Origin of the sequence: Halobacillus sp. SY10 (assembly GCF_045401165.1) — a bacterium.
Taxonomy (GTDB): Bacteria; Bacillota; Bacilli; order Bacillales; family Halobacillaceae; genus Halobacillus; species Halobacillus aidingensis.
In genome coordinates this window covers 3,434,722-3,492,392 of sequence record NZ_CP174345.1, presented here as the reverse complement: position 1 = coordinate 3,492,392, position 57,671 = coordinate 3,434,722, and the positions used below count along the sequence as shown (strand labels likewise).

The window sequence follows — 57,671 nt, the reverse complement described above, 5'->3', positions numbered from 1 at the left end:
CTTCTTGAGCTGGATAGCTTCACCGATCAACTGAGCTCCCGATTCTAGATGAGCACCAATAGTAAGAAAAGCAAATCCGAGGCCGCCAGCAGCACCAGCACCAGGGGTGTTCATGATGTTTTTATCAAACACCTCTTCAATGAGTTTTCCATAGTGGTCTAAAGCATGATCATAAGCATTTACTTGCTGCTCGGTCGCTCCTTTTTGTGGGCCATAGATGCGACTTGCTCCTTGAGGTCCAGTCAGTGGATTGTCTACATCAGAAGCAACTCGGATCGTGACGTCTTTGAGGCGTGGGTCCAGTTCAGAAAAGTCCACTCTTTTTACGGCATGGAGGTCCTTTCCATACATCCCTGTCTCCTGGCCATTTTCATCGTAGGTTTTCATTCCAAGTGCCTGTAACATTCCCAGGCCACCGTCGTTTGTTGAACTTCCGCCAATGGCTACAATTAAGTTGGTGCACCCTTCGTTTAAAGCATGCGTGATTGCCTGCCCAATGCCATAGCTTGTTGTGTGATCGGGATTACGTTCTTCTGTTGGTACTAGTGGTAAGCCGGCAATCGCGGCTCCTTCAATCACAGCTCGCTGATCGTCCAGTTTTACATACCAGCTCTCGTGATTTTCTCCTAACGGTCCCTTACAGGATAAGTAAACTTTTTCGTGGGACACAGATGTAGAAAATACTTCTAAGGTACCTTCTCCCCCATCTGCCATTGGCTTCATGATGGTTTCTGAATCTGGAATGACTGCATGCCAAGCCTTTTTCATGACTTCAGCAACTTGAATGGAAGACAAACTCCCTTTGTAAGAATCAGGGGCAAAAACGACCTTCATCTTTCACCCTCCTTTATCTAATTTGGCTACTTTCTATTCAACAGGAAATAAGACACAATAACAATTGATGAGATATACAAAATATCAGAAAAATGTAAGCGTATTCTTGTGCAAATGCACAAATCAACGATTGATTAAAATAATTTGCAGCATCATCGCATCTTTGAAATTCCGCGGATCCAGTCCTACTTTTTTATGGACTTGATCAAGCCGGTAATGAAGCGTATTTCGATGGACATGCAATTCATCAGCTGTCCGGTTCATTTTCAAATCGTTGTTGAAAAAAGTATGGAGCGTTTCCAAATAGGGTGTTTCTAATCGATTTAGACGAATGGCATAAGGCTCTGTAATTTCTATGTACGTGTCCTTAGTAATGTTTGAAAGCAGTCGTTCTACCCTAAGTGTTCCGCTGTGAATGATTTCTCCGGCTTTGCCTGCAACATCGATCGTCTGAGATGCTTGTTTGAAAGATGTATAAATCCCTTTAGCACTATATCCTGGTTCACCAACAGCAGCAGGTCCATCTGCTTTGAAGGGTGGGATATGCTCTTGAAATGGAAGAGGCATAACAACTAAATTCTCCTGAAAAGGAAGGATGAAAAGCGGGTTGAGTTGCAGCTGTTCTGTCTGTGTGCGCAGTCTCTCGGCGAAATCGAAAGGTGAGTTTGTTTGGAAAACGAAGACCTGCCACGCCTTCTTAAGGTCTGCACGTAAAGAATAGCGGGCTTCTTTCTCCAGGTCTTCGGTTTCTTCGTCTGAAATGAGCCGATGAAACCAGTGGTTCCACTGTCTTTCCTGATAAAAACTCTGCTTCTGGATATAGAGTTGTTCCAGCGCGATTTCGACCGATCCCTGCGTCATACCCGCTGCTTGATACACTTGATCCGGATCTCCTGTCAATCCGACCACGCCCGCGAGTTCGCCATTATGAAAAATGGGAAGGTTGACCCCGGGCTTGGTGTTTGAAAATTGATCCACCATTTTGGTTGTGAATTGCTGAGGTTCCAGTGTTTTAATCACTTGTTGAGCGCCGCCGTGTGTTTGGTAAATCCGATCCGAATCGGTACTAGCGACTATTTTACCGGCAGGATCCATGAGATTGATCGGTACGTCTATGTACTGGGAAAGGCGGTTAATAATTTCTTTTCCTAACTGAGCGGTGAGTTCCACGGATGCCTCCTTTTTGTATTATTTTATCAAATTGTAGTTTAGTAGAAATTAAATCAATGGTGAAAGATATAAGTCCACTCCATTTTCTTCGAGGAGCAAGGTGAAATGATAGCAGTTGAGGTGCGGAGTTAATAAGACCACTTTCCAATCAAATGGTCGACGGCCTGCTTTTTAAGAAGGGGGATGGATTAAGTATCATCAATCCTGATTTTCCTCCTTATTTCATAAAGAAGCTTCCCTTAAATTATCCAATAATTTAACAAAAGGTGTTGTGTTTTTTGAATATTTAAAATAATATAAAATAAAACATACCAACCGGTAGGTATGTTGACTTAATACAGAAATGAGGATGATTGTATGCACTTGCGTTTGACCGATGAACAAGAAATGGTGAGAAAAACCATTCGGAAATTCGTGGAGAAAGAATTGATTCCTCTTGAAAATGAGGTCTTGCGTAATGAAAGGGAGGGAAGACCGAGTCTTCCTGAAGGAAAGATGGAAGAACTTCAGCAGAAGGCGAAAGACGCAGGCTTTTGGGGCATCAATACACCGGAAGAATATGGCGGAGCGGATCTTGGGCAGATGATGCTTGCCATCGTCCAAATGGAAGTGGCGCGTACCTTTGTTCCATTCAAATTTGGAGGGTCTGCTGACAATATTTTGTATTACGGAAATGAGGAGCAAAAGGAAAAATATCTATTGCCGACCATTAATGGCGATAAGAAATCGTGTTTTGCCATGACGGAGCCCGGGGCTGGTTCTGATACTAGGAACTTGAAAATGACTGCTGTCAAGGATGGCAATGACTGGGTGCTCAACGGTGAAAAGACGTTCATCACCGGTGGAAACGAGGCTGATTTTGTGATGGCCATTGCTATTACAGACAAAGAGCTTCATCAATCTTCGAATGGCAGAAAAGGAGTGACATGTTTTATCGCTGATCGCTCTATGGGATGGAAGTCTGAATACATCCACACTATGGGAGAGTGGGGACCGGCGTCTCTCATTTTCGATAATGTCCGCGTGCCGGAAGAAAATATTCTTGGGGAAATTAATCATGGATATGATTTAGGGCTTGAATGGATTGGCTTTGCCCGCTGGATTGTCGGTGCCCGTGCTGTGGGAGCAGCTGAAAGGTTGTTGAATATGGCCATCGATTATGCAAATGAACGGGAAACTTTTGGAAAACCAATCGCGACACGGCAAGCTATTCAGTGGCAGATTGCTGATTCAGCCGTGGAAATTGAAGCAGCGAAGTGGCTTGTTCTCAATGCTGCTTTCACGCTCGATCATGGAGAAGATAACCGCCACTACGCATCCATGGCGAAATTGTACGGCGCCAATATGGGCAACAACGTCATTGACCGTGTCCTGCAAATTCATGGCGGCATGGGTTATACAAAAGAATTACCGATCGAGCGTTGGTACCGTGAGGCAAGACTTTGGAGAATCTATGATGGAACAGATGAAATTCAGCGCTTGATTATTTCTCGTAATCTATTAAAAGGGCATGTGAAAATCGGTTAAGAGGAGGAATGGGAATGAGTGGTAGATTTGAAAACCGAGCCGCTTTTGTTACAGGCGGAAGCCGTGGGATAGGAAAAGGAATTGCACTAAGCTTGGCAGAGGAGGGAGCGAAGATCGGCATCATTGATGTCAATGAAGAGGCCCTCAAGGAAGTGGAATCAGAATTCAGGGAAAAAGGGTATGAAATCTTCTGTAAGGTGGCGGATGTCGTCGATTATGAACAAGTAGATACAGCTATAAAGGAGGCATTCAACCGATTCGGGTCTCTGGATATTCTCGTCAATAACGCAGGAGTCATCCGTGATAATATGCTGTTCAAGATGAAGGATGAAGACTGGGATACCGTCATGAATGTACATCTGAAGGGGGCATTTAATGCGGTCCGTGCTGCGCAAAGGATTATGGTGGAGAATAAATACGGGCGTATCATTAACATCTCTTCCACATCGGCGCTTGGGAATCGTGGTCAAGCTAATTATGCAACAGCGAAAGCAGGTTTGCAGGGTTTTACGAAGACGCTTGCCATCGAGTTAGGGAAATTTGGCATAACAACCAACGCGGTCGCTCCGGGCTTTATCGAAACGGAAATGACAAAGGAAACCGCAACGCGCATCGGCATTTCATTCGAAGACCTTGTCGAGGCAAGCATCAATAAAATTCCTGTCGGCAGGAGCGGGAAACCGGAAGACATCGCCAATGCCGTCGCATTTTTTGCAGATGAACGTTCTTCTTTTGTGAATGGTCAGGTGATCTATGTCGCAGGTGGTCCTAAAAATTGACGATAAAGGAGCGGCTATATGTTTGAACAATCCATTGGAAAAAGATCAAGAACAGTGAAGAACATGGTCGAACGGGGTGCCGTGAAAAAGTTTGCAGAGGCGATCGGTGACCCTCATCCCATATTCATGGATGAGGAATCGGATTCCCGTAACATGGCTCCCCCGACTTTTCCTAGAGTGTTCGATTATGGAGTCATCGAGGGACTCGATCTTCCGAAGAAAGGGCTGATCCATGGTGAACAAAACTATCATTATGAACGTCCTCTTTACGTAGGAGAAGAAATTCTCTGCTACGCGGAAGTGGAAGATTACTACGAAAGAAGTGGAAAGAGCGGCGACATGGGATTTCTGAAAGTGAAGCGTTACGGGGAAGACCTGGAAGGGCAGCTGATTTTCTCTGAAGAACAAGTGATCATCATTACGGAAGCTGTAAGAAGGGAGATGCGTGTATGAGTCCTTTGTATGGTGTTCAGCCTGGCGATAAATTGAAAGCGGTTACGTTGCCGCCGGTAACAAGACTGGATTTGATCAAGTACGCGGGTGCCTCTGGAGACTATAATCCTATTCATACGATTGACGAAGAAGCGGAGAAAGCAGGCCTGCCTGGAGTTATTGCTCATGGAATGTGGACGATGGGGAACTTGGCCAAATTGTTCACCCCCTTTTATGAGGAAGGGTTTATCCAGAATTACTCGATCCGATTCCGAGGCATGGTGTTTCTTGAGGATATCATTACTCTTCATGCAGAAGTGAAAGGCAAAGATCAAGAAACCATCACTTTCAATGTCCGTGCTAAAAACCAGAATGAAGAAGATGTCATCAAAGGCCAAGTGGTTTTCAGGAAGAATGAAACAAGAATTGCTACATAAATAGGGAGGAACCTTATGCACTTTGAACATTCTCAAAAAGTGAAAGATCTTCAGGATCAATTGACGAGGTTCATGGAGGAGCATATCTACCCGAACGAAGGCTTGTATGAGGATCAATTAAATGAAGAGAACCGTTTTGCAGACATCCCTCCAATTATGGATGAGTTGAAAAACAAAGCGAAAGATGCGGGACTATGGAATTTATTCCTTCCTGACAGTGAATATGGCGCAGGACTTACGAATATGGAATACGCCCCCTTGTGTGAAATCATGGGGCGGTCGTTCATTGCGCCGGAAGTATTCAATTGTGCCGCACCTGATACAGGGAACATGGAGGTTCTTGCCCGGTATGGGACAGAAGAGCAGAAAAAGCAATGGCTGGAGCCGCTGCTTCAAGGGGAAATCCGTTCCTGTTTTTCGATGACAGAACCGGATGTCGCGTCTTCCGATGCTACGAATATCCAAACGAGTATTACGGGAATAGGCGATGAGTATGTGATCAACGGGACGAAGTGGTGGTCGTCCGGGGCTGGAGATCCAAGATGTAAGATCAGTATCGTCATGGGCAAAAATGATCCGGATGCAGCGAGACATGAGCAGCAGTCGATGATTCTCGTACCGCTGGACACGAAAGGGATAACTATCAAACGGCTGCTGCCTGTCTTCGGCTATGATCACGCTCCTCATGGGCATGCAGAAATCGAGTTCAACGATGTTCGTGTGCCTGCCTCCCACTTGATCTGGGATGAGGGGAAAGGATTCGCCATCGCACAAGGACGTTTGGGACCGGGGCGGATTCATCACTGTATGCGGACGATAGGGGCAGCGGAACGAGCACTTGAAGATATGTGTGCAAGGGTCAACGACAGAGAGGCGTTTGGTAAAAAGCTCGCCGATCAGGGAGTGATCCGCGAATGGATCGCTGATTCCCGTATTGAAATTGAGCAGGCCCGTCTCCTTACGTTGAAAGCCGCTTATATGATGGATACCGTGGGTAACAAGGAAGCCAAATCTGAAATTGCCATGATTAAAGTGGTCGCGCCGAATATGGCATTAAAAGTGATTGACCGGGCGATTCAAGCGTTTGGAGGATCCGGGGTCAGTGATGATCAACGGTTAGCTGCAAAATGGGCGAATATAAGGACTTTACGTTTAGCAGACGGACCCGACGAGGTGCACCGCCGGGCCATTGCAAAATATGAATTGGCCAAAGTCTCGGAAAGGAGCGGAGTGTATGCACGCTAAAGATCTCTTTCGTTTAGATGATCAAGTGGCGGTTGTCACGGGAGGCGGCAGAGGTCTTGGCAAACAGATTGCTGAAGGGCTGGCCGAGTGCGGGGCTCATGTCGTGGTGTGTTCAAGGAAGCTTGAGGCCTGCGCAGAAGTGAGCGAGCAGTTGAAAAGTCTCGGGGTTGATTCTCTCGCTTTTGAATGTGATGTCACAAACCCGCACTCGATGCAAAAAGTGATCGATCAGACGGTCGATCATTTCGGACGCATTGACATTCTCGTCAATAATAGTGGAGCTACATGGGGAGCGCCGGTAGAAGATATGCCGCTTGAGGCGTGGCAGAAAGTTTTCAATGTAAACGTCACTGGAACGTTTCTCATGTCTCAAATGGCAGGGAAAGTCATGCTTGAACAAGGTTCAGGAAAAATCATCAACATTTCTTCGGTCGCCGGGATGAAGGGATCGGATCCCAAGTACATGGATACCATCGGCTACAATTCGAGTAAAGGGGCGGTACTCACCTTTACAAAAGACTTAGCGGTGAAGTGGGGCCCGAGAGGCATACGCGTGAATGCCATTGCCCCTGGATTTTTCCCGACGAAAATGTCGAAGGTATTGATGGATAAAGGGGAAGAGGCTTTTTTACAAAGTACTCCTTTACGTAAATTCGGTGGAGAAGATGATTTGAAGGGAGCCGTCATTTTCTTAAGTTCTAAGGCTTCCGACCATATTACAGGTGATGTGATCGTCGTCGATGGCGGCACACATGCCATGTGAGAAACAAAAGGAGTGAAATCATGTCACAACGAGATGCGGTTATTGTATCTGCTGTCCGAACAGCGATTGGTAAACAAGGAGGGACTCTTGCTGTGGTTCCTGCCCATGTGTTGGGTTCTGAAGTCATTAAAGAAGCGGTTCAGCGTGCGGGGATCGAACCTGATGCGATTGAAGACGTGATCTTTGGTAATGTGTTGAGCGGAGGGGGAAACGTTGCACGTTTATCGGCGTTAGAAACGGGACTTTCCCTCCAGCTGCCTGGTCTGACGGTAGATCGGCAGTGCGGATCAGGACTAAATGCGATTCACTTAGCTGCCCAGGCGATACAAGCAGGAAATGGAGAGGTCTATGTAGCAGGAGGAACGGAAAGTATGAGTCGCGCTCCTTATCTCATGGACCGTCCAGAACGCCCCTACAGCCCGGCACCTCCTAAGTTTAGGAAGTCACAGCTCTCTCCAAAAGAAATCGGAGATCCTCCTATGGGAATAACAGCAGAGAACCTTGCTGAAAAATACCAGATACCTAGAGAAGCACAAGATCGTTTTGCCCAGACCAGCCAGGAGCGAATGGCTCAGGCTATGGAAGAAGGACGTTTTGATGAACAAATCGTAGCCTTGAGTATTCCGGTAAGAAAAGGGGAGCCGATCACTTTCAAAACTGATGAACATCCGCGTCCTTCTTCTACGATGGAAGGGATGGCCAAACTTTCCCCTGCTTTTCTCGAAAATGGTACGGTGACAGCAGCAAACAGTTCGGGGTTGAATGATGCTGCCTCAGCACTGACTTTGATGTCGCGTGGCAAAGCGGAGGCGCTCGGGGTGGAACCATTGGCTAAGGTTGTCGGCTATACGGTCGCAGGTGTTGATCCGAATATCATGGGCATCGGACCAGTACCAGCTGTACATAAGGTTCTGGAGCAGACAGGGCTTTCACTGGATGACATGGATCTTATCGAAATCAATGAGGCCTTTGCCGCTCAAGTGCTTGCCTGTCAGGCAGAGTTGAATATGGACATGGATAAGGTGAATGTCAACGGAGGAGCTATCGCTCATGGACATCCGCTCGGAGCAACAGGTGCCATCCTTGCTACCAAAGCCATCTATGCACTTAAGCATAGGGAAGGCAGATATGCACTGATTACCGCCTGTATCGGCGGAGGTCAAGGGATAGCGATGATTCTTGAGCGCGGCTGATCTTACGGACTCTTTCGCAGATTTTAGGGATGTTATAATGGGATATCATCCTTAAAAGAGAGGACCATGTATCTATGAAACAAGAAATCATCCAAACGAGTATTCATTTATTTGATAAAAAGGGATTTACAGAAACATCTCTCCAGGAAATCGTAGAGGAACTGGGAGTAACGAAAGGGACCTTCTATTATTATTTCAAAAACAAACAGGAGCTGCTGACGGATATCCATTTGGAATTCATTGAGTTTCTGCTTTCCAATCAGCGGACGATTTTGAATGACGATTCTAAAGACAGCAAAGAGAAGCTTCGCTCCATGATTTATATGGTCATCCACAGCATCAAAGACCGGAAGAAAAGTGCGAGGATATTTTTCAGGGAGATGCGGAATCTTGGACCCGATTACCTGGAACAGATTGTTCAAAAGAGAGATCAGTTCCGTGTCAATGTACAGGCCGTCGTCGAAGAAGGCATTGAAAATGGAGAGTTCCAAACCGATTTGGATCCAAATATGGTGACAAGGGGCATTCTCGGTATGACGAACTGGAGCTACTATTGGTTTGACCCTGAGGGAGATGTCTCAGCAGAAGAGCTCACGTCCATTTATTTGAACATCATTTTAAACGGAATCAACTCCAAAGATTAAACCTCACCAGCCTTTTCTGATAAAGGCTTATTCATAACATACTGACTGGTTGGAATGGAGGAGATGACATGAAACATGAGAGCAGTCTAAGAGTCAGGTTTTGCGAGACGGATATGGCAGGACATGTCAATAATACGAGTTATTTCATTTACTTGGAAGAAGCGAGGGGAAAGTTTTTTCAAGAGGTTCTGCCTGGACAGGTGAACTCTGTCGGTCGTTTTATCCTCGCGTCAACCCAATGTGATTTTGTAAGCCAGGCGTATTTTGGAAACCCTTTGGTCATTCGTTCCTGGATTTCGCGTATAGGCCGCAGCAGTTTTACTTTTACTCACGAGATCCTGGTTGAAGGCACGAAAGAACTGGTCGCAAAGGCGGGTGCTGTTATCGTTCATTTTAATTATGAAAAACAGCAGAGTGAGCCGATTAGTGATGAGCTGCGTGTGTGTTTAGAATCTTATTTGAAAACAGAGACGGCAGAAAGGAGTGTTTGAGGTGGGGAGATTTGAGCAAAGCATTGCAGTCATTACAGGAGCAGGAAGCGGAATTGGTGAAGAAACCGCTGTGAAGCTTGCGAATGAAGGAGCGAAAGTCATTCTTGTCGGAAGGACGAAAAGCAAACTGGAAAGAGTAGCAGCGCAGATTAATGAAGGGTTGGAAGAACCAGCCGCCAGCATTTATCAAGCGGATGTCACTCAGGAAGATCAGGTGGATCAACTCGCCGCTTTCGTGAATGAAGAGTATGGCGACCTGAATGTTTTGGTGAACAACGCAGGCATTTCGGGAAAGTCCTCCATCCTTGATATGGAGGCAGAGGAGTGGGACCGCATCCAGGATACGAACCTGAAGAGCGTGTTTCTTGTTTCTAAAGCGCTTGGACGCTTGATGATGGAAGGAGGGACACAGGAGGATCGTGCGATCGTTAATGTGGCTTCCCTGTCTGGTCACAAAGCCGGGGCGAAGATTCCTCACTACAGCTCCTCGAAAGCAGCGGTGATTAATTTTACCAAAGCCCTGGCGTTGGAATTCTCGGCTTCCGGTATTCGTGTGAATTCTGTTTCGCCGGGATTCGCGGAAACCCCTTTGACGGAAGAGGGCTTAAAGAACAAGCGCTTTGAGGAGGCCATACAAAAAAATACAGCCTTAGGCCGTGTAGGCAGACCCGGGGAAGTCGCCAACGTTATCTGTTTTGCTGCCTCTAGAGAGGCTTCCTATATGACAGGTTCGGATTTACTGGTGGACGGTGGCTGGCTGATTAAGTAAACCGGTAAATGATAACGCTTACAAAGATTGTGGACAATATCAATAAGGAGTGGTCTTCTTGCAAACGAAACATTATGAATTTTGGCCGAAGTTGACAAAGTCTTTGACCGTCCCTGAAACATCCATTTACGACAACTTGAGGGTCTCCGCCACTCGGTATCCTGAACATGAAGCGATTTATTATTATGGTGCAGGCTTGACTTACCGGGAGCTGCTGGAGCAGGTCGATGTACTGGCCGGCTACATGCAGCTTTATATGCAAGTGGAGAAAGGAGATAAAGTTCTGCTTCTTATGCAGAATTCTCCTCAGTTCATCATTGGTTATTATTCCATTTTAAGAGCAGGGGCTGTAGTTGTTCCGATCAATCCGATGCTAAAAACAGAAGAGTTGGAATTTTACGTGAAAGACGGAGGCATTGAGCATGCCATTATCGGTCAGGAGCTGATGGATGTCGTTCACCCTCTTGTTGACACGACGACTTTACACAACATTGTTGTGGCAGCCTATTCGGATTATATAGGGAACATGAACGAGGAACGGCTTCCCGTTGAAGTTTCTGCTCCACGAAATGTTTATGAAGATGATACGGTACACATATGGGCAGAAGCATTGGCGCTAAAAGCCCAGCCGAAAGATAGTGGAGTACATGCTGATGATCTCGCTGTGCTTCCATATACTTCAGGAACAACAGGGCTGCCTAAAGGCTGCATGCATACAAACCGGACGGTGCAGGCGAACATCCTTGGTGCTTATTACTGGTCTCGGGCCACGATGAACTCAAGGTCCCTGGCGACCTTGCCGTATTTCCATGTCACGGGCATGGTTCACAGCATGCACATGCCTATTTTCAGCGGGAATAAGGTTGTCATTATGACGCGCTGGGACCGGGAAACTGCAAGGCAATTGATTCGTGATCAGCAGTGTACCCATTGGGTGACGATCAGTACCATGCTCGTTGATTTTCTTGCAAACCCTGAAGTCAAAGCCGAAGACTTAAGTTCTTTAGACGCCATATCAGGTGGGGGAGCGGCTTTTCCGAAAGCCTTAGGGGAAAAGCTTTACAAATTGACGGGACTTGAATTCGTTGAAGGGTACGGGCTGTCTGAAACGATTGCGCAGACCCACTTCAATCCACCGGATCGTCCGAAAATGCAGTGTCTTGGTATTCCTTCCTTTGATGTCGATGCAAGAATCATTGATCCTGCAACGATGGAGGAAGTGGGGACAGATGAAATCGGTGAAATTGTCGTGAACGGTCCGCAGGTGATGATCGGCTATTATAATCGGGCGGAAGAAAATGAAAGTGCCTTTATCGAAATTGACGGCAAATCCTTTTTCCGCACGGGCGATATCGGTCGTTTTGACGAGGAAGGCTATTTCTTCATTGTCGACCGCTTAAAGCGGATGATCAATGCTTCTGGATACAATGTATGGCCGACAGAAGTAGAATCCGCCTTATATGATCACCCGGCTGTTCAGCAGGCGTGTGTCGTCGGTGTACCGGATCCAAGAAAAGGAGAGAACATCAAGGCCTTTGTCATCCTGAACGACAACGCCAAAGGAGAAGTCACGGAAGAGGAGATTGTTGCGTGGTCGAAAGAAAAAATGGCGGCGTATAAGTATCCGAGAATCGTTGAGTTCATTGAAGCGTTCCCGATGACTAACAGCGGGAAGATCTTATGGAGGAAGCTTCAGGAAGAAGAAAGGGAGAAAATGAATATCGACCAGAAATCCTGAATACATGTGCCTTGGTGATGATCCAAGGCACAAAAGCTTCAAAATTGAGGTTAAAGGGGAAGTTGAATGGATATTTTAACTCAGCAGCTTTTCAACGGATTGACGATTGGAAGTGTCTACAGCTTAGTGGCACTCGGTCTGACCCTCGTCTATGGTATTTTGCACATCCCTAACTTTGCGCATGGAGCGTTATATATGCTTGGGGCTTACATTACGCTGACGATGATGCTCCTGTGGGGAATTCATTATTGGATGGCGATGGCCGTCTCTGTTTTAGTTGTCGGTTTGCTTGGTGTATTGATGGACAGGCTTGTTTTCCACCCGCTCCGGAATGCTCCTCCGATTCATGATAAGATTGCAGCTATTGGAATTCTGCTGTTCTTAGAAGCTTTTGCCCAACTGATCTGGGGGGCTGATTATCGTACAATGGAGACTCCTTACGGGCAGGTCATTGATATCTTCGGAATGACAGCAACAACTCAACGGGTTCTCATTAACATTGGAGCCATTGCTGTCATGATTTTGCTGTATTTGTTCTTGAAGAAAACGTACGTGGGATCGACTATTATTGCGATGGCGCAGAATCGTGAAGGAGCCCATCTAGTCGGCATCAATACAAACAGAGTAGCCATGTTGACCTTCATGATTTCCGGTGGGCTTGCTGCTATTGCCGCGTCACTTTCCGCACCGATCAACCTCGTATTTCCAGGGATGGGACACCTGGTCATATTGAAAGCTTTCGTCATCATTATTCTCGGAGGCATGGGCAGTGTACCTGGTGCTATTTTAGGCGGCTACATTCTTGGGTTTACAGAAAGCCTCGGAGCTACCTATATTTCCAATGATTATAAAGATATCATCGCCTTCCTGCTTCTTGTCGTCATTCTTTCCATTAAGCCAAAAGGACTGTTCTCGAGGGAGGGTTTTTAATTGGGGTCACTACTGAAAAACAGGGGATGGGTGATTGGGGCTCTGGCCGTTGCCATCCTATTTCCATTTGTTCTTCCGAATGCCTACTTCCTTCACATTTTAACACTTGCTTTTATATGGATGATCGCTGTGTACGGCTTAAACCTGTTAGCTGGTTATACGGGATACCTTTCCCTTGCACACGCTGGTTTTTTTGCAATCGGAGCCTATGCTTTAGGACTATTAACCGTCAAAACTGAAATCAACTACTGGCTCGCCCTCGTTGCCGCCTGTTTGATTACCAGTGCGATCGGAGCGGTTGTGGGATTAGTAGCTTTAAGGACGAGGGAGCACTTTTTTGCCATTTATACGTTATGTGTTGGTTACATCATTTATCTTGTTATTGATAAATGGGATGGCTTGACGGGCGGAGTGCGGGGGTTGATCGGGATTCCAGTTCCTTCAAACATCGGTCCTTTGTCTTTTGAAACACCTCTTTCCCAGTACTATCTTGTATTATTTTTCCTGATCTTCACGGTGCTTGTCATGTATAGAATTGTACATTCTCTCACAGGGCGTACGTTTATCGCTATTCGTAATAGTGAAGATTTAGCTCAAACTATCGGCATTTCCACAATGAAAAACAAACTGTTGGTTTTTGTCCTCTCCACTTTCTTTGCAGGCTTAGCCGGTGCATTATATGCGTCGTTCATCCGCTTCATCGGTCCTGACATCGGCTACATCACCATCATTTTCGACCTTCTAACCTATTTGTTAGTCGGCGGAATCGGCACTCTTGCAGGACCGATCGTTGGTACGTTCCTCATCGTTGCTGTTTCCCAGTCCCTTCAATTTTTACAGGATTACCGTATGCTCATTTTTGGTCCACTTCTTACTTTACTGATCATTTTCTATCCGCGTGGCATTGTTGGTGCTTATTATGATTGGCGGATGAAACATACAGCGAAAAAAGTGAAACGGACAAGGAAAGAACAGAGGTATTTTGAATCTGAAACCGTAGACTCTGAGAAAAAGGTCAAGGAGGGATGAATGTGCTCATTGAAACCAAAAAATTGACAAAAAGGTTTGGAGGGAATGTTGCGGTTAATGAGGTGGATTTCACCATTGAAGAGGGGAAGATCAATGCGATCATCGGTCCGAACGGCGCTGGGAAATCCACTTTCTTCAACCTTCTCAGTGGCTCTTATACGCCCTCAGCTGGTCAGATCATCTACAAAGGAAAAGACATTACCAAGTTATCCCCTGACCGCATCGCCAAACTTGGGGTGGCCCGAACGTTTCAGACGACGAACCTGTTTGAACAATCCACGGTACTTGATAACGTCATTGTCGGCCACCGCCTGCGGACGAAATCGAATTTATGGGACGCGGTTCTCCGGACCAAACGATTTACAAAAGAAGAAAAAAAGTGCCGTGACAAAGCGATGGATGTGCTTGATTTCGTTAATTTGACGCATGTGATGAACCAGCAGGCAGGAAGCATTACACAGGAAGAGAAGAAACGGGTCGCGTTCGCTCTCGCTCTTGCCACAGACCCGGAGGTCGTTTTCCTTGATGAACCAACGGCAGGCATTAATGCGGGGGAAACAGAGGGATTGGCGGACTTGATGGAAAAGATGGTCAAAAGAAAAATCACGGTCTGCCTCATAGAACACAAAATGAAGATGATCATGAAGCTTGCCGATAAGATCATGGTTTTGAATTACGGGGAGAAAATCGCCGAAGGTACGTCGGAACAAATCATGAATGATCCAGCTGTCATTGAAGCGTATCTAGGAGGGGATGCGAGTGCTTGAGTTATCCAATGTCTCTGTCAAGTATGGAGGGTTTTCAGCTGTCCAGAATATTGATATTCATGTTGAAAAAGGAGAGCTGGTCGTTCTGTTAGGGTCGAATGGTGCCGGGAAAAGTACAACGTTCAATGCCATCAGCGGCCTTCAAAAACCGAGTACGGGAACCATTACCTTTGAAAGTTCATCCATTCATGGAAAAGCTCCGGATAAAATCGTTCAGTCAGGCATCGTTCAGTGCGCCGAGGATCGGAAGCTGTTTCCTCAGATGACCGTCAAGGAAAATTTAATCATGGGAGGGTATGTACACAGGAGAAAGCGCAAGCAGGTAAACCGGTCCCTGGAAGAAGCCTTTGAACTGTTTCCCATCCTGTATGAAAAGAAAGATGATGCGGCTGGTTCCTTGAGTGGAGGGCAGCAGCAAATGCTTGCCATTGGAAGAGCACTGATGTCAAAGCCGAAGCTGATGCTGCTTGATGAACCTTCCATAGGGCTTGCTCCCTTAATCGTGGAGCAGATGTTTGAAGTCATTCAAAAAATTAATAAAGATGGAACAACTGTCCTTCTGGCTGAACAAAATGCCTTTGCTGCTTTAAAAATTGCTGACAGAGGCTATGTATATGAGAGTGGATCCATTGTCGTCAAGGGATCAGCGGATGAACTGCTCGCGAATGATACGGTTCGAAAAGCTTATATTGGTGCTTAAAGAGTGCGGGGACGTTTTAAAAGAAAACACCAAACCATGGGAGGTTCTCAAATGAAATATATGAAAGTGTCGGCTTTTTTAATGGTAATGGCTGTTTTACTGGTGATGAGTGGTTGTATCGATAACCCATCGAATCAAGCTTCCAGTGAAGGTGAAAATCAAACGGAATCAGAAGCTCCCGAAGTGGAAGAAGGCGAGGAAGTTGTGAATATCGGCTATAGTGGTCCTTTAAGCGGTCCGGCAGCTTACTACGGAGAAAGGACGTTAAACGGACTTACGATGGCGGTAGAAGAAATCAACAACAATGGTGGGTTCGAAATTGATGGACAAACCTATAAATACAACCTTGTTTCTTTAGACGACAAGTATCTGCCGAATGAAACGGCTGCCAATGCCAAGCGTCTATTACAGGAAAACGATACGCCCATCATTTTTTCACCCCACAGTGGAGGCATCAAGGCGATGCAGGTGTTCAATGAACAGGAAAATTTCTTAATCGGCGCTTACACGAGTGAACCAGCGGTAACAGAGGAAGGGAACGCATTGACGGTCCGTATCCCACCAAGCTATGCCGGTTATCTGGATCCATTCACGAGTTACGCGATGGAAAACCATGGGAAGAAATTAGCCGCACTCCCTACAGCCTCCCAGTATGGAAAAGACTGGACGGAAGCACTCGTACCCTACTGGGAAGAACAAGGGGGGGAAGTCGTTTATAACTCTTCCATCGATTTTTCCAAGGATACCGACTTCTTTACTCTCGTCACCAACGCTCTGAAGGAAGATCCAGACGTGATGTTTATCGGAGGACCATCAGAACCGACAGCGAAAGTAGCGAAGCAGGCAAGGGAGCTTGGGTTTGAAGGTGGATTCATCATTATGGATCAGGCGAAGCTTGATGAAATGGAAAGTGTCACCGGATCTTATGAACAGTTGGAAGGAGCTGTAGGTGTAACGCCTCTTATCAATTCCGATTACCCAGGCACCGATCAATTTATTGAAAAGTACAAGGAGAAATATGGTGAGAATCCAGGATCTGAAGCAGGTTACCACTATGTAGCTATGAATGCCTTTATGGAAGCAATGAAAGCAGCAGGAACGGTTGATGATCCTGAAGCCATCCGTTCTCATATGCAGGATGGCCTCGATGCCCTGCCGGAAGAGAAGCAGGTGTACACGATCGAGGAAATCGGGGAAGATGGCGGTTTTTCCACTGCTCTGCGTATTGCAGCTGTCGAGAATGGAGAAGTCGTTACCATTGATGTCGATGAGTAAAAGCTTTAAAAATCTGATTAGACAGAAAATTGTAAAAAGTATATAATGATAGAAGAACATTCACATCTAGAAAGATGGACTCTTTCATGACCCGTGAATGACGCCGCTGACATGATCATGAACATTAAATAACTGAGAATCTATGCCCTGCCTAAGCTTTGAGGGATTTACGTAGATCGGAGCCAGTTATATCAAGATTTCTTTGATATGGCTGGCTTTTGTTTTGGGCTTACATGTGAAAAGTTGATTCAAGAGGTAGATTCATTTTGAATGCCTTGGGATAACGAACCCGGATGGAAACGGGAAAAGTTCAAAGAATGATAGAAAATAATTGGAGGGGTGCACGTTGAACTTTGAATTGTCACAAGAACAGGAAATGGTCAGGCAAGTGGTGCGGAAATTCGTAGATCGGGAGATTCAGCCCTATATTCAGGAATGGGACGAACAAGGCCATTTTGAATCTTCTATTATGAAACGGCTGGCGGACCTTGACTTAATGGGCGTCTGTATTCCAGAGCAGTACGGCGGGAGCGGTATGGATTATAATACGCTTGCGATTGTTTGTGAGGAGCTTGAGCGCGGGGACACGGCTTTTCGGACAGCTGTTTCCGTCCATACAGGGTTGAACAGCATGTCACTTTTACAATGGGGAAATGAAGCTCAAAAACAAAAATACCTCATTCCTCAGGCAAAAGGAGAAAAGGTGGGAGCTTTCGGTCTGACAGAACCTGGGGCAGGATCGGATGTTGCTTCATTAAAGACTACTGCTGTTAAAGAAGGGGATCATTACATTTTAAATGGTCAGAAAACGTGGATATCCCTTTGTGATCATGCCGATTACTTCCTTGTTTTTGCCTACACGGATAAAAGTGCTGAACATAAAGGTATTTCTGCTTTCATCGTGGAACGCACCATGCCCGGATTTTCATCAAAAGCCATCAAAGGGAAATTAGGAATCCGTGCTGGAAATACCGGTGAGTTGTTTTTTGATCAGGTGAATGTTCCTGAAGAAAACCTGCTTGGAGAAGAAGGGGAAGGCTTCAAAATCGCGATGTCGGCTCTGGATAATGGCCGCTTTACAGTAGCCGCTGGTGCCTGTGGTCAAATTCTCGCCTGCTTGGAAGAAAGCGTCAAGTACTGCCATGAAAGGGAAACGTTCGGAAAAGAAATAGGTAAACATCAGCTGGTTAAGCAGATGATTGCGAAGATGGAAGCAGGGTACGAAATGTCGCGTCTGCTTGTATTTAAGGCAGGGGAATTGAAAAATCAAGGGAAGAGAAATACAAGGGAAACCTCTCTCGCCAAGTGGCAGGCGTGTGACTTTGCCAATGAGGCAGCCAATGATGCCGTTCAGATTCACGGCGCTTATGGGTACTCCAATGAGTACCCGGTTGAAAGATTCTTGAGAAATTCGAAGGCTCCTGTCATTTATGAAGGTACAAGGGAAATTCACACTGTAATGCAGGCGGATTATGTTCTTGGGTATCGGTCCGATAAGTCTTTATCTAAGGGACTGCCGGCGTGGCCTTATTCGGAACTGAAGGAAGAAGTATAACGATTTCCGATGAGGAGCGGCTTTTGGAAACCAAGTTTGATACTTGCCATGTGCGGGACATATCTGTTTTACTTTTTTATTCCTTTCCCTCCCCTATTTGTTCTATTGTCTGTTTTCTGTTTGCTTGTCTATTTTTTTAGTGTGCTGGCCGTAAAGGGAATGGCGAAAGTGGTTACGTTGACCTTGTTCGTCTCAGCTTTAGTGATTAACGGGATGACAAAAGCTCAGCCAGTGGTCACAAGTCTTGAAGGCATTCAACAGAACCTGCCTCTCCTGGCTTTGATTTTGCTTGTTCCACTGATCTCCATCCCTCTCAAAGCGGGCGGGTACTTTTATTCTATTAAATTTTTCTTGAAGAAATGGGAAGACCGGCCGAGACTTGCTTTTTTTGGTCTTTCCAGTTCGCTGGCGTTGATCAGTCCTATTTTAAATATGGGTTCTGTGAAAATTGTTCATGAAATGGTAGAAGAGCTTAAAATCAATCCTGTCATTCTTGGTAAATCCTACTTGATAGGATTTACCTCTTCCATGCTCTGGTCTCCTTACTTTGCGTCGGTAGCCATCGTCCTATATGAAGTGGGCGGTCAATTCAATCAATATATCGGTCTGGGTTTGACGGCAGCTCTTATACAGTTGGTAATCGGAAACCTGTTGTTCAGGCATTCATCGAGGAAGATGGAACTTAGTAAAGAGGCCCGGGATCAAAGCACGGAAACAGGCGGGAAAGACGAAATAGAAGAGAAGGCTCATTTTAAGAATTTGTGGAAGATATTTTTCATGATTCTCAGCATGATTTTCAGTCTCCTCCTATTAGAATATGTGACGCACATCTCTATGCTGACGCTGGTCAGCCTGATTGCTGTGATCGTACCGTTAGCCTGGGCCACGCTTTTTAATAACTGGGGACAGCTCCAGCAAGAGTTTAAGGGATATCTCAAAAAAATCGCAGTCATGGACCATGAAATCACTTTGTTTTTAAGCGCCGGTTTATTCGGCTTAGCCATTAGAGATACAGCTTTTTCCGCTTACCTGCAATCCTTTCTGCTGTGGAATGCGGAACAATCGTTGTTATTTTTTGTCCTCGTCATACTCATGGTGGTTCTATTCTTTGCCCTGATCGGAATCCACCAAATTGTGGTGATTCCGATTTTAGCCAGTCAAGTGTCTGGGATCGATATAGGTTTCTCTCCAGAATTCCTTGCGCTTATTTTTATTATGTCCTGGTCCCTCTCTGCCGTGTTGAGTCCGTTAAATGCTATTAATATTATTGTCAGTCACTGTTTACAAAGAAGTGGTCTAACCATCGGATTCCGCTGGAACGGGACGTACATTATGAGTATCATCAGTGTGCTGATGGCGGTCATAGCTTTTTACGGGTTTTTATAGTTATGGACAGGTCACTTGTATTTGATTAAAAAGAGGCGGTGAAACAATGATTCTCATAGATTTAGTCGATCAAATCCCCTTTCCTGCTATGATTCTTGACGGGGAAGAACGTGTGCTGTCTTTTAATGAAAAGATTAAAGCCGGAATGTCCAGAGGATCTCATGTGAAGGAAACCTTTCCTTTGTGGGATATGAAAGCAGGTTCCAAACTAGTGTCTGCGGAGAATGGAGACATGCGTTATGTCTTTATGAAAAGTCCGCTGGAAGAAGAATGCGATCTATTCATTGGAACGGAAACATCCGAGATCTCTGCCTTAAAAAATGAAAATGAGGACTTAAAGAAGTTGACCCGTGAACTTGATGCCATTATAGAAAATTCCTATGATGGCATCTATATCACGGATCACAAAGGAATCACCTGGAAAACCAACTCAGCTATTGAACGGATTACCGGCATTCCGAAAGAGTATTACATAGGCAAGAATGTAGACGCCCTGATTAAACGGGGGATTCTGAAAAGTTCAGTCACCCATCGTGTAGTCAAACAGAAGAGAACCGTTTCACTCGTTCAAGAGAATTATGAAGGGAAGGAAACATTGATTACAGGGGCGCCTGTGTTCAATGACAACGGTGAAGTGGAAAAAGTCGTTACGAATATCAGGGACCTTTCGGATTTGAATGAACTGCAGACAAAATTAAGCCGAATGAATCAGTTGAACGACAAATACAAAAAAGAGCTGGACCTTCTGAAAAATCGGAATTCAAAAATGGACGGTGTGGTGGTCAACAGTGAATCCATGAGGATGATTTATGATACAGCCGAACGAATTGCTCATGTCAACGCGACTGTATTAATCCTAGGAGAAACAGGGGTAGGAAAAGATATCCTTGCCAAATATATCTACTCGGAAAGCGCTCGTTCCAAGGAAGGGGATTTTATCAAGATCAACTGTGGGGCCATCCCTGGAGATCTTCTTGAATCTGAGCTTTTCGGTTATGAGCCGGGGGCTTTTACAGGTGCGAATCGTCAAGGGAAGGCAGGGATGTTTGAGTTGGCGGACAAGGGTGTTCTTTTTCTGGATGAGGTCGGAGAACTGCCTTTGATGCTCCAAGTTAAACTTTTGAGAGCCTTGCAGGAAAATGAAATTCAACGCATTGGAGGAACAAAGCCAAGGAAAGTCGATGTGAGAATCATTGCTGCCACCAACCGCGATTTAAAAGAGATGGTCCGGGATGGTGATTTTCGTGAGGATCTGTACTATCGACTGAATGTGCTGCCGATCTCCATCCCATCCTTAAAAGATCGACGTGACGATATTCTTCCACTAATCGACTTGTTTCTTAAAAAAGTGAATAACCGGTACGGGATGGACAAGCGGGTGGATCCCAATCTGCACGATTTCTTTTTCTCTTATGACTGGCCGGGAAATATACGGGAGCTCTCCAATTTAATTGAACGACTGGTCGTGACCACACCAGAAGATTTGCTGAAGGCCGAACATCTGCCTCCGGAATATCAGGAAACAAAGCACACAGCAATCGCACCGAACTCTGTTGTCCCCTTGAAAGAAGCTGTGGAGCTTGCCGAATCAAGAGTATTGGAACTCGCTGCCTTGAACTATAAAAACACATACGAAATAGCTGAGGTATTAGAGACAAGCCAACCTACGATTGTCCGCAAGCTAAAGAAATATAACATACATGTATCCAGAGGAGAGGAATGGTTATGAACATAGCGGTTGCAGGAGCCGGTGCTGTCGGATGCTATTTTGGAGGCCGGCTTGCGAGAACGGGGTGTGATGTGACGTTTTTAGCGAGAGGCGTACATTTGGATGCCATGAAAGAGCAAGGACTCAAGATTAAAGAAGAGGCCGGGGAGTACATCATTGACGGTCGATTTACGGACAATATCCGTGACCTTTCGGAAGCAGATCTCGTATTGTTTTGTGTGAAATCCAACGACACAAAAAGGATGGCCGATGTTTTACAACCGATTCTGAAAGAAACAGCGGCTGTCATGACCTTGCAGAATGGTGTGGAAAACGAAGAAATCCTCGAAGAAGTATTTGGGGCAGCACGTGTTTTATCAGCTGTCACATATGTCCAGTCATCGGTTGTGAGCCCGGGTGAAATACGACAACAAGGGAGAGTGAAGTTAGTCATTGGCTCTCTCTCATCAAAGACAGACGTTGTTTCTATCATCGACCTTTTACAAGAAGCAGGCATCGACTGTAAAGAATCAAGTAATATTATGACTAGAAAATGGAATAAGCTGATGTGGAATGCAACGTTTAATCCACTTTCTGCTGTTTCTGGTGCCCGTGTAGGAGAAATCCTTGATGACGAACAGCTGTATAGAACAGCAAAAAAGATCTGCGAGGAAGTAGTAGAGGTAGGGATACGTAAAGGGTTTTCAATAGATCCTGAAACGGCCATACCTACTATCTTCTCTCGTGCTGAATTTGCCAAGCAGCACCAGACCTCGATGCTTCAGGATCGTCTTCGTGGAAAGCCTATGGAAGTAGAGGCCATGTGTGGCTACATAAAAAGACAGGGAGAGCTTCTCGGTGTCGAAACGCCTGCGAACCAATCGATCTACAGTGTGTTGAATTATATGAATCAAAAACTGATGTGAAGCTTGAGTAGCATCCTCCATATGGTTCACAGGGTCTGAGCGGTGTTTGATTCAATATTGAATCGCTTCATACAAATACGAATCAACAGATTCCAACAAAACTCCCGATTGATTCATTTGTGAATCGAAAGCCTTTGAACAAGGTTTATACATTTTAATATTTCTTACCCGATATAAAAAAATTTAAACGAATGAACCCTTTGGGAGTCTGCTTATGCAGACTTTTTTTATTGGAATTTTACTATGATCAATAGAATTGGCATGAAAATTGCATGTATATAGGTGTAGACCAAATATGAAAGGATGTTTCGAAATGGCCGTAACGATTGCAGATGAAATAGAACAAATGAAAGTAATGATCCGTAATTTTGTGGAAAACGAGGTGGAGCCTTACGCGCAACAAATCGAAGACGAGGATGCCATTCCTCCACATCTGGTAGAAAAAGCGAAAGAATTAGGATTGTTTGGAATGAGCATCCCTGAAGAGTACGGTGGAATCGGCTTGAATACTGTCGGAAAAGCCGTTGTACTAGAGCAATTAGGGAGAACACACAATGGGTTTGTCTCTTTAATCAGTGCGCACACAGGAATCGGGAGTACAGGTTTAGTCAAGCTTGCTTCAGAATCTCTGAAACAAAAGTATTTACCTGAAATGGCCACCGGAGAAAAAATTGCAGCATTTGCCTTGTCTGAACCGGGGGCAGGATCAGATGCAACGAATTTGGCGACACAGGCGGAGAAGAAAGGGGATCATTGGGTCGTCAATGGGACCAAACACTTCATTACAAACGCTCCAGTTGCGGATGTATTTACTGTTTTTGCTTTAACAGACCGCGAAAAAGGAGCGAAAGGGGGCATTACAGCCTTTTTGATAGAAAAGGACTTTCCCGGCCTGATTGTAGGAAAGAAAGATAAGAAAATGGGATTGAGAGGTTCATATACGGCTCAAGTCATCTTTGAAAACTGTATCGTTCCTGAAGAGAACGTCATCGGTGAAGTAGGGATGGGATACATCAATGCTCTGAGAATTTTAGGAGAGGGACGGATTGGACTTGCTGCACGAGCGGTAGGATCCTGTGACAAGCTGATCGAACTATCAGCGGGTTATGCCAAGGAACGCATCCAGTTCGGAAAGCCGATTGCAGACAACCAGGCCATTCAATGGATGTTAGCAGATATGGCTACGGAAACAGAAGCGGCTAGAACGTTAACGATGATGGCTGCAGAAAAAGTGGACGCGGGTAAAAAAGTCATCAAAGAAGCCTCGATGGCCAAGCTGTTCGCTTCTGAAGTATTCAATAAAGTCGCGGATAAGGCTGTGCAGATCCACGGTGGGATCGGCTACATCGGGGAATACCCTGTGGAACGTTTTTACAGAGATGCCAGAATCACAAAAATATACGAAGGAACAAATGAAATCCAGCGCCTTCTCGTAGCTAGAAAAGTGTTGGAGGAAAATTAAAACCCTTTTTGTAAGCCTTTTCAAACAAAGGGTTTGGAGGTGAGCGTTATGAATCGTCAATCCATAAAGGCTGAAAAACTGGACACGACCATTACAGAGAAGCCCGCTTACGTGGAAAAACTGTGGCAGGAGCGGAAGGAACAGTGGAATGCCCCGAGGTTTTTCATTCTGATTATCAGTCTGCTTGCCATCGGCTTGTCGATCTTTCATGTGTACACGGCAGGTTTCGGTACACTGCCATCCTGGCAGCAGAGGAGTGTCCACGTCTTATGGGCGTTACTTCTGATCTTTATGTTGTTCCCTTTTCGAAAGGGGAAGAAATTCGGGGTTATGGACGTTTTGGTTGTATTGATCACTTTAGTCACCGCTTATTACATGATTTCAGGAGCGGAGATGATTCAAAGCCGGCAAGGCAACATCAACCAGGCTGATGTCATTTTCGGGACTATTTTTATTGCTCTGGTCCTGGAAGCTACACGAAGGACAAATGGCATACTGATGTCTCTGATCGGATTGTTCTTCATTGCCTACATCTTCTTGGGCAGATATTTCCCAGGAGCTCTTGCTCATCCTGGTGTGCGCTATGAAAAGATGGTGGATCATATGTTCAATGGGACCTTGGGGATTTTCAGTGCTCCGATTTATGTCAGTTCCACCGTGCTCATTTTGTTCGTAATTTTTGGGTCCTTTTTAATGAAATCAGGGGGCGGCCAGTTTTTTACAGATTTTGCTTTTGGATTGTTCGGTAATAAAACCGGTGGGCCCGCGCTTTCGGCTGTAGGTTCAAGTGCGTTGGTGGCGACCATCACAGGGAACGGTGCGGCAAACGCAGCGATTACAGGTTCCTTTACGATCCCTCTCATGAAGAAACTCGGCTACAGCAAAAGGTTTTCAGCAGCAGTTGAAGCCGTAGCTTCCCAAGGAGGGCAGATCATGCCGCCGATCATGGGGGCTTCTGTCTTCATCATGGCCGAGACAATTGGGCTTCCTTATATCCAGATTGCCCTCTACGCCCTCATCCCGGCAGTCGTTTACTTTTTTATTGCTGGGATGGTCGTGTACTTTCACGCCAAACGTTTAAAGATGGAAGGTATTCCTAAAGAACAGCTGCCTGACCTTAAAGCTGTTCTATTGAAGCAAAGCTACTTATTTTTTCCGATTCTATTGATCATCGGTCTGATGATTTATGGATACAGTCCGATGAAATCCGGGTTCTATGCCATTCTAGCAACGATCCTGCTGAGTTGGATCCGGAGTGCTACTCGAATGAGTCTGCTCGATATCCTGGCAGCACTCGAAAATGGAGCCAGAAACGCTCTTGTTGTGGTCGCAGCCTGTGCAACCGCCGGAATTATTGTGGGTTCTGTGTCCTTAACGGGGCTTGGCATCACGTTTTCAAGGTTTGTCATTGATGTGGCAGGTGGATCGCTGATTTTACTTCTCGTTTTGGTAGCGGGAGCTTCCATCATTATGGGCATGGGCATGCCGACCGTATCCGCCTACGTCATTCTCGCTGTTTTGGGAGCACCGGCGTTAATTGATCTAGGGGTAAACGTCGTCGCTGCGCATATGTTCGTGTTCTATTTTGGTGTCTTATCCGGATTGACTCCACCTGTTGCTATTACGGCTTATACGACAGCGGGCATAGCCGGATCCAATCCTACAAAGACCGCTTTCTACGCGATAAAAGTCGGAATGGGTGGGTTTTTCATTCCTTTCCTCTTCGTCTATAATCCTGAGCTGCTTCTCCAAGGGGCAGATACCACACGGATTGTCATCGCTGTTTCAAGTGCGTTCTTAAGCTGTTTATTTTTTGCCGGGGCATTGGAAAATTATTTCCTCGGTCCGTTGAATCTTTTGAAAAGGCTGATGTTGTTTACAAGCGCCATCTTGTTGGTGATGCCGGGGTTAATTGGTGATTTGGCCGGTTTTGCACTCGTCATCTTCCTATTCATCTGGCAGAAAAAAACCACATCTTATGTGGCTGAAAACTCTAAGCAATTGAGTGGATAACTCAAGAAGGGTGGATATTGAATGAAGAAATATATGGGAGTTCTATTGATTGTACTTTCTTTCGCTTTAGCAGCATGTGGGAGCAGTGATGCGACTTCTAGTGATTCAGATCAACCATCTGCACCGGACAAATTTTTGAAGATCGGAAGCGGTCCAATGGGTTCTGGATGGTATCCGATTACGACCGTTATGTTGGATGTTTACATGGATGGATTTTCTGGATTGAATGTCTCCCAGGTGGAAGGTGGTTCAACTGCGAATTTGAAATCATTGGAAGTCGGAGATATTCAACTGGGTTTGAACTATACTTCTGATTTCACTGGAGCCTTGGATGGCAGCGGAGGTTTTGATGAACCGTTGAGCCAGCAGGCTGCCGTAGGGTCTTTGTATCCGGTGTATCAAACGATTGCCACGACGACCGATCATGAGGATATCAATAAGATTGAAGACATTGTTGATAAGCACATTTTCCTTGGTCCAAAAGGAGGCGGGGGACCCGTTGCGTTCTGGAACATGATGGCGGAGTACGGAATCGATGAAGAAACCATCAATGAAGCAGGTGGGGAGATTTCTTACGGAAACTATTCGGATGGAGCTTCGATGCTTAAAGATAACAATGTGGATGTTTTTGTTGGAGGCGGTGCTCCATTCATTCCAGCCCTTCAGGAAATCGAGATCACCAAACCTATTAAAGTCCTTCCTATTGATGAAGACAAACTGAAAAGCATTGAAGAAAAGGGAATAGGAATTTCTTCGGGTGACATTCCAGCGGATACTTACAAAGATTTGAGTGAACCTGTCCCTACGTACACGATGGTTACGATGATGACAGCCCGGAAAGATCTGGATGAAGAGTATGTGTACAACATGACAAAAATGTTCTGGGATAACATACCGGCCTTTGAGGAGCAGATTCCAGGAAGAGCCGCACACTTTACGGTGGATACGGCATTGGACGGAATCGATCCGGAATCTCTGCATCCAGGCGCGGAAAAATATTATAAAGAAGTGGGAGAACTAGAGTAATCAAGAGGGAGGAGTCAGATTGAAATCTTTTGAGGATCGGAAATGGTACGAGTTTTATACCCCTGAAATGAAGAGAGAATTGACCTTTCCAGAAGTTCCATTGTACCAGCTATTGGATCAAACCGTGGCCCAGTATGGAAAAAGAACGGCCATTATATTTGAAGAACATGAAATGACTTATGAGGAATTAAAAGATCAAGTGGACCGGTTAGCCGGGGCGTGGGATGCGCTTGGGTTTTCTAAGGGCGAGCGTATTGGTTTGATGATATCCAATCACCCTGAATATGTCATCGCTTATTATGCTGCGCAAAGACTTGGGTTGATCGTCGTGCAGATTAATCCCCGATACACGGCGAGGGAACTTTTGCAAATCATGGATGACTCTGAAATGAATTATTTAATTACTGAAAAGTCCCGATTCTCAATGGTTGAAGAACTAAAAGAGATGAAAGAGTTAAAGCATTTATTCATGGCTGGAGGGAGCAGAAATGAACGAAAGTCCCTTGCTCACTTAATTCAGCATGCCGCTCCTATAACAAAAGATGTCGATATTTCTATGAAAGAGGATGTTGCGGTGATTCAGTACACAGGAGGCACGACAGGAAAGATGAAAGGGGCTATGCTTACTCACTATAATATAGTCGCTAATGTCGTGCAGAGTTATGCCATGTATGGAGAGAAAATGGTAAAAGGTGAAGAAATGGTATTGACCGCCACCCCTCTCTATCATGTTTATGCGATGACAAGTGCAATGAATCTGGGAATCTATATCGGCGCAACGAATCTATTAATTCAAAAGTTCCTCGTTGACGATGTATTGGAAAAAATCAAGAAGTACCAGCCGACATTTTTCCCTGGAGTTCCTGGGATGTATAACGCCTTCGTCAACCATCCGGACGTAGAAAAATACGGTCTCGACTGCTTGAAGTTCTGTTCCAGCGGTTCCGCCCCGCTTCCTATAGAGATCATCAAGCGTTTTGAGAATTTAACAGGAGCCGTGATCGGAGAAGGGTTCGGTTTAACAGAGGCTTCCCCCTCCACGCACAGAAATCCTACCAGCGGGGTGAGGAAAGTGGGAAGCATCGGAATTCCTCTTCCCGGTACCGATAGTAAAGTCGTTAACGAAGATAACCAGGAACTGCCTGAGAACAGTGTGGGGGAACTTGTCATCAAAGGCCCGCAGATTATGAAAGGGTACTGGAGAAAGGAAGACGAAACGAGCCATGCTCTAAGAAATGGCTGGCTTTACACGGGGGACTTAGCGATGACGGATGAAGACGGTTATTTCTATATTGTCGGGCGGAAAAAAGAAATGATCATCAATGGCGGATTCAATATTTACCCGCAGGAAATTGAAAGCGTTTTATATAAACACCCAGATGTCAAAGAATCAGCGGTTATAGGGATCCCCCACAAGGAAAAAGGGGAAATCGTTAAAGCTTATGTGGTAGCTAAAGAAGGCCACCATCTGGATGTAGAAGAGTTAAAAGGGCACTGTTACCGAAACCTGACCCGTTATAAAGTGCCGAAGGAATTTGTAGTTACTCATGAGCTGCCAAGAAACACCGTAGGGAAACTGCTGAAACGTAAGCTTGTGGAGGAAGAAAAAAGAAAATTATTGAAGGAGGAGACCCCGGATGGAATTCAATCCTATTCATAAAGTTGCTGTTATAGGCGCCGGAGCGATGGGATCTCAGATTGCGATGGTCTGTGCTTTGCAAGGTCATCCTGTCTATTTGAATGACCTCGATCCACAGCAATTGCAGCAGGCTGAAAAAGAGCTGAAAAAAAGAATGGAGCGAAGTATTGAAAAAAAGCGGCTGACAGAGGAGCAGGTGCACGAAGCTTTTCATCTTCTTGAGCTTGGAACAGAACTTTCAAACATTCATGATGCAGATCTGGTCATTGAAGCGGTCGTGGAGAAGCTGGATGTGAAGAGGGATTTATTTAAGAAAATAGATGAGCTGACAGCTCCCCATGCCATTCTTGCAACGAACAGTTCGACGATCGTCAGTTCTAAGGTTGCCGATGTGACCACACGTCCTGAGCAGGTATGTAATCTCCATTTCTTCAACCCACCACTTGTTATGGAGCTTGTCGAAGTGGTGAAAGGGCCGCACACATCGGAGGAAACAGCCGAGAGAGCATTCCGATTTGTTGAAGGGATCGGGAAAACCCCGGTCATGCTTCAAAAAGAAATTTCCGGATTTATTGCGAACCGCATTCTTGGAAAGTTGATGGATGAAGCGGTCTACTTACTGGAAAATGGCTATGCCACCCATGAAGAAATCGATACGGTCTGTACGAAAGCATTGAATCATCCGATTGGACCCTTTTCATTGATGGATCTGACGGGCATCGATGTGAATTACTTTGTCCGTATGCAGCGTTACCAGGAGACCGGAAACGAGGACGATCGGCCGGCAAAAATTGTAGAAGATAAAGTGAAAAAAGGAGAGCTTGGTCGTAAAACCGGCCAAGGATTTTATCAATATACCTGAACAGGAGGATCGTAATGAAACAATTTGTCCTCATCGATTCTGTACCAGATTTGAAAGACAACCTCACAACAAAAGAGAAAAGGCTTATGGGGGGCAGAGTAACCGATAAGGTTTATCCTGACGATGCCTGCGTGGTTGAGGAAGCCGTCCGTTTAAAAAACAAACATGGTGGAAAAGTGACGGCCCTCTTTTTAGGTGAAGAAGACACAGAACATCCACATTGTAAAGCGCAGGATTTGGGGGCAGATGAAACAGTTTGGCTGAAGAGAGAGAACGGACATGAGGATGTTTTTTCAACAGCTTCTATAATCTCCGAATATTTAAAAGAAGAAGAGGTGGATTTGATTCTTACTGGATCCGATGTCTGGGGTGCGATGATCGCTGAATTATTAGAAATTCCATCGGTTACTCGCGTACTGGATGTGGACATACAGAGAGGTAATGCTGTTTTGAAAATGGAGGGGGAAGAGGAATGGATAAAAACTTCCTTCCCTTTCTTGATAAGTACTCTTCCTCAAGTTGGTGAAGCGGAAAGCCCATCTATGGAGAAATCGGGAAAAGCCGTTCAAACCACAGGAGTTAAAGTGGATCATTGCCTGAAAGGAGAACATTCTGATCGTATGGATGCTTGTGGAGTTTCCACTTCACATGGGAGTCATCTTACAGTACGGAACATTCTCGTTGTCGGAGAAATCCAGGAAAATCAACTCGAACCCCTTTCGTATGAAGCGATCGCTGCTGCTGGAAAAATGGTTGGGGACGGAGAAATCACAGCCGTTTTGATGGGAAAGGAAGTCCATAATTTTTCAAATGAAATGATGGCTTATGGGGCTGATGGTGTATTGGAGATCCATCATCCGTTATTGGAAAACGGGACACCGGATAGTTATGCGCAGTCTCTGTATAAGGTGTTAAGTGAACATTCTTTTGAAGGCGTAGTATTTCCTGATTCACCCTTCGGCAGAGTGCTAGCCGCCCGGGTTGCCGTCCGGATGAGATCCGGGCTCATGACTGGGGTGACAGATATTAAAAGACAGGATGAAGGTATCGTATTTACGACTTCCTCACACCAAAGAAAGAGGTTTGGTAAGAAAATCAACCATGGCCCAATGGGGGTTTTCACCATCACACCGGGGCGTTTTTTCCCTTGTATAAAAGAAGAACGTCAAGGGTGGAAGTGCGTTGTAGAAATGGAGATTGAAAATTTGAGGATGGAGCGGGTGGATGTTAAAAACCTTTCCCATGAATATGAAAGGGCTGGTGTATAGATGATTCAAAATATCAGTGTCATTGGAGCAGGAACGATGGGCAGAGGGATCGCGTTTGCTTGTGCACTCTCCGGTCTAGCCGTATCGGTCCAGGATAAATTTGAGCAAAGCATCGATGATTGCAGGGAGTACATCACTAAACAATTCGATAAAAGTGTAGAAAAAGGAAAGGTTTCAAGACAAGAAGCAGATGAAAAGAAGGAAAAGATCCAATATTTCCAAGAATTAGAGGGGGCTGTCCGTCAGGCCGATCTTGTCATTGAAGCCGTTCCGGAGGTTATGGAATTAAAAGTGGATACCTTTAAGGAAATGGATCGCTATGCTCCTGCGGGTGCGATTCTGGCTACCAACACATCCACGATGAGTCCTACCGAAATATCGGCCCAGACATCAAGACCGGATCGCTGCATTGCCCTCCATTTTTTCAATCCTGTACCAAAAATGAAGCTGATCGAAGTGATTTGCGGATTGGAAACCTCTGATCAGACCATTGAAGATTCGTTCCACTTTGGAGAATCGATCGGGAAAGAGTGCGTGAAGATTAATGAATTCCCTGGTTTTGCTGTCAGTCGCATGAATTGTCTGATCGGTAATGAAGCCATGAACATGGTTATGGAGGGCGTAGGTTCCGTCGAAGACATAGATAAAGCGATGAATCTCGGGTTAAATCATCCTATGGGTCCACTCGAATTAGCGGACTTAGTTGGTTTGGATACAAGGCTTCGTAATATGGAATATCTCCATAAAACGCTGGGTGAAAAATACCGCCCTTGTCCGGTTTTAACGAAGTATGTGAAAGCGGGGCACTTGGGCAAGAAGACAGGTAAAGGATTTTATACGTATTCCTAATGAAGGGAGAGGGAAATATGAACTTTCAATTGGATGAAGAAATTGAGTTCTTGAAAAAAAATGTGCGTGATTTTGTCCAGACAGAAGTAGAAGCGGCGGCGATGGATATCGAAAAGGAGGATAAAATTCCCGACCGGATCATTGAGATGTCCAAAGAGATGGGATTGTTCGGACTTAGTATTCCGGAAGAGTATGGAGGCCTTGGCATCGGGATGGTCGGCAAGTGTGCCTTATACGAAGAAATCGGTGCCACCCATAATGGATTTACAACTTTAATTGGTGCTCATACGGGAATAGGAACAGTCGGAATTGTGGAACTTGGCAACGAACAGCAGAAACAAAAATATCTGCCTGCGCTTGCGCGTGGGGACTCGATCGGAGCTTTTGCCCTGACGGAACCAAGTGCCGGATCTAATGCCACGAACCTTAAAACAACGGCGGAGAAAAAAGGCGATAACTACATCCTGAATGGAACGAAACACTATATCACCAATGCAACAGTCGCTGATGTCTTTACTGTCATGGCAGTGACTGATGCCAGTAAAGGTGCGAAAGGCATCACCTCTTTTATCATTGAAAAAGATTTTCCTGGATTCCAAGTAGGCGCGGTCGAACCGAAAATGGGCTTGCATGGCTCACACTCTGCTGAAATTATTTTGGAAGATTGTGAGGTTCCCGCTGAGAACGTACTGGGAGAAGAAGGGCAGGGGTATGTGAACGCACTTAAGATCCTGGCTAATGGAAGAGCAGGTTTAGCTGCAAGGAATCTGGGATCATGCCAAAAGCTGCTCGATTTGTCCATGCAGTACACGCAGGAACGTGAACAGTTCGGTGTTCCGATTATTGAACACCAGGCCGTCGCTCATATGGTTTCTGAAATGGCCGTTGAAACAGAGGCACTGCGGTCGTTTACGTACCGCGTCGCCTGGATGGTCGATCAGGGGAAAAAAGTGATCAAAGAAGCGGCCATGCTTAAACTTTATGGTTCAGAAGTCTATAATCGTGTCGCTGATAAGGCCGTGCAGGTTCACGGCGGGATCGGATACATTTCCGACTATCCGATTGAACGTTTTTTCCGTGATGCGCGCATCACCCGAATTTATGAAGGAACATCTGAAATACAAAAAAATATCATATCTGGCCAATTGAAGAAAGAATACGCTCTTTAAGGAGGATAAGAATGAATGAAGAAATTGTTATAGTAAGCGCTGTACGTACACCTATTGGCCGTTATGGAGGTTCTTTGAAGAATGAATCATCCGGCCATCTGGCTTCCATTGCCATTAAAGAGGCTGTTCATCGTGCTGGAATATCTAATGAACAAGTCGATGAAGTCATTATGGGAGAAGTCCGCCAGACCACAGAGTCATCAAATGTAGCCAGAGTCGCTGCCTTGAGAGCAGGTATTCCAGAGTCATCACCGGCTTATACGATCAATCGACTATGTGCATCCGGGATGCAGTGCATCGCTTCCGGAGTACAGCAAATTACTTTTGAACAAGCGGACATTGTCGTTGCTGGTGGGACGGAAAGCATGAGTCGTTCGCCTATCTATCTTAGAAATTCAAGGTTTGGCGGAGACCGCACGCAGTTAGTAGATTCCAATACAGAAGCAGGGCAGCAGCCGAAAGAAATGTATGGAAACAATCTCGGGATGGGCATCACAGCCGAAAATGTGGCTGTCCGTTATGAGGTGACAAGAGAAGACCAGGATTCTTTTGCCGTGGAGAGCCAAAAGAGGGCTGCCCGCGCCATAGCAGAAGGGCGATTTGAAGATGAAATCGTTCCTGTTGAGGTAAAAGAGAAGAAGTCTTCCCGGATGTTTGAGGTTGATGAGCACCCCCGTCCAAATACCTCATTAGAAAAGCTTTCAAGTTTACGACCTGCCTTCAAGGAAAACGGCAGCGTAACAGCTGGGAATGCTTGCGGCAGAAATGACGGGGCCACAGCTCTTGTTCTCATGAGGGCATCTAAAGCAAGAGAGCTAGGGTTGTCTCCGATGGCAAAAATCGTCGATTGGGCAACGGTGGGTGTTTCTCCAGAATTAATGGGAATTGGTCCCGTACCAGCTGTGAAAAAACTCTTGGAAAGAACCAATAAGCATGTGGCTGATATCGGGTTGGTGGAGCTGAATGAAGCCTTCGCTTCTCAATCTTTGGCTGTCATAAGGGAATTAGGATTGGACCAGGATAAGGTCAATGTCAACGGTGGAGCCATTGCGCTTGGACACCCCGTCGGTGCAAGCGGGGCAAGGATCGTAACCACCCTTTTACATGAAATGAAAAAAAGAAAAGAACAGCTTGGCGTCGCAACCTTGTGTGCTGGCGGTGGTCAGGGAATGGCCATCATGGTTGAACAAATGTAAGCCGGGGAGGCTTGATCATGCGGGACTATTCAGCTTTTTTCGCTCATATCGGGTTCAGCAAACACTTGGATAAAGAACAGCGCGTGATTCTGGAAATTTCCCTTACTCCTGAGATCCTGAATGATGATGGAACCGTTCCATCGGGCTTGTTTTCAACGATGCTGGACATTGTAATTGGGTCGACGATTGGAGATGAATTACAACAGCCCACGAGTACGATCAACTTGAACATGAACTATTTTGACTTGTCAGATAGAGGTCCCTATACCTCATACGCATGGGTTACCCATCAGGATGGAAAAATCGTCATCGGTGAAGGGGTTGTGGAAGATTCTCGTCAGCGTGTTGTTGCAAAGGGATCAGGAACCTTCAAAGTATTAGCTCAGAACAAATGAGAAAGGAAGATCATGATGGCGTTAGAAAATATTGAATATGTAAGACAGGATAAACTCGGCTTTATCACCATCAATCGTCCGGATGTACGGAATGCGCTTAATAAACAGACTTTAGAAGAGATAGAGGAAGCGCTTGACCGCGCCTCGGCCGACACCGAAGTAGGTGTAGTTATATTTTCAGGGAAAGGGGACAAGTCTTTCGCAGCTGGAGCAGACATCAACCAATTGACAGAAAAGACGGCTGTGGATGCTCTTCAGGGGAAGGGAATGCAGCAAATCTATGATAAAATTGAGAGTTTTGAAAAGCCTACAATAGCGATGATTAATGGTTATGCGCTGGGGGGCGGGTGTGAATTAGCCATGAGTTGTGATATTCGGATCGCCTCTACAAAAGCCAAGTTAGGACTGCCGGAATTGAATCTTTCCATTATCCCTGGAGCAGGGGGCACGCAGAGGCTCGCCCGTTTAGTTGGCAAGGGAAAGGCACTGGAGATGATCTTGACTGGTAAAATTATTGATGCTGAAGAAGCTCTCCAGGCCGGGCTCATTACAGAAATGACGACTTCTGAACAGCTGCTCGATAAGGTGAGAGAGGTAAGTGAAAAGATCCTCTCTAAAGGGCCGTTAGCAGTGCAACTGGCTAAGATCTCTGTACATATGGGTACAGAAACGGACATGAAAACGGGACTTATGCTTGAGAAACTTTCACAAGCCGTCTTGTTTAATACGGAGGATAAAAACGAAGGGACGAAAGCCTTTCTTGAAAAGAGAACGCCTGTTTTTAAAGGGGAATAAGGAGGGGAATAAGGAGGCGGAAGCGTGCAATCATTAGAGGAAGTTCAGAAGAGTTTCGAAGAGAGTCCCTTTTTTTCTCATGTCGGGTTTGTTATTTCCCGTTTCAATGAAGGAGATGTACTTCTGACCCTTCCCATTCATGAGAACTTGTATAATGTGAACGGTACGTTGCATGGAGGGGTTCATGCAACAATGCTTGATTTAGTGTTAGGCATGGCTATACGTTCCAAGACAAGGACACGGTGTACAACAATGAATTTGAACCTGAACTTTCTTGCTCCCGCACAGGGAGGGGAAATTAAAGCTACAGGAAGAATTATTCAGGAAGGATACAAAATTGTAACGGCTGAAGGGGAATTGCGTGATCAGAGCGGGAAGATGCTGGCTAAAGGCATAGGGACTTTCAAGTTAATAAGGGAAAAATAAAGAGAGTGCGGACTATGGATAAGGTCCGCACTCTCTTTGGTGTTCGGTGTTTTCATATATGGAATTTTATGTAAGACCCGGTATGGTAATATATGGAACATAAGCACAACGATAGACCAAAGGTTTGTTCCCAATGGGCTTGTAACTTTTAAAGAAAATGCGGAAAGTCCTCCAGGACTTTCCGCACTTCTTTCTTTATAAACTTGGACGGTAAGCAGTCTCAGGGATATCTTCGTAATCTTCAGGATTCAAATCATCAACTGTATCTTCAGCCACTCCATCAATAATTCCTTGAAGTCCAGTTTCCACAGCTTTCACAAGCATACCCTTTTTCTTTTGACCAAGACTCTGCGTTTGACCTGTCACTTCGAAAAGGACCGTGCCACTGCCGTTAAGGGCAAATGAACCTAGTGCTGTGCCTGGAAGGTCCAGTCCCTGGCTGTAAAGGGTAATGTTATCGAATGGGGAGTTCCCCATGGCTTGCAGGGCATCGTAGGCAGCAACGTTCAACTGTCGGGAATAATCGTAATCATAGTTGTCTGCATACTCGGAGTATTTCGCTCCTTCTTCTGAGTTTGGATCAGGAACGAATTGGCCGGACAGAGACAAGGTGACTGGATCACTCGTGCCGTCGACATAATAGAGTCCTTGGTGATGAAGGTCTACAAAAACATCCACTTTGCCGAATTCGTCCTGCAGATTTTTATAAACGTCACGGACGGTTTGCGCTTCCGGTGTAATGTACCAGCCTGGATCTGAAGAAGAACCCGGCACATCTTCTGCTTCCGGAACATAATCCAAATCAGGATTAAAGTCACGGTTCACATCAAATCCTGGATTAGCTGCGTAATTGTCCCCCTGAATGTTGGGGGCAGTATAGTAATTCCATGTCGGACCACCGGCCTCAGCCAGCTGAGGGAAATCTTCGACGACTTCTGACCAGGACATGTCATTTCCTCGCCTGTCGAGCTCAGAAGCATCGGGATTCATTTTTGGAAGGGTAACCAATGTGACCTCTTCTCTTACTTTTTGAGCATGAGGAGAGTCGCTCGAACCGAGATAGCTTAGTAGATTGAGAATAGCTTCAGTCCCTGTTTTTTCATTTCCGTGAATCTCACTCTCGATAAGAATGACTTTATCGCCATGTCCCACACGTGCCTGATAAATATCGAGGCCGTTGTTGGATTGACCCACCACGTCGACTTGTACGGTTCCTTGGCTGGATTTTTCGATCTGCTCCAATTTTTTGCTCAGCTGAGCATAGTCTGTCCAACCGGAGCTGTTGTACGTTTGCTGCTCGGGTGTACCAGGGTGATTACCGGCCGCAAACGTAGGGATGGTTACACTTGAAGCTAATACAATGGAACTAGCGACAGCAAATACTTGTTTTTTCATAAAAAATCCTCCTTATTCTGTAATTCCGACTTGATTGTAACCATCTTCTGTAGCTTTAGCTTCTTCACTGTTTTCTCCGTAAAGGTCGACGGCTGATTGAATCAACGATTCTCTTGCATGACTGAAGTCAGATTCAGGATGCAGGTAGACAGTCAACGCACGGTAATAGATTTGACCGAGTTTTTCTTTTCCGATCTGTTCACCTGTGATGTAAGCGGCATGGTTGATGATGGAAGAGTTGATATGGACACCGCCGTTATCCAATTCCAAAGGCAAGTCATAATATTCATCCATGTGGGAAGGGTACATGCCGTTGCCATCCCCGTATGGAACATAATCTTCGCCAACAGGGTATTTGCTTGGATCACTCAAGCTGCGAAGAGATGTTCGTCCTGACTCAATGGCTTCTTCTGCCATGATATCCTCACCGATTTCCCAGTCTTCTTCATCGACGAGTGCTCCGAAAATATCAGAGAAAGCTTCATTCAATGCCCCGGATTGGAAGCGGTAAAGAAGACCGGCAGAATGTGTTGTGACCCCGTGAGCCATTTCGTGGGCAGCAACATCAAGTCCTGCAGATAGAGGGATGAAAAATTCGCCGTCACCGTCTCCATATGTCATTTGCTCCCCGTTCCAGAAAGCATTGGCATAATCTTCGCCGAAGTGGACCGTCGACTTAATCGCCATTCCTTCTCCGTCAATAGAGTTGCGGTCATGTTCTTCTAAAAAGTACTCGTACACTTTTTCGGAGTTGTAGTGAGCATCAACAGCTGGTTTCTCGTAGTCATCTTTAAAGGAAGCATCACGAGAAGAGAACAGGTTGTCCTGCAAGGCACTGTAATCCCAGCTGTTTTGTGCATCGTAGGTGTAGATCCCTTCTAAATCTTCGTGGGAGCTGTCATATAAAAAGAAGTTTGTACCATTAGGTTCTACCCCTTTTTCATTTTTGTGGGAAATGTGCAGGTTTCTGTGCTCGCCGAGAACCCCAGTACCCGATCCTTTAGAGGACTTATAACCATCTGCATGCATGATGGCGTTATATTTGTCGATAACTTCACCAGTATTAGCATCTACATAAACGAACCAGTTTCCTGGGTTTTCTCCAAGGAAGTTCACATTGACTTTATAAGCAAGATGATTTTCATCTTGAAACGGATAGATGACAAGAGTGGATGATGGAGATTCTACAAATTGTTCGGGAGCATCAACAGCGTCTTTGGCGACTTCCAACCCTTTTGCTTCGCTTAAGGAAGCGTTGGTAGAAATATCGCTTTGTTCAATCGCTTCGTTGAACTGACCGTTTACAGTCTGGACCTGGTTTTCCTTATCATAGTGGACAACCACTTGGTGTCCTTCTACAGGTATGCCATTCTTTTCCTGTTGAAGTTTCACGTGGGTCATACCAAGGTCATCTTTTGTAATCTCGGCGTTTCCTAAACTACGGTCAGGATCAGCCATTTTGAATTTCTCTTTATTCTTTTTCAAGTGTGCTTTCGCGGAGTTTTCATTAGCCTTTGTGTATTTTTCACTCTGTTTTTGCTGTACAAAGAATGGACGATTGTCTTTATCCTTATGTACACTTTTTTGCTGGATCTGTGCGTGAGCTTTTGGATTTGCGTTCTCACTGATCGCATGTGACTGTGTCGGTGCGACCGTTCCCATTAAAAGTGCAGATGACAATACGGCCATTGGAATCACGTGTCTTTTCTTCATAACCAACCTCCTAGCAAGAATGTATCCAATTATAGGTAATAGAGGCTTTATTATACAGAGTAGATTGAACTGTTTGTATATTCAGAAAATAATGTCGAATAGAGGTTTGGTGTAAGACTTTAATCACGGTTTTTAGACACAATCACCGTCACACGAACATTTCGAGTAACGAAATAGATTCCAACTATAGAACTAATTGAAAGTTAAAATTTAAATTGGAATTATTTGTATGACCTGGTACGTAAATATATGGAAGTTTTCTACATGAAAAAGCTCCTCCACATTTGTGGAGGAGCTGGTTATTTTATGCATGTGCTAAAGTTTGAAGGGCTTCTTTTACTGGCTTGTAATCATAACCAAGATCACGGGCTACGGCTTCATAAGTCAGGTGACCATTCGCTGTGTTTACACCTGCTTCAATCGCTTTGTTATCTTCTACAGCTTTGTTTACGCCTTTTGATGCGATTTGCAAAGCGTATGGAATCGTTACGTTTGTAAGAGCGATCGTCGATGTACGCGGCACTGCTCCAGGGATGTTTGCAACCGCATAATGAAGAACACCGTGCTTTTCATAAATCGGATCATCGTGTGTCGTAATGTGATCGACGGTTTCGAAATTACCACCCTGATCGATAGCGACATCAACGATGACAGAGCCGTCTTTCATTTCTTTGACCATGTCTTCCGTCACAAGTTTCGGTGCTTTAGCTCCTGGAATAAGAACAGCTCCAACGACCAAGTCCGCCTCTTTGACAGCTTCCGCAATGTTGAACGGATTGGACATAAGAGTTTGGATGTCTGCCCCAAACTGATCGTCCAACTCGCGAAGGCGATTTGGATTCAAGTCTAAAACAGTTACGTGTGCACCAAGGCCGATAGCAATCTTCGCTGCGTTCGTACCGACGATTCCTCCCCCAATAATGACGACTTTTCCGCGGGAAACGCCAGGAACTCCACTAAGCAAGATTCCTTTTCCGCCAAAGGATTTTTCAAGGTATTGAGCTCCAACTTGTGTCGCCATACGTCCGGCTACTTCACTCATTGGAGTAAGAAGTGGAAGTTTGTTATCGACCGCTACTGTTTCATAGGCAATCGCCGTCACTTCGTTTTCTACTAACGCTTTTGTCAGTTCTGGTTCCGCTGCAAGATGAAGGTATGTGAACAAAATAAGCCCTTTACGGAAGTATCCATATTCAGATGGAAGCGGTTCTTTTACTTTCATGACCATTTCTGAATTCGACCAAATATCGGAAGCGGTTTCAACAATCTCAGCGCCAGCATCACGATATTCTTGGTCTGTAAAATTACTGCCTGTTCCGGCCTGGGTTTCGATGCGGATCGTGTGTCCGGCTTTCATGAGATTGATGACACCTGAAGGCGTAATCGCTACGCGGTTTTCGTTATTTTTAATTTCTCTTGGAATTCCGATAATCATGGGGAACGTCCACCTTTCAAATTGAATGTAACCAAAGTATAGCTCTCAAGCCTGACTTTTTGTTTAGTTGAAAGTGAAAAAATAAACAGGAGGATTTGTGTAAAATCACAAATCCTCCTGTTCGTTCTCATAAATCAGTAAATCAAGGTAAAGCATCGTCTTCTGGTTCATATCTTTGAAATCGACGTTGCCAATTTCTTTAATACGCTTCAATCGATAGTTCAATGTATTGGTATGAATGTGCATGTGCGCGGCTGCCTGGTGGACATTGCTGTTTTTCTCAAGAAAAACCTTTAATGTCTCAAGCAACATGGAGTTGTTCCGTTCATCGTATGCTTTGATATTAGTCAAGGCATCGTTTTTGTAGTTTTCCCGTTTTTGAAGGACAGACAGTTCATTAAGGAATTGATAGACACCAAGGTCCTGGTAGTTATCGACATGCTGGAGCCCTGTGGAATACTGTTCTTTCAAGTCCAGAACTTTTAAAGCCTGCTTGTAACTGTCACTGATCAATGTCGGCGAGTCATAAATCAGCCCGAACGCACCTTTTAAATCCTCAAAGTTAAGGCGTTCTTTCATCTTTTGTGTGAATTCACGAATGAAAGCCTGGTTCATTTCGTTCGCATCTTCTTTATTATCTGTCCGAACAAGGAGAATGAGCTGTTGATCATCAAAGATCCGGTTCACAACACGGGTTTGGTGGAGGGTTTCTGTTAAGTAATAAGCATGCCGCTCAACCGCCTGACTCATTTCTTCTGTGAACTCGAACACGGCTACACAAAGCTGTCCTTGCAAATTCATATGAAACTTCTTGGCAAGGCGTTTAATTTCTAACTGACTTTGGAGGGATCCGGTCAGTAGCTGCCAGAAAAACTCTTTTCGGTTTTCCTCTGTTTTTTTCTTTTTCGCCTGTTGTCTCAGTAAATGGTGGCTGACCCACTGGGCGGCCTCTTTCATCTCCTCCAAATGTTCCGCTGTTACGGAGAGATCGTTGGTCTGGGCCCATATAAATCCAAGAATTTCGTTGTTCTTGCGGACAGAGACAGCCAACCTGTGACCGAGACCAATGGATTCGATCGTTTTTACGATGAGCGGTTGGTCACTTTCGAAAAGCTTCGCCATGATGCCTTGTTTCCATAACCCATTGATGACATGCTCGGGCACTTTCCGTCTCATGATCGTTGCGATTCTAGCTTCATCCACGTTTTTCTCATGTTTGCTGTAAGAGACGATGCGGTGGTTTGCGTCTTCAATGGTCACCGGACATCCTAAGGTTTCCGCAATGCTGTCGGCAAGCCCCTCTGGGGAATCGATGTAATCTTTATATGAATAGTTCATGTTTGATGAATGTTTCATAGCGGTACTCCTTATGGTGTGAATACCTCTATATTATCATTGATCCTCGTATAGAAACATCCATTTTCCTATTGAAGTATTTGTTGAATTGAACGAATATAGGGAAGGGGTTTTGTGGATTCCACCAAATAACCGAAAGCGCATTCATGGCAAGCTGATTCTACACATTTTATATGAAAGCGTTTAACTTAAACGATCGACGACCAGACATTTCTGAATATAGGGGGATTTATCGTGAAAAAAATATTCAAAATTGCGAGCGCTTTTATAGGAATCATTGTCGGGGCAGGCTTTGCATCCGGACAGGAAATACTTCAATACTTTACGAGTTTCGGCTATTTAGGTACGATCGGTACGATAATCTCTACAGCTCTGTTCGCTTACATGGGTATGATGCTTGTAAAACTTGGGACAAGGACGCAGGCTACTTCGCATAAGGAAGCGGTATATAAAGTTAGTGGGAACAAGTGGCTGGGGATGATTGTGGATTATGTCATCATTCTGACGTTGTTTGGAGTGGGAGTCGTCATGATTGCAGGAGCGGGTTCGATTCCTAGCCAGCAATTCGGGCTGTCGCAGCTCGTCGGTATCATTTTCATGAGTGTGATCGTTATGGCGACAATCATGATGAATGTGGACAAAGTCGTCAACGTCATCGGCAGTATTACACCGTTTTTAATTATCACGGTCTTAATCATATCCGGCTACAGCTTGTTTACAATGGATCAGTCCTTCAGTGATTTGAATGCAGTGGCTGTGGAGCAACCCTCCGCTTTATCCAACTGGTTTATTTCAGCCATCAATTACGTATCCTTTAACGTGGCCGTAGGGGCTTCGATGTCCTTATTGATGGGAGGAAATGAGAAGGATGAACGAACGTCTGCGCTCGGTGGATTGTTCGGTGGATTAGGGCTCGGGATTATGATTGTAATCAGTCACCTGGCCATCTTCTCTAAAATAGATGCTGTCGCGTCTTATGATATGCCGCTTCTGGCACTTGTTGATAACCTCTCTCCAGTATTAGGAACGTTCTACTCAATCGTTTTGTTCGGGATGGTCTTCAATACAGCTGTCAGCATGTTCTTCTCCTTTGCAGCTCGTTATACAGAAGTCGGGACAAGCCAGCATAAAAAGTTTGTGCTCATTACTGGTGTGGTCGCTTTCGGACTAAGCTTTGTAGGATTTACAGAACTTGTCGCGTTCTTCTATCCGTTGATCGGATATATGGGGCTGTTCCTAATCCTCGCTTTGGTTACAGCACCGTTTCAGTTGAAAAAAGAATACCAAAACGAAAAACGGTTATCAGCATAAATATAAGCTATAAAATGTAAGGTCGTTTTGTTGACAGAATTATCAAATAAGTTTAAGATGATGTCAGAAAGTAATCTTTCAAAAAGGTAACCCCTTTCGAATACGGATTACTAGAACGTAGATGTCATATGAACTGTTAAAACTGTTATAGCCTCTATGGTATAAGAGGTATTCTCGCAGTAAAAAGCCAGTTCTTCCCTTATAGGGGAGGACTGGCTTTTTTTCGTAATCAGGTCATATACTATTAAAATTTTGGAGGGATTTTTTATGAGTATGGTTGAGACGAAAAAACATCCGGAACAAGTATGGACAGGTCATGGGTATCGTATAGAGCCTAACAAGGAACATCCTCGATTGTATAAAGTAGAACTGGAAGGATGGGTGGTTGAGCAATTTTTGGTAGACGTTAAAAACATCAGTGATGAACAACTGGAGTATATTCCTTATCAGCGTCTTATGGTTGCAAAAGCCTTACAAGACTTACTCGATGAATCATTCGGTGAAACCATCCGCCATATTCTTCATGATCGTTTATCCGGCGGCTTTACAGTCGGACTTGGAGGGAAAGATGCAGATGCCCAGGATTATGTGAAGTTTTCAACGGCTTTCTCTCACCTGGCAGGTATTCCTAACTTTGATGCCATGTCGAAAAAGTATTACGCCCGTTTCTCTGTGAAACATACCGACGACAGTGATTCCTACCTTCGCCAGGCTTACCGACGCTTCACGTTGCATACAGATGGGACCTATGTGGACGAACCTACAGACTGGCTGCTTATGATGAAAATGGAAGAAGAGAACGCTGCAGGAGGAAGCTCCAGACTTCTTCACTTGGATGAGTGGGAGGATTTTGAATACTTTTCCAATCATTCGTTAGCTTCTTATCCTTTTACTTATAAAGCTCCTGCAAGTAAGAATGTTTCTGAAGAGGTTACTAGAAAGACATTTTATACGTGGAACAACCAGCCTTGTATTTGTTTCATCGATCAATTTGTTTATCCTCAAACGATCCAACAAGCGGAATACTTACAAGAGCTCTCCCATTCCATGGAACAATCTAAAGCAGTGATCGAGTTGGAACTTCCTGTTGGGGATCTCGTTATGTTGAACAATCGTTTTTGGCTTCACGGTCGAGGGGCTTTCGAACAGAATACAGAGCTGCATAGAGAGCTGCTCCGTCAAAGAGGTCGATTTGTTCAATAACGGGAGGTTTTGGGATGTATGATTATGCTGTGATCGGCTGTGGAATTGTCGGATTATCGACTGCCCATGCCATCAAGAAAAAAGATCCAGACGCAAGAATTGCTGTCATTGATAAAGAAAAAAGTATATCTGTCCATCAAACCGGGAGAAACAGTGGAGTGATTCATTCTGGTGTTTATTATAAGCCTGGTAGCTTGAAAGCAAGGATGGCTGTTCAAGGTCGTGATTCCATGGTGGACTTTTGCGAAAAAAACGATATTCCCCATGATGTTTGCGGGAAAGTGCTCGTGGCAACGGAAAAAGAAGAGCTTCCACGTATGGAAGCCTTGTACGAAAGAGTCCAGGAGAATGGATTGAATGTCACCAAGATCGAACAAGATGAACTAAAAGAAATCGAACCCTATGTTGATGGAATAGCCGGACTTAAAGTACCGACGACCGGAATCGTTGATTATAAGCAGGTAAGCGAGAAGTTAAAAGAACTGCTGGAAGCGGCAGGGGTTGATATCATCCTCGGACAACCAGTGGAAGACCTTCATGAGAAAAATGAAGAAGTGATCATTGATCTTCCCGAGGAGAATGTACGGGCCAGGTATGTTGTGAACTGTGCAGGTCTGTTCAGTGACCGCATTGTGAAAATGGCGGGGATTCACAGTGAATTGAGAATTATTCCATTCCGTGGAGAGTATTTCAAATTAAAAGAAGAGAAAAGCCACCTCGTAAAAGGATTGATTTATCCGATCCCTAATCCGGACTTTCCTTTCCTTGGCGTCCATTTAACGAAAACGATGGATGGAGGGGTCCATGCAGGTCCGAATGCAGTACTCACTTTCAAGCGGGAAGGGTACAGGAAAACAGATTTTGATTGGAGAGACACCCGGGATATCCTATCTTTTCCTGGCTTTTGGAGAATGGCTGGGTCCAACATGAAAGAAGGGATGAAGGAAATGGTGCGTTCTTTTCATAGAAAAAGTTTTGTTAAGAGCCTGCAGCGTCTCGTTCCATCTATTGAACCCGAAGATGTCATACCATCTGATGCCGGGGTGAGAGCACAAGCCATGTTGAAGGACGGAAAACTCGTGGATGATTTTTATATCATTTCAGGAAAGAGAACCGTACACATTTGCAATGCTCCTTCCCCGGCAGCTACGGCATCTCTGGAGATCGGAAAAGAGATTGCTGCCCGTCTTCCTGAGCGGTCGTATTCTTTAGCAAAATAAACAGAAAAAGGACCAGCCACGTGCTGGTCCTTTTAAATATGCTGCTGATACTGTTTATGTGCATCCTTCAGAGCGGCTTCAAGGGCGTTCCCGGCTTTACCAAGATACCCTTTTCTTAATGTATCCAAGGGTTCATCTATTCCATCCTTTAAGCTGAACCCTTTTAATAGCGATTTAATATAGCCTCTTCCATGATCAGTGGCAAGGGTACAGGAGGCATCTATGATGACCCCATATTTTTGATCGATTTCCAATGTTAAAGTAAGAGATTCAGAGATATGGTTGGCAGCGATCCCCGTCGGTAATTTAGAATGACCAGCGACAAACACGGTTCTCATTTCCTATTCCTCCTCAAGTATGAAAGCTATTTTTCTTGTATTCGTTTTAGTTCTTCCATCAGTGATTGGCTGATATCGGTGTTTTGATAGATACTTTTAAACTTTTTCTTCCAACGCTCTTTTTGTTCGTTACTTAAGTAGTGAATCTCCATGAAGTCCATTCGTTTCATTTGGCGAAGGTGTGAGTCATTCATTTCAATGGCATGTCTCCATACCCATGCGGTCGTCTCATCCAGTGCGTTCGTAATAATCATTTGATGTTCTTTTGAAAGCCCTTCCCAAAAATCGTTATTCATTAGGACAACATAGCCTAAATAACCGTGGTTACTTATGGTCATATATTTCTGTTCTTCATACAATTTCTTAGAAAAAATATTCGAAGCTGTATTTTCTTGTCCATCGATAAAACCGACTTCCAAATTGCTGTAGGTTTTATTGAAGGGAATCTCACTCGTGCTTGCGCCAAGCGCTTTAAATTGGGTCTGAATCATAGGACTTGGCATAATTCTGAAATGTGTCCGTTTGAAGTCTTCGGGCAAAAGCAATGGCCTTTTGTCGTTGGTGATTTGTTTGAATCCGTTATACCAATAGGTCATTCCTCTAATGTCACTGTCGAGGTGGTCGAATAACCGGTCACCTAACTCTCCTTCATAAGCTTTCTTTACATCATCGTAAGTGGAGAACGCGTAAGGGAGGTCAAGAACCTGCCATCCAGGGTCATGCGCTGTCATTTTCGATGTAGCAGGTGCAATCATTTCGATATGGCCCTCTTTTAAAGCTGCATATTCGTTTTGATCATTATATAAGCTGCCATTCGCATAGATTTCCACCTTGATTTCCCCGTTTGATCGTGTTTCGACAAGAGACGCAAATTTTCTGGCTGCTCTCGCTTTTGGAGTGTTTTCGGCTACGACGTGGCTGAATTTAATAACGATTTCATCATTAATTCCCTCTTGTTCATCGTCATATTCAAGGGTCTCAGAGGCTTCGCTGAAATCAAAGCCAAAATAGAGCGCAGTTAAAATACCAGTGCAGATGAAGAGACCGATCGCTGTGAAGGTCTTCAGAAGAATCCCTCCTGGAATCGTTTACATCAGTTTACCATAGTTCGACAATTAAGTGATACACTAGAATGAAGAGAGGATAGAAACGGGAAGGGGATGGACCATGTCACTGAAACATATGCCGATTCGTTGGAAGATTACGATTTTATCATTCGGGATCGTCCTTTTTTCTATCGTCATCGGTGGCATCGTCATTATAGGGAACACCATTGAATCCAGAGAGAAGTCCCTCGGAGAACATGCCCTTGTAACCGGGCGCACGGTAGCCAATTTGCCAGCGTTAAAAAATCATTTATCTGAACCGGAAGGATGGGACGAAATTAACCCTGTGGTGGATAGGATTCGAACCATTAACAACTCGGATTACATTGTAGTGCTCAATATGAATCGCGTTCGTTTTTCTCATCCAATTGAAGATAAGCTTGGAACACTATCATCAGGAAAAGATGAAGGGCCTGCATTCGCTGAACATAGTTATACAACAAAAGCTCAAGGAGATGCCGGGGTAGCGGTCCGAGTTTTTGTACCCGTAATGAATGAAGATCACGAGCAGATTGGAGTCGTTATTGTAGGGAATCTTCTACCGTCTATAACTGAGATTCTATCTGATATGAAAAGGGAGATTTTTTTCATACTGTTTCTGACTTCCTTGTTCGGTGTTATTGGTTCCTGGTTTCTTGCAAGACACCTTAAAGAGCAGACGTACCGATTAGAACCCTATGAGATTGTTCAATTGTTAGTAGAGCGAACAGCTACTTTTCAAGCCATGAACGAAGGAATCATTGCTGTAGATAAAAATAGTCATATATCCATTGTGAATGAAAAGGCGAAAGAGATTCTTGATCTAAAAGGGGATTATTTAAACAAACCCATTCAGCATGTGGTGCCGGAAATGCGGCTGCATCACGTCCTTGCATCAGGAGAAACAGCCTTCAATGAGGAAATAAGGTATGGCAGTGCCATCATATTCAGTACAAGAGTTCCAATACGGGTGGAGAAAGAGGTGATCGGGGCGGTCATGGTGTTTCAAGACCGTACAAATATTACTAAACTCGCAGAAGAACTGACTGGCGTTAAAGCGTTTGTCGATGCCCTGCGTGTCCAAAACCACGAACATCTGAACAAATTACATACGATTGCAGGTCTGATTCAGCTTGATCAAAAGGAACAAGCATTGAACTTCGTATTTGAAACGTCAGAAAAGCATGAGAAGCTTTCCCGTATGCTTGTCCACAAATTCAAAGATTACAGCTTGGCGGGATTGTTGATTAGTAAAGTCAGCCGGGGCAGGGAGCTTGGAATCGACGTGTCCATTGATGAAAATAGTACGTTGGAAAGTTATCCTCCATTATTGGACCAACACGATTTTGTCCTCATTATCGGGAATCTCGTCGAAAATGCTTTTGATGCTTTGCATTCCAACCATCGAGAGGAAAAGTGGGTGAACCTGTCCATCTTACAGGATAGACATCAGTGTACAGTCATGGTTGAGGACAATGGGGAAGGGATATCGGATGAACAGAAAGAGAGAATTTTTCAAAAGGGATATTCAACAAAAGGAGATCAAGGGTCTGGCATTGGATTATATCTTGTGAAAAATATCGTAGACAAAGGATACGGAGAATTGGAAGTTGTCTCACGAATCGGGGAAGGCACAAGTTTTGTTATTGAATTCCCTATGGAAAAAGAGGAGGGACATGATGAGGAAACCACAGTCGGATATTCGAGTGTTATTGATTGAAGATGATCCTATGGTCCAGGAAGTGAACCGGCAGTTCATCGAGAGGGTGGAAGGCTATTATGTCGTTGCTATCGCTTCTAATGGGGAAAAAGGATTGGAGCTTATCCAGGAACATAGGCCGGACCTGGTTATTTTGGATATTTACATGCCTGCCCTGGATGGGAAGAATACATTGCAAGAGCTGCGTCGTCTAGCGTTCGATGTAGAAGTTATGGTGATCACTGCTGCCAATGACAAAAGCATGATTCGTTCAATGTTTCAATATGGAGTTGTAGATTATATTATCAAACCATTCAAATTTGAACGCTTGGAACGAGCTCTTCACAATTATAAGAATTTCCGTACCCGAATGATCGGAGAAGGAGGGGTCGGCCAAGAACAATTGGATACGTTATTCAACCATTCTCCACCGCTGAAAGAAATGAAACATCTTCCTAAGGGATTGAACGAACAAACCTTAAACCAAATTTTAGATTACTTGAGGCAAGATGCTGTAGCCTTATCCGCAGAAGAGGTAGCGGACGGTTTAGGGATGGCTCGGGTGACAGCAAGGAGATATTTAGACTATCTTCAAAAAAATGGACAGTTGAATATAGATATCCAGTACGGCGGGGTCGGGCGTCCGGTCAATCGTTATCAGGTGAAACAATGAGGTTCTCTTATCAAAACTAGAGGCCTCTTTTTTATGAATTAAAGCAAAGACCAAAATGACCAAAATGTCCAATATGTTCGTAATGTTTTTTTTGATAGTTGAAAGCGTTACCATTATTTTTAGAATATTACGAATTGGGGGAATAAACGCGATGAAACGGTTATTATTTGTTTTATCTTTAGCATTTACGTTGGTTTTGGCAGCTTGTGGCAGTGATGGCGGGTCGGAAGAGGCTTCAAGTTCCGGCGGTGGATCTGAGTCCATTGTCTTCGGTACAGGTGGAACGTCCGGGACTTATTATCCTATTGGTGGCGCACTAAAGCCGGTTTTTGAAGAGAGCGACAGTATTGACAATGTGACTGTAGAATCAACAGGGGCCTCTGTAGCTAACATTCAAAACATTGAGGATAGTCTTAATCAGATGGCTATTATCATGAGTGACGTTGGTTATGATGCCGTTGAAGGACAAGGTCAATTTGATGGAAATGCTGTAGAAGTACAAGCGATGGCGGGCATGTATCAGAATGTCGTCCAGGTTGTAGCTTTAAAGGATAGCGGTATTTCATCCATTGAAGACCTTGAGGGCAAAAAAGTAGGAGTAGGTAAAGTAGGATCTGGTGTTGAACAAAGTGCCAAAAAGGTTCTTGAAGCGGTTGGTATTACTTATGATGATCTCTCTAAAGTGACACATACGGGTTATGCAGATAGTGTGCAGGAAATGAAGAATGGAAATCTGGATGCTGCGTTCTTTACCTCAGGTGTACCGAATAGCAACATTACGGACTTGATGCAGCAGACGGATATCAACTTTGTTGAAATTAAAGGGGAAACGGCCGATGCACTTATGGAAAAATATCCATTCTACAAAGCGAATACGATCGAAGCTGGTGACGAAGCTCGGTACAATTTAGACGAGGCTGTTGAGACGGTCGGTATTCAAAATATGATCATCGTCAGCCCGGATTTGAGCGAAGATGTCGTTTATGACATGACAAAACGCTACTATGAATATTTGGGAACAGAAGAAGTTTCCGTCGGTGCGTTGAAGCAATTGGGACGTGATGAAATTGCCAAAGGTTTGATTGCTCCGTTGCACCCAGGTGCCGAGAAATTTTATGAAGAACAAGGCATTTTAGAGTAAAGGAAACAGGGCATCATACCGGTGCCCTTTTTTATTCCATGAAACAGACCTATTATTTTCTCAGTATTCTTATCATTCTTAGTGCAGCACTCTCCTTATTCTTTGTGAAAGTGGAAGTGCTCGGTATTTATTCAAACCAGGAATTGACCAGGCTCTTTCGCTTTGAAGAAGGAGACGGATTTACAATCAGCTGGACCCATTCTGTTGAAAAAGAAACTTGGGAAGAGATGTTTGTCCTAGAGGATGGAAAGATTGAATTGACTTCCACACGTTTCAAGACGTTCGGGGCAGGGGTGCCGAACGCTACTGGGGATGAAACCTATCTGAAAGACGGATGGGTTTACATGACAGGAATCTCCCAAGGTATTGGCAAGCAATTAGCGATTCGAACAGGTAAGAACACCAATCATACGTTCATATATGGAAAGGATACCATTTTGTCGCTTGAAAGTCAGAAAGCTTATCAGGTAAAGGTTCAGAGAGTTCCGTTAGGTCAGTATATAGTAAGTAATTGGAGGGGTGAGGAAAGGTGAACAAGCAGCAGAGCGAAACGGCGGAAAAATACGATCGTGAGAGTACTACGCGTGTGAATATGGCAAAACCGATCGCCTTAACGATTTCGGTATTGGCCATTGCTTTATCATTGTTTCATTTGTACACGTCTTATGCAGGCTCACTTGTCGATGTGAAACAGAGAAGTATCCACCTTTATACATTGATGACACTTGGATTTTTTATGTATCCGTTCCTTAGGAAAAGAGGGCAGAGAGGTCTCCCTTTTTATGATTACATAACTGCGGGATTGTCATTGTTTGTAGGTATTTACATGCTGGCTACCGCTGAACGAATTATCCAAACCGGCGGTCAAATCAATGACACCGATTTTTATGTTGGTGTACTTATTATTCTATTGTTGTTTGATATTACTCGACGTGTAACGGGGTGGGGGTTGGCTCTTTTGGGGCTTGGCTTTCTCATCTATGGATTTTATGTGAAATTGTCTGTCTATCCTGACTTGAATCCTGCTGTGATCACAAGTGTTTCAAAACAGATTATTTCTCAATTAGTCTTTATTACAGAAGGCGTTCTGGGGACCGCCATTGGGGTTTCCGCCAGTTACATCATTCTCTTCATTTTGTTCGGGGCTTTTCTTGCAAAGTCGGGGATGGGACAGTTATTCAACGATTTAGCTCTTGCCGTTGCCGGTCATACCAAAGGTGGACCAGCTAAAGTTGCGGTTATTGCCAGTGGATTTCTAGGTTCAATTAACGGATCTGCCATTGCGAACGTTGTGACGACCGGTACGTTCACCATCCCTCTCATGAAGAAAATTGGTTATAAGAAAGACTTTGCCGGAGCTGTAGAGTCTGCGGCCAGTGTAGGAGGTCAAATCTTACCACCGATTATGGGGGCTGCTGCTTTTATCATGGCAGAAAACTTGAATGTCGCTTACACGAAAATCATTTTGGCTGGAATCATACCTGCTTTATTGTTCTATGTCGGCATATTGCTGCAGGTTCATTTCCGAGCGTCTAAACGAGGACTAAGAGGGCTGCCAAAAGAGGAACTCCCATCTTTAAAAGGGGTCCTTGTCGAGCGTGGTCACTTAATTATTCCAATGTTGACTTTGCTTTACCTTCTTTTCTCTGGGAAGACACCTTTTTATGCCGCTTTTTGGTCAATCATTGCCACTGTAGTGATTGCCGGTTCGAAACGAATGCTTCCGATTATTGTCGCCCTTTCTTTATACTTGATTTTCCAACCCCAGCTTTCGGCTTTGGCGACAGGTGGGAATATACCGAACATCCGCAGCGATTGGTGGGAATTGTTATTGATTGTTGCTCTTCCTCTCGGGATCAACCTTTGGAGAAAATGGCTACAAATCGAAGGAGATGAAGTGGGGGTCAAGGATTGCTTGAATGCCCTTGAAGAAGGAGCTAAAACGACTGTCCCTGTTGCGATTGCCTGTGGTGCTGTCGGGATTGTTGTAGGAATCGCTTCCCTTACAGGGGTTGCATTGGAGATTGCTAATAGCATTGTAAGCATTGGTAGTGCCGTAAACAGTCCACTGATTCAATTGATCATCACGTTGATATTGACGATGATCACTTCGATTATTTTAGGGATGGGTCTTCCAAGTATCCCAACGTACATCATAACAAGTACGATGGCTGCGCCTATTCTTCTGCAACTTCCGTTATATCGTGAGCTTGCTGGGTCCACGGAAACAGCTACCTTCGTTGCTCACATGTTCGTCTTTTACTTCGGTATCTTTGCCAATATTACGCCACCAGTCGCTTTAGCAGCATTTGCCGGGGCAGGAGTAGCAGGTGGAAATCCAAACAAGACCGGCTTCCAAGCCATGAAACTTGCGATCGCTGGGTTCATCGTTCCGTTTATGTTCGTCTTTTCGCATGAGATGTTGATGATTGATGCAACCGTCATGAATATTTTGTTGATTACCGTAACTTCCCTTGTTGGAGTCTTTATGTTATCGGTCATGGCCGAAGGTTATCTTAAATCCACAGTGCCTGTATGGATGAGGGCCTTAGCAGGAGCAGGAGCTTTACTATTAATTTATCCAGGGCTCCTCACCGACTTTATCGGTTTAGCTATCTTTGCTTTTGTACTGGTCACTAATTTGAAAAGTAACAATGACCTTCAACAACAGCGAACAGCTCTTTAAAAGAGGAGGAAGACGTTATGCGCTTATCTACGATACTGGAAGATGGAAAAGAGATCGCAGTGATAAGAAGTGAGGGAGGGCGAGTCACTTCTTTACCTGATGTGAATGATTTCTTCGAACAATCCTGGCCTACGACAATGTCCGAATTGATTCAATCCAACCAGTTGAATCGTTTTAAGAAATGGTGGGACGAACGGTCAGACGAAAATAAAGAACGGGTCCCATCCATGGAAGACCCGGATTACCTTCCCCTTTATCGACACCCGAGAAAAATCTGGGGGATTGGTTTGAATTACGTAGATCATGCTTCCGATTTGGATGAAGCTGCTCCTAAGGGGGAACCTGCGAGTTTCATGAAGCCTGATACGACAATTATCGGTCATGGGGACAAAATAAAAGTCCCCCTACAGTCCGAGCGTACGACCGGAGAAGCTGAATTAGGGATCATCATCGGACGAGAGTGTAAGGATGTCGAAGCTGGTGAAGCGGAGAATGTGATTGCCGGTTATACAACAATCATTGATATGACAGCAGAGGATATTCTGCGTAAAAATCCCAGGTACTTAACGAGGGCCAAAAGCTTCGATACCTTCTTCAGTTTCGGCCCGGAATTTATCACCCCTGATGAAATCGGTGACCTTTTAGAAGTGAACGTTACAACAAAAATTAATGGCAAGGTTCATAGGACGAACAAAGTGAGGAACATGACGTTTCAACCTTACGACTTGATTTCCTTCCATTCTAAAGTTATGACACTACTTCCAGGTGATATCATCTCAACGGGTACTCCAGGAGCGGTCGTCATTAGAAATGGTGACACGATTGAATGTGAAGTTGATCGTTTGATGGTATTAGAAAATTCGGTCGTAGATTTAAAAAATGAGGAGTGAATAGTGATGGACTTCCAGTTGGAAAATAAATCAGTCGTTGTACTCGCTTCGAGTAAAGGGCTTGGAAAAGCTATTAGCATGGAGTTCGCCAAGGAAGGAGCACGTGTCCTTATTTCCAGTCGGAATGAAAGAGAACTTCAACTAGCGAAAGCAGAAATTCAAGAAGCGAGCGGAAATAATCAAGTTGAGTACCAGGTTTGTGATGTCACCAAAAAGGAAGACATTCAACAACTGATCCATGCAGCCATTGATCTTTTTGGAACGGTCGATGTTTTGATTAATAATGCCGGAGGCCCTCCAGCGGGAACATTTGAGAATTTTGATGATGAAGATTGGCAGAAAGCTTTTGAACTGAATTTACTCAGCTTTACGCGTTCCATAAGAGAAGTTTTGCCTGCTATGAAGAAACAACAGTCAGGAAGAATCATAAATATTGCCTCATCTTCTATCAAACAAACACTGGACAACCTTATCTTATCCAACACCTTTCGAGCAGGAATTGTAGGCTTGTCTAAGAGTCTATCTCAAGAGCTTGCAGGGGATCAGATCCTCATTAACACCGTTGGCCCCGGGCGCATCGCTACAGATCGAGTAGCAGAGCTTGACCAAAAGAGAGCCGATAAACTGGAGGTCTCTGTAGAAGAGCTGAAGAAAAATACGGAACAATCCATTCCGATCGGTCGTTACGGCGAACCTGAAGAATTCGCCAGAACAGTTGTATTTCTCGCATCAGGAGCCAACACCTACCTCACAGGCCAATCCCTGGTGGTTGATGGAGGATTAGTAAAAGCGCTCTAATGAAAAAAGGTGGGCAGCATAGAGCTGGCCGCCTTTCTTTTTCCATTATCTGTATGACCTGGTACAACAAATAATGGAAGTCACCGGCGCTTTTGCGTTATGGTTATATGAGAAGGTTCTCATAAGGGAGTGGTAGATATGAATAATCAAGAGTGGTGGAAGAAGAGTGTCGTCTATCAAATTTATCCGAAGAGTTTTAATGATACGAACGGGGATGGAATTGGTGATATCCCTGGAATCATTGAGAAGCTCGATTACTTGAAAGAGCTCGGAGTGGATGTCCTTTGGCTGTCCCCAGTCTATGATTCTCCACAAGAGGATAATGGCTATGATATTCGCAACTATCGTCAAGTGGATGAACTTTTTGGAAATATGGAAGATTTGGAGCGGCTTTTGGAAGAAGCTCATAAAAGAGATTTGAAGTTGGTCATGGACCTCGTTGTGAATCACACGTCTGATGAACACCCATGGTTTGTAGAGTCTTTGAAAAGCAAAGACAACCCGTATCGTGACTACTACATATGGAAAGATGGGAAAGAGAACGGGGAGCCACCGACAAACTGGAACTCTGTTTTCGGTGGTCCGGCCTGGGAATATGATGAAACGACAGGTCAATATTATTTGCACATCTTCGCGAAAAAGCAGCCGGACTTGAATTGGGAAAATCCGAATTTGAGGGAAGATGTGTACGACATGATGAAGTTTTGGCTTGATAAAGGAATGGACGGGTTCCGTATGGATGTCATCAACTTTATCTCTAAGGATCCGGAATATCCGGATGGAGAGAACGGGGATGGGAGCCCTTATTTTATGAATGGGCCGCGGGTCCACGAATACTTGCAGGAAATGTATCGGGAAGTTTTATCAAACTATGATGTGATGACAGTCGGCGAAATGCCCGGGGCTTCACCTGAAGATGCAAAGCGTTACACGGATCCTGCGAATGAAGAATTGAATATGATTTTTACATTCGAGCATATGGACTTGGATTCGAACGGGGATAAGTGGAATTGGGCGGATTTAAACCTTGTAGACTTGAAGGAGAATTTTGAAAAGTGGCAGACGTCGCTACATGGGGTTGGTTGGAACAGCTTATACTGGAACAACCATGACCAGCCACGGATCGTTTCACGCTTTGGCGATGATGGAGAGAACCGAGTGAAATCGGCGAAAATGCTTGCCATATGTCTGCACATGATGCAGGGGACTCCTTACATTTACCAAGGGGAAGAGCTTGGGATGACCAACGTCAACTTTGAAACGCTCGAAGAGTACCGGGATATCGAGCTTTTGAACATGTATAAAGAGAAGAAGGAACAAGGGTGGTCCCACGAAGATCTGATGAAAGCCATCTATGTGAAAGGCCGGGATAATGCGCGGACACCGATGCAGTGGAACGATATGGAAAATGGTGGTTTTACGGATGGAACGCCGTGGATACAGATGAATCCGAATTATAGAGAGATTAACGCGGAGCGCGCACTGGAAGATAAAAACTCTGTGTTTTATTTCTATCAACAGTTAATCCGTTTGAGAAAAGAGATGGATATGATTACAGACGGACGATTTGAGCTGTTGATGAGAGAAGATCCGAACGTTTTTGCTTATAAGCGTGTTGGGGATGAAGGAAGTCTTCTGGTTGTTTGTAACTTTTCTTCAGAAGAAGTGACATTAGATGATGGTATTGTCAAAGAAATCGAAGGAAAGCCTGTTGTTATTACGAACGAAACGGAATCAACACATCGCCATGGATTAGCTCCTTTTGAAGGAACAGTATATAGACTATAATGGAAATAATAACCACACCAGGTCATCCAAATATTGGGTGACCTGGTGTGGTCTTTTTGATTGGTATTGGAGACATTTCATTTGAATGAATAAATATAATTTGAAATATAATTACAGTTTTTTAAAACATATGTTGACATAAAAATTCATAAAATTTATAATAAAGCCAACAAAGATTTGGAGGAAGTCCATGAACTATGTGATTGGAATAGACGGAGGCGGGACGAAAACAACGTGCCTGTTCCTTGAAGCAGATCACTATACATACCCAGAACAACCAAAAGTTGTCCAGGGGCCGGGGACCAACCCTCATCAAATCAGTTTTGATGAATCGGGTGAGCGTTTGAAGGCTCTTATTGAAAAAGGATTACAAACATTCAACTTAGATTCTGCACAAATCATTGGCATCGGCTTCGGACTTGCTGGTATAGGTAGACCAGAAGACGAACAAGAAATGAAAAAGATTGTGCAGGATATTTTTTTAGGTTTATCATTTTCAGAAAATTGCAATTCATTCATTGGGTCTGATAGTTTAGCCGCACTGAAAGGAGCGCTTTCTCCCCAAAAGGAGGCCGGCATCCTCGTCATCTCTGGGACAGGATCGAATGCTGTTGGCGTTAATCGTGATGGATCCATTCATAAATGTGGTGGTTGGGGACATCTGATCGGGGATGAAGGCAGTGGTTATCACCTTTCTTTGAAAGCGTTATCATGTGTAGCGAAAGCAGCGGATGGACGTGGGGAAGAAACACTTCTTACTCGGATCGTGTTGGAAAAATTAAATCTCTATAACCCTGAAGACCTTGTCCGTTACATATATGGGAGGACACACGAAAAACACGAAATTGCGAAGCTTGCGACATGCGTGATCGAAGCGTCGGAACAAAAGGATGAAGTTGCGGTGAAGATATTGAAAGAAGCGGCCGATGAACTCGTTTTACATGTAGAAAGTATCGCTCGACGCGGTTTTGAAAGAGATACGACCATTACAGCAGCTGGGTCTATTTTCAAACATTCCAAAGTTCTGAAACAGCATTTCATCCAACAGATTGAAACGAAAGGGTTAGGCGTATATCGAGATCCCTATGCTCCACCTGAGTTTGGAGCAGCTATGTTAGCAATCCCGGAAAATTATTAAAAGGTGGTGCCAAAGGTGACGAATTCCTTGACGTTCCTAACAACAGAACAACGAAATGAACGAACAAAAAACATGGATGAAATGACGACTTCAGAAATTTTGAAAGTCATGAATGAAGAGGATCACAAAGTTGCAAAAGCCGTCAAACAGGTTTTGCCAGCGATTACGAAAGCTGTCGATCATATTTCCGCTTCATTGAAAAAGGGAGGCCGACTCTTTTATGTAGGAGCAGGAACGAGCGGCAGGCTGGGCATTTTGGATGCCTCCGAATGTCCGCCGACCTTCCTGGTGGATCCTGATATGGTTCAAGCGGTCATGGCTGGGGGCGGGAACGCCTTTACAAAGGCAAAAGAGAATTCAGAAGATGATGCCGCTCAAGGCGAAAACGATTTGAAGGCAAAGCA

General features: G+C 44.7%; 53 protein-coding genes (2 of these 53 only partly in view). 45 read left to right on the top strand and 8 right to left on the bottom strand.

What is annotated here, in order from left to right:
• Both ACJA3J_RS17845 and ACJA3J_RS17840 read right to left on the bottom strand, forming a co-directional pair.
• On the bottom strand, positions 1-834 hold the 5' portion of the coding sequence (locus ACJA3J_RS17845; RefSeq protein WP_406944810.1) for a glycerate kinase. 288 nt of this gene lie to the left of the window's left edge; 834 of the gene's 1,122 nt are visible here — the first part of the coding sequence; its start codon is at positions 832-834; its stop codon lies beyond the left edge, outside the window.
• A 123-nt stretch (positions 835-957) separates the two neighbouring features.
• The gene (locus ACJA3J_RS17840; RefSeq protein ID WP_406944809.1) at positions 958-2,004 is read right to left on the bottom strand and encodes a CdaR family transcriptional regulator; all 1,047 of its coding nucleotides are present in this window, start codon (positions 2,002-2,004) and stop codon (positions 958-960) included.
• A gap of 357 nt (positions 2,005-2,361) precedes the next feature.
• On the opposite strand from ACJA3J_RS17840, the gene ACJA3J_RS17835 reads away from it, so the two are divergent.
• The 32 genes from ACJA3J_RS17835 (at position 2,362) to ACJA3J_RS17680 (ending at position 35,398) form a co-directional block, all read left to right on the top strand.
• Positions 2,362-3,531: an acyl-CoA dehydrogenase family protein gene (locus ACJA3J_RS17835; RefSeq protein ID WP_406944808.1), complete on the top strand. Its 1,170-nt coding sequence runs from the start codon at positions 2,362-2,364 to the stop codon at positions 3,529-3,531.
• Between the two features lie 14 nt (positions 3,532-3,545).
• Positions 3,546-4,310: a 3-oxoacyl-ACP reductase FabG gene (fabG, locus tag ACJA3J_RS17830; RefSeq protein ID WP_406944807.1), complete on the top strand. Its 765-nt coding sequence runs from the start codon at positions 3,546-3,548 to the stop codon at positions 4,308-4,310.
• 18 nt (positions 4,311-4,328) lie between these two features.
• Positions 4,329-4,763 (top strand): MaoC family dehydratase N-terminal domain-containing protein, encoded by a 435-nt coding sequence (locus ACJA3J_RS17825; RefSeq protein ID WP_406944806.1) that lies wholly within the window; start codon positions 4,329-4,331, stop codon positions 4,761-4,763.
• Positions 4,760-5,179: a MaoC/PaaZ C-terminal domain-containing protein gene (locus tag ACJA3J_RS17820; protein WP_406944805.1), complete on the top strand. Its 420-nt coding sequence runs from the start codon at positions 4,760-4,762 to the stop codon at positions 5,177-5,179. The genes ACJA3J_RS17825 and ACJA3J_RS17820 overlap by 4 nt, the downstream gene beginning before the upstream one ends.
• A gap of 15 nt (positions 5,180-5,194) precedes the next feature.
• Positions 5,195-6,424 (top strand): acyl-CoA dehydrogenase family protein, encoded by a 1,230-nt coding sequence (locus ACJA3J_RS17815; RefSeq protein ID WP_406944804.1) that lies wholly within the window; start codon positions 5,195-5,197, stop codon positions 6,422-6,424.
• Positions 6,414-7,187 carry an SDR family oxidoreductase gene (locus tag ACJA3J_RS17810; RefSeq protein WP_406944803.1) on the top strand — a complete coding sequence of 258 codons (774 nt, stop codon included), beginning with the start codon at positions 6,414-6,416 and terminating at the stop codon, positions 7,185-7,187. Before ACJA3J_RS17815 ends, ACJA3J_RS17810 begins: the two co-directional genes overlap by 11 nt.
• A 20-nt stretch (positions 7,188-7,207) precedes the next feature.
• Positions 7,208-8,380, top strand: coding sequence for a thiolase family protein (locus ACJA3J_RS17805; RefSeq protein ID WP_406944802.1), 1,173 nt, complete (start codon positions 7,208-7,210; stop codon positions 8,378-8,380).
• Between the two features lie 74 nt (positions 8,381-8,454).
• The gene (locus ACJA3J_RS17800; protein ID WP_406944801.1) at positions 8,455-9,024 is read left to right on the top strand and encodes a TetR/AcrR family transcriptional regulator; all 570 of its coding nucleotides are present in this window, start codon (positions 8,455-8,457) and stop codon (positions 9,022-9,024) included.
• Between the two features lie 68 nt (positions 9,025-9,092).
• Positions 9,093-9,515: an acyl-CoA thioesterase gene (locus ACJA3J_RS17795; protein WP_406944800.1), complete on the top strand. Its 423-nt coding sequence runs from the start codon at positions 9,093-9,095 to the stop codon at positions 9,513-9,515.
• Position 9,516: 1 nt separating this feature from the next.
• Entirely contained in the window at positions 9,517-10,284 is a 768-nt protein-coding gene (locus tag ACJA3J_RS17790) for an SDR family NAD(P)-dependent oxidoreductase (RefSeq protein ID WP_406944799.1), read from the top strand.
• A gap of 58 nt (positions 10,285-10,342) precedes the next feature.
• On the top strand, positions 10,343-12,022 hold the full coding sequence (locus tag ACJA3J_RS17785) for a long-chain fatty acid--CoA ligase (RefSeq protein ID WP_406944798.1): 1,680 nt from the start codon (positions 10,343-10,345) through the stop codon (positions 12,020-12,022).
• A gap of 66 nt (positions 12,023-12,088) precedes the next feature.
• A complete protein-coding gene (locus tag ACJA3J_RS17780; RefSeq protein WP_406944797.1) occupies positions 12,089-12,952 on the top strand; it encodes a branched-chain amino acid ABC transporter permease in 864 nt (287 codons plus the stop codon).
• Positions 12,953-13,981, top strand: coding sequence for a branched-chain amino acid ABC transporter permease (locus tag ACJA3J_RS17775; RefSeq protein ID WP_406944796.1), 1,029 nt, complete (start codon positions 12,953-12,955; stop codon positions 13,979-13,981). It abuts the gene before it with no gap.
• A gap of 2 nt (positions 13,982-13,983) precedes the next feature.
• Entirely contained in the window at positions 13,984-14,748 is a 765-nt protein-coding gene (locus tag ACJA3J_RS17770; protein ID WP_406944795.1) for an ABC transporter ATP-binding protein, read from the top strand.
• A complete protein-coding gene (locus ACJA3J_RS17765) occupies positions 14,741-15,448 on the top strand; it encodes an ABC transporter ATP-binding protein (RefSeq protein WP_406944794.1) in 708 nt (235 codons plus the stop codon). Before ACJA3J_RS17770 ends, ACJA3J_RS17765 begins: the two co-directional genes overlap by 8 nt.
• Before the next feature lie 51 nt (positions 15,449-15,499).
• On the top strand, positions 15,500-16,723 hold the full coding sequence (locus ACJA3J_RS17760) for an ABC transporter substrate-binding protein (protein WP_406944793.1): 1,224 nt from the start codon (positions 15,500-15,502) through the stop codon (positions 16,721-16,723).
• A gap of 346 nt (positions 16,724-17,069) precedes the next feature.
• The gene (locus ACJA3J_RS17755; RefSeq protein WP_406944792.1) at positions 17,070-18,278 is read left to right on the top strand and encodes an acyl-CoA dehydrogenase family protein; all 1,209 of its coding nucleotides are present in this window, start codon (positions 17,070-17,072) and stop codon (positions 18,276-18,278) included.
• Between the two features lie 168 nt (positions 18,279-18,446).
• Positions 18,447-19,664 carry a hypothetical protein gene (locus ACJA3J_RS17750; RefSeq protein ID WP_406944791.1) on the top strand — a complete coding sequence of 406 codons (1,218 nt, stop codon included), beginning with the start codon at positions 18,447-18,449 and terminating at the stop codon, positions 19,662-19,664.
• A gap of 46 nt (positions 19,665-19,710) precedes the next feature.
• Positions 19,711-21,393 (top strand): sigma-54 interaction domain-containing protein, encoded by a 1,683-nt coding sequence (locus ACJA3J_RS17745; RefSeq protein ID WP_406944790.1) that lies wholly within the window; start codon positions 19,711-19,713, stop codon positions 21,391-21,393.
• On the top strand, positions 21,390-22,298 hold the full coding sequence (locus ACJA3J_RS17740) for a ketopantoate reductase family protein (RefSeq protein WP_406944789.1): 909 nt from the start codon (positions 21,390-21,392) through the stop codon (positions 22,296-22,298). The genes ACJA3J_RS17745 and ACJA3J_RS17740 overlap by 4 nt, the downstream gene beginning before the upstream one ends.
• Before the next feature lie 313 nt (positions 22,299-22,611).
• A complete protein-coding gene (locus ACJA3J_RS17735) occupies positions 22,612-23,760 on the top strand; it encodes an acyl-CoA dehydrogenase family protein (RefSeq protein WP_406944788.1) in 1,149 nt (382 codons plus the stop codon).
• A gap of 48 nt (positions 23,761-23,808) precedes the next feature.
• Positions 23,809-25,773: a TRAP transporter permease gene (locus ACJA3J_RS17730; protein WP_406944787.1), complete on the top strand. Its 1,965-nt coding sequence runs from the start codon at positions 23,809-23,811 to the stop codon at positions 25,771-25,773.
• 21 nt (positions 25,774-25,794) lie between these two features.
• Positions 25,795-26,799, top strand: coding sequence for a TAXI family TRAP transporter solute-binding subunit (locus ACJA3J_RS17725; protein WP_406944786.1), 1,005 nt, complete (start codon positions 25,795-25,797; stop codon positions 26,797-26,799).
• A gap of 19 nt (positions 26,800-26,818) precedes the next feature.
• Positions 26,819-28,459: a long-chain-fatty-acid--CoA ligase gene (locus ACJA3J_RS17720; RefSeq protein ID WP_406944785.1), complete on the top strand. Its 1,641-nt coding sequence runs from the start codon at positions 26,819-26,821 to the stop codon at positions 28,457-28,459.
• Positions 28,437-29,300, top strand: coding sequence for a 3-hydroxyacyl-CoA dehydrogenase family protein (locus ACJA3J_RS17715; protein WP_406944784.1), 864 nt, complete (start codon positions 28,437-28,439; stop codon positions 29,298-29,300). The genes ACJA3J_RS17720 and ACJA3J_RS17715 overlap by 23 nt, the downstream gene beginning before the upstream one ends.
• Positions 29,301-29,314: 14 nt before the next feature.
• Positions 29,315-30,568: a hypothetical protein gene (locus ACJA3J_RS17710; protein ID WP_406944783.1), complete on the top strand. Its 1,254-nt coding sequence runs from the start codon at positions 29,315-29,317 to the stop codon at positions 30,566-30,568.
• A gap of 3 nt (positions 30,569-30,571) precedes the next feature.
• Positions 30,572-31,417 carry a 3-hydroxyacyl-CoA dehydrogenase family protein gene (locus ACJA3J_RS17705; protein ID WP_406946313.1) on the top strand — a complete coding sequence of 282 codons (846 nt, stop codon included), beginning with the start codon at positions 30,572-30,574 and terminating at the stop codon, positions 31,415-31,417.
• 17 nt (positions 31,418-31,434) lie between these two features.
• The gene (locus tag ACJA3J_RS17700; protein ID WP_406944782.1) at positions 31,435-32,586 is read left to right on the top strand and encodes an acyl-CoA dehydrogenase family protein; all 1,152 of its coding nucleotides are present in this window, start codon (positions 31,435-31,437) and stop codon (positions 32,584-32,586) included.
• A gap of 11 nt (positions 32,587-32,597) precedes the next feature.
• Positions 32,598-33,782 (top strand): thiolase family protein, encoded by a 1,185-nt coding sequence (locus ACJA3J_RS17695; protein ID WP_406944781.1) that lies wholly within the window; start codon positions 32,598-32,600, stop codon positions 33,780-33,782.
• Between the two features lie 17 nt (positions 33,783-33,799).
• Entirely contained in the window at positions 33,800-34,177 is a 378-nt protein-coding gene (locus tag ACJA3J_RS17690; RefSeq protein ID WP_406944780.1) for a PaaI family thioesterase, read from the top strand.
• A 15-nt stretch (positions 34,178-34,192) separates the two neighbouring features.
• Positions 34,193-34,972: an enoyl-CoA hydratase/isomerase family protein gene (locus ACJA3J_RS17685; protein WP_406944779.1), complete on the top strand. Its 780-nt coding sequence runs from the start codon at positions 34,193-34,195 to the stop codon at positions 34,970-34,972.
• Positions 34,973-34,996: 24 nt separating this feature from the next.
• Positions 34,997-35,398, top strand: coding sequence for a PaaI family thioesterase (locus ACJA3J_RS17680; RefSeq protein WP_406944778.1), 402 nt, complete (start codon positions 34,997-34,999; stop codon positions 35,396-35,398).
• Between the two features lie 195 nt (positions 35,399-35,593).
• On the opposite strand, the gene ACJA3J_RS17675 is transcribed toward ACJA3J_RS17680, so the two are convergent.
• The 4 genes from ACJA3J_RS17675 to ACJA3J_RS17660 all read right to left on the bottom strand — a co-directional run bounded on the left by ACJA3J_RS17675 (position 35,594) and on the right by ACJA3J_RS17660 (position 41,297).
• A complete protein-coding gene (locus tag ACJA3J_RS17675) occupies positions 35,594-36,793 on the bottom strand; it encodes a M14 family zinc carboxypeptidase (RefSeq protein WP_406944777.1) in 1,200 nt (399 codons plus the stop codon).
• Positions 36,794-36,805: 12 nt separating this feature from the next.
• Positions 36,806-38,506, bottom strand: a complete 1,701-nt coding sequence (locus ACJA3J_RS17670; RefSeq protein ID WP_406944776.1) for a M4 family metallopeptidase — start codon at positions 38,504-38,506, stop codon at positions 36,806-36,808.
• Between the two features lie 304 nt (positions 38,507-38,810).
• On the bottom strand, positions 38,811-39,941 hold the full coding sequence (gene ald / locus ACJA3J_RS17665; protein WP_406944775.1) for an alanine dehydrogenase: 1,131 nt from the start codon (positions 39,939-39,941) through the stop codon (positions 38,811-38,813).
• Between the two features lie 105 nt (positions 39,942-40,046).
• The gene (locus ACJA3J_RS17660; RefSeq protein ID WP_406944774.1) at positions 40,047-41,297 is read right to left on the bottom strand and encodes a PucR family transcriptional regulator; all 1,251 of its coding nucleotides are present in this window, start codon (positions 41,295-41,297) and stop codon (positions 40,047-40,049) included.
• Positions 41,298-41,531: 234 nt separating this feature from the next.
• Here ACJA3J_RS17660 and ACJA3J_RS17655 point away from each other — a divergent pair, with 234 nt between their 5' ends.
• From ACJA3J_RS17655 to lhgO, 3 genes are all read left to right on the top strand, one after another.
• On the top strand, positions 41,532-42,608 hold the full coding sequence (locus tag ACJA3J_RS17655; RefSeq protein ID WP_406944773.1) for a hypothetical protein: 1,077 nt from the start codon (positions 41,532-41,534) through the stop codon (positions 42,606-42,608).
• Between the two features lie 267 nt (positions 42,609-42,875).
• Positions 42,876-43,811, top strand: a complete 936-nt coding sequence (gene glaH, locus ACJA3J_RS17650; RefSeq protein WP_406944772.1) for a glutarate dioxygenase GlaH — start codon at positions 42,876-42,878, stop codon at positions 43,809-43,811.
• Between the two features lie 14 nt (positions 43,812-43,825).
• The gene (lhgO, locus tag ACJA3J_RS17645) at positions 43,826-45,031 is read left to right on the top strand and encodes an L-2-hydroxyglutarate oxidase (RefSeq protein ID WP_406944771.1); all 1,206 of its coding nucleotides are present in this window, start codon (positions 43,826-43,828) and stop codon (positions 45,029-45,031) included.
• 32 nt (positions 45,032-45,063) lie between these two features.
• Here the strand turns inward: lhgO and ACJA3J_RS17640 are convergent, their stop codons facing one another.
• Complete coding sequence (locus tag ACJA3J_RS17640) at positions 45,064-45,369, bottom strand: DUF3870 domain-containing protein (RefSeq protein WP_406944770.1); 306 nt, start codon at positions 45,367-45,369, stop codon at positions 45,064-45,066.
• Between the two features lie 26 nt (positions 45,370-45,395).
• A complete protein-coding gene (locus tag ACJA3J_RS17635; RefSeq protein WP_406946312.1) occupies positions 45,396-46,394 on the bottom strand; it encodes a DctP family TRAP transporter solute-binding subunit in 999 nt (332 codons plus the stop codon).
• A gap of 142 nt (positions 46,395-46,536) precedes the next feature.
• On the opposite strand from ACJA3J_RS17635, the gene ACJA3J_RS17630 reads away from it, so the two are divergent.
• From ACJA3J_RS17630 to murQ, 10 genes are all read left to right on the top strand, one after another.
• Positions 46,537-48,174 (top strand): ATP-binding protein, encoded by a 1,638-nt coding sequence (locus ACJA3J_RS17630; protein ID WP_406944769.1) that lies wholly within the window; start codon positions 46,537-46,539, stop codon positions 48,172-48,174.
• The gene (locus ACJA3J_RS17625; RefSeq protein WP_406944768.1) at positions 48,134-48,826 is read left to right on the top strand and encodes a response regulator; all 693 of its coding nucleotides are present in this window, start codon (positions 48,134-48,136) and stop codon (positions 48,824-48,826) included. Before ACJA3J_RS17630 ends, ACJA3J_RS17625 begins: the two co-directional genes overlap by 41 nt.
• 151 nt (positions 48,827-48,977) lie before the next feature.
• Entirely contained in the window at positions 48,978-49,967 is a 990-nt protein-coding gene (locus ACJA3J_RS17620; RefSeq protein ID WP_406944767.1) for a TAXI family TRAP transporter solute-binding subunit, read from the top strand.
• Between the two features lie 38 nt (positions 49,968-50,005).
• The gene (locus ACJA3J_RS17615; protein ID WP_406944766.1) at positions 50,006-50,500 is read left to right on the top strand and encodes a DUF1850 domain-containing protein; all 495 of its coding nucleotides are present in this window, start codon (positions 50,006-50,008) and stop codon (positions 50,498-50,500) included.
• Positions 50,497-52,653: a TRAP transporter permease gene (locus tag ACJA3J_RS17610; RefSeq protein ID WP_406944765.1), complete on the top strand. Its 2,157-nt coding sequence runs from the start codon at positions 50,497-50,499 to the stop codon at positions 52,651-52,653. The genes ACJA3J_RS17615 and ACJA3J_RS17610 overlap by 4 nt, the downstream gene beginning before the upstream one ends.
• Before the next feature lie 17 nt (positions 52,654-52,670).
• Positions 52,671-53,543, top strand: coding sequence for a fumarylacetoacetate hydrolase family protein (locus ACJA3J_RS17605; RefSeq protein WP_406944764.1), 873 nt, complete (start codon positions 52,671-52,673; stop codon positions 53,541-53,543).
• A 6-nt stretch (positions 53,544-53,549) separates the two neighbouring features.
• Positions 53,550-54,341 (top strand): SDR family oxidoreductase, encoded by a 792-nt coding sequence (locus tag ACJA3J_RS17600; RefSeq protein ID WP_406944763.1) that lies wholly within the window; start codon positions 53,550-53,552, stop codon positions 54,339-54,341.
• A gap of 138 nt (positions 54,342-54,479) precedes the next feature.
• Entirely contained in the window at positions 54,480-56,129 is a 1,650-nt protein-coding gene (locus ACJA3J_RS17595; RefSeq protein ID WP_406944762.1) for a glycoside hydrolase family 13 protein, read from the top strand.
• Between the two features lie 190 nt (positions 56,130-56,319).
• Positions 56,320-57,267, top strand: coding sequence for an N-acetylglucosamine kinase (locus tag ACJA3J_RS17590; protein WP_406944761.1), 948 nt, complete (start codon positions 56,320-56,322; stop codon positions 57,265-57,267).
• Positions 57,268-57,282: 15 nt separating this feature from the next.
• Positions 57,283-57,671: the beginning of an N-acetylmuramic acid 6-phosphate etherase gene (gene murQ / locus ACJA3J_RS17585; RefSeq protein WP_406944760.1), read on the top strand. 514 nt of this gene lie beyond the right edge of the window; only the first 389 of its 903 coding nucleotides appear in the window; it begins with the start codon at positions 57,283-57,285; its stop codon lies off the right edge, out of view.

What these genes read in the sequence shown, in the direction of transcription:
- ACJA3J_RS17835 (WP_406944808.1), top strand. Translation starts at nt 2,362, where the DNA reads ATGCACTTGCGTTTGACCGATGAACAAGAAATGGTGAGAAAAACCATT.
- fabG (WP_406944807.1), top strand. Translation starts at nt 3,546, where the DNA reads ATGAGTGGTAGATTTGAAAACCGAGCCGCTTTTGTTACAGGCGGAAGC.
- ACJA3J_RS17825 (WP_406944806.1), top strand. Translation starts at nt 4,329, where the DNA reads ATGTTTGAACAATCCATTGGAAAAAGATCAAGAACAGTGAAGAACATG.
- ACJA3J_RS17820 (WP_406944805.1), top strand. Translation starts at nt 4,760, where the DNA reads ATGAGTCCTTTGTATGGTGTTCAGCCTGGCGATAAATTGAAAGCGGTT.
- ACJA3J_RS17815 (WP_406944804.1), top strand. Translation starts at nt 5,195, where the DNA reads ATGCACTTTGAACATTCTCAAAAAGTGAAAGATCTTCAGGATCAATTG.
- ACJA3J_RS17810 (WP_406944803.1), top strand. Translation starts at nt 6,414, where the DNA reads ATGCACGCTAAAGATCTCTTTCGTTTAGATGATCAAGTGGCGGTTGTC.
- ACJA3J_RS17805 (WP_406944802.1), top strand. Translation starts at nt 7,208, where the DNA reads ATGTCACAACGAGATGCGGTTATTGTATCTGCTGTCCGAACAGCGATT.
- ACJA3J_RS17800 (WP_406944801.1), top strand. Translation starts at nt 8,455, where the DNA reads ATGAAACAAGAAATCATCCAAACGAGTATTCATTTATTTGATAAAAAG.
- ACJA3J_RS17795 (WP_406944800.1), top strand. Translation starts at nt 9,093, where the DNA reads ATGAAACATGAGAGCAGTCTAAGAGTCAGGTTTTGCGAGACGGATATG.
- ACJA3J_RS17780 (WP_406944797.1), top strand. Translation starts at nt 12,089, where the DNA reads ATGGATATTTTAACTCAGCAGCTTTTCAACGGATTGACGATTGGAAGT.
- ACJA3J_RS17760 (WP_406944793.1), top strand. Translation starts at nt 15,500, where the DNA reads ATGAAATATATGAAAGTGTCGGCTTTTTTAATGGTAATGGCTGTTTTA.
- ACJA3J_RS17745 (WP_406944790.1), top strand. Translation starts at nt 19,711, where the DNA reads ATGATTCTCATAGATTTAGTCGATCAAATCCCCTTTCCTGCTATGATT.
- ACJA3J_RS17740 (WP_406944789.1), top strand. Translation starts at nt 21,390, where the DNA reads ATGAACATAGCGGTTGCAGGAGCCGGTGCTGTCGGATGCTATTTTGGA.
- ACJA3J_RS17735 (WP_406944788.1), top strand. Translation starts at nt 22,612, where the DNA reads ATGGCCGTAACGATTGCAGATGAAATAGAACAAATGAAAGTAATGATC.
- ACJA3J_RS17730 (WP_406944787.1), top strand. Translation starts at nt 23,809, where the DNA reads ATGAATCGTCAATCCATAAAGGCTGAAAAACTGGACACGACCATTACA.
- ACJA3J_RS17725 (WP_406944786.1), top strand. Translation starts at nt 25,795, where the DNA reads ATGAAGAAATATATGGGAGTTCTATTGATTGTACTTTCTTTCGCTTTA.
- ACJA3J_RS17715 (WP_406944784.1), top strand. Translation starts at nt 28,437, where the DNA reads ATGGAATTCAATCCTATTCATAAAGTTGCTGTTATAGGCGCCGGAGCG.
- ACJA3J_RS17710 (WP_406944783.1), top strand. Translation starts at nt 29,315, where the DNA reads ATGAAACAATTTGTCCTCATCGATTCTGTACCAGATTTGAAAGACAAC.
- ACJA3J_RS17700 (WP_406944782.1), top strand. Translation starts at nt 31,435, where the DNA reads ATGAACTTTCAATTGGATGAAGAAATTGAGTTCTTGAAAAAAAATGTG.
- ACJA3J_RS17695 (WP_406944781.1), top strand. Translation starts at nt 32,598, where the DNA reads ATGAATGAAGAAATTGTTATAGTAAGCGCTGTACGTACACCTATTGGC.
- ACJA3J_RS17690 (WP_406944780.1), top strand. Translation starts at nt 33,800, where the DNA reads ATGCGGGACTATTCAGCTTTTTTCGCTCATATCGGGTTCAGCAAACAC.
- ACJA3J_RS17685 (WP_406944779.1), top strand. Translation starts at nt 34,193, where the DNA reads ATGGCGTTAGAAAATATTGAATATGTAAGACAGGATAAACTCGGCTTT.
- ACJA3J_RS17675 (WP_406944777.1), bottom strand. Translation starts at nt 36,793, where the DNA reads ATGAAAAAACAAGTATTTGCTGTCGCTAGTTCCATTGTATTAGCTTCA.
- ACJA3J_RS17670 (WP_406944776.1), bottom strand. Translation starts at nt 38,506, where the DNA reads ATGAAGAAAAGACACGTGATTCCAATGGCCGTATTGTCATCTGCACTT.
- ald (WP_406944775.1), bottom strand. Translation starts at nt 39,941, where the DNA reads ATGATTATCGGAATTCCAAGAGAAATTAAAAATAACGAAAACCGCGTA.
- ACJA3J_RS17660 (WP_406944774.1), bottom strand. Translation starts at nt 41,297, where the DNA reads ATGAAACATTCATCAAACATGAACTATTCATATAAAGATTACATCGAT.
- glaH (WP_406944772.1), top strand. Translation starts at nt 42,876, where the DNA reads ATGAGTATGGTTGAGACGAAAAAACATCCGGAACAAGTATGGACAGGT.
- lhgO (WP_406944771.1), top strand. Translation starts at nt 43,826, where the DNA reads ATGTATGATTATGCTGTGATCGGCTGTGGAATTGTCGGATTATCGACT.
- ACJA3J_RS17640 (WP_406944770.1), bottom strand. Translation starts at nt 45,369, where the DNA reads ATGAGAACCGTGTTTGTCGCTGGTCATTCTAAATTACCGACGGGGATC.
- ACJA3J_RS17630 (WP_406944769.1), top strand. Translation starts at nt 46,537, where the DNA reads ATGTCACTGAAACATATGCCGATTCGTTGGAAGATTACGATTTTATCA.
- ACJA3J_RS17625 (WP_406944768.1), top strand. Translation starts at nt 48,134, where the DNA reads ATGAGGAAACCACAGTCGGATATTCGAGTGTTATTGATTGAAGATGAT.
- ACJA3J_RS17620 (WP_406944767.1), top strand. Translation starts at nt 48,978, where the DNA reads ATGAAACGGTTATTATTTGTTTTATCTTTAGCATTTACGTTGGTTTTG.
- ACJA3J_RS17615 (WP_406944766.1), top strand. Translation starts at nt 50,006, where the DNA reads ATGAAACAGACCTATTATTTTCTCAGTATTCTTATCATTCTTAGTGCA.
- ACJA3J_RS17605 (WP_406944764.1), top strand. Translation starts at nt 52,671, where the DNA reads ATGCGCTTATCTACGATACTGGAAGATGGAAAAGAGATCGCAGTGATA.
- ACJA3J_RS17600 (WP_406944763.1), top strand. Translation starts at nt 53,550, where the DNA reads ATGGACTTCCAGTTGGAAAATAAATCAGTCGTTGTACTCGCTTCGAGT.
- ACJA3J_RS17595 (WP_406944762.1), top strand. Translation starts at nt 54,480, where the DNA reads ATGAATAATCAAGAGTGGTGGAAGAAGAGTGTCGTCTATCAAATTTAT.
- ACJA3J_RS17590 (WP_406944761.1), top strand. Translation starts at nt 56,320, where the DNA reads ATGAACTATGTGATTGGAATAGACGGAGGCGGGACGAAAACAACGTGC.